Source organism: Mobiluncus curtisii subsp. curtisii ATCC 35241 (genome assembly GCF_000146285.1).
GTDB lineage: Bacteria > Actinomycetota > Actinomycetes > Actinomycetales > Actinomycetaceae > Mobiluncus > Mobiluncus curtisii.
Genome location: NZ_GL385912.1, coordinates 256,217 through 313,887 on the forward strand (window position 1 = coordinate 256,217; position 57,671 = coordinate 313,887).

Annotated in this window: 49 protein-coding genes, 3 tRNA genes and 1 pseudogene (2 of these 53 running past the window's edge); 12 read left to right on the plus strand and 41 right to left on the minus strand. The window is 54.9% G+C overall.

What is annotated here, in order from left to right; translation table 11 throughout:
* Both HMPREF0574_RS01135 and rpsA read right to left on the minus strand, forming a co-directional pair.
* A protein-coding gene (locus tag HMPREF0574_RS01135; RefSeq protein WP_004006829.1) for a glycerate kinase crosses the window boundary here: on the minus strand, positions 1–283 show its beginning. 893 nt of this gene lie to the left of the window's left edge; 283 of the gene's 1,176 nt are visible here — the first part of the coding sequence; the start codon lies at positions 281–283; its stop codon lies off the left edge, out of view.
* Between the two features lie 219 nt (positions 284–502).
* On the minus strand, positions 503–1,972 hold the full coding sequence (gene rpsA / locus HMPREF0574_RS01140) for a 30S ribosomal protein S1 (RefSeq protein ID WP_004006830.1): 1,470 nt from the start codon (positions 1,970–1,972) through the stop codon (positions 503–505).
* A gap of 265 nt (positions 1,973–2,237) precedes the next feature.
* Here rpsA and HMPREF0574_RS01145 point away from each other — a divergent pair, with 265 nt between their 5' ends.
* Positions 2,238–3,500 carry a dicarboxylate/amino acid:cation symporter gene (locus HMPREF0574_RS01145; RefSeq protein WP_004006831.1) on the plus strand — a complete coding sequence of 421 codons (1,263 nt, stop codon included), beginning with the start codon at positions 2,238–2,240 and terminating at the stop codon, positions 3,498–3,500.
* Positions 3,501–3,563: 63 nt separating this feature from the next.
* Here HMPREF0574_RS01145 and polA read toward each other — a convergent pair.
* Positions 3,564–6,361 (minus strand): annotated as a pseudogene (gene polA / locus HMPREF0574_RS01155) (DNA polymerase I).
* A gap of 34 nt (positions 6,362–6,395) precedes the next feature.
* Between polA and HMPREF0574_RS01160 the strand changes: the two are divergent.
* Positions 6,396–6,791 (plus strand): PaaI family thioesterase, encoded by a 396-nt coding sequence (locus tag HMPREF0574_RS01160; protein WP_004006834.1) that lies wholly within the window; start codon positions 6,396–6,398, stop codon positions 6,789–6,791.
* Here HMPREF0574_RS01160 and HMPREF0574_RS01165 read toward each other — a convergent pair.
* A complete protein-coding gene (locus HMPREF0574_RS01165) occupies positions 6,788–7,396 on the minus strand; it encodes an ANTAR domain-containing response regulator (protein ID WP_004006835.1) in 609 nt (202 codons plus the stop codon). The two genes, HMPREF0574_RS01160 and HMPREF0574_RS01165, sit on opposite strands and share 4 nt — an antisense overlap.
* Before the next feature lie 106 nt (positions 7,397–7,502).
* Between HMPREF0574_RS01165 and HMPREF0574_RS01170 the strand changes: the two genes are divergently transcribed.
* Positions 7,503–7,576 (plus strand) — tRNA-Leu (locus tag HMPREF0574_RS01170).
* 100 nt (positions 7,577–7,676) lie between these two features.
* Here the strand turns inward: HMPREF0574_RS01170 and HMPREF0574_RS01175 are convergent.
* Entirely contained in the window at positions 7,677–8,894 is a 1,218-nt protein-coding gene (locus HMPREF0574_RS01175) for a DUF4032 domain-containing protein (protein ID WP_036324203.1), read from the minus strand.
* A 71-nt stretch (positions 8,895–8,965) separates the two neighbouring features.
* Between HMPREF0574_RS01175 and HMPREF0574_RS01180 the strand changes: the two genes are divergently transcribed.
* Entirely contained in the window at positions 8,966–10,459 is a 1,494-nt protein-coding gene (locus HMPREF0574_RS01180; protein ID WP_004006837.1) for a DUF1846 domain-containing protein, read from the plus strand.
* Positions 10,460–10,555: 96 nt separating this feature from the next.
* On the opposite strand, the gene HMPREF0574_RS01185 is transcribed toward HMPREF0574_RS01180, so the two are convergent.
* The 14 genes from HMPREF0574_RS01185 to HMPREF0574_RS01250 all read right to left on the minus strand — a co-directional run bounded on the left by HMPREF0574_RS01185 (position 10,556) and on the right by HMPREF0574_RS01250 (position 24,977).
* The gene (locus HMPREF0574_RS01185) at positions 10,556–11,671 is read right to left on the minus strand and encodes a zinc-binding dehydrogenase (protein WP_236585883.1); all 1,116 of its coding nucleotides are present in this window, start codon (positions 11,669–11,671) and stop codon (positions 10,556–10,558) included.
* A 178-nt stretch (positions 11,672–11,849) separates the two neighbouring features.
* Positions 11,850–13,220 (minus strand): Y-family DNA polymerase, encoded by a 1,371-nt coding sequence (locus tag HMPREF0574_RS01190; RefSeq protein WP_004006839.1) that lies wholly within the window; start codon positions 13,218–13,220, stop codon positions 11,850–11,852.
* On the minus strand, positions 13,202–13,642 hold the full coding sequence (locus tag HMPREF0574_RS01195; RefSeq protein WP_004006840.1) for a LexA family protein: 441 nt from the start codon (positions 13,640–13,642) through the stop codon (positions 13,202–13,204). Before HMPREF0574_RS01195 ends, HMPREF0574_RS01190 begins: the two co-directional genes overlap by 19 nt.
* Positions 13,643–13,742: 100 nt before the next feature.
* Positions 13,743–13,982, minus strand: a complete 240-nt coding sequence (locus tag HMPREF0574_RS01200; RefSeq protein WP_036324816.1) for a hypothetical protein — start codon at positions 13,980–13,982, stop codon at positions 13,743–13,745.
* 161 nt (positions 13,983–14,143) lie between these two features.
* A complete protein-coding gene (gene lgt, locus HMPREF0574_RS01205; RefSeq protein WP_004006842.1) occupies positions 14,144–15,226 on the minus strand; it encodes a prolipoprotein diacylglyceryl transferase in 1,083 nt (360 codons plus the stop codon).
* Positions 15,226–16,074: an indole-3-glycerol phosphate synthase TrpC gene (locus HMPREF0574_RS01210; protein ID WP_013189533.1), complete on the minus strand. Its 849-nt coding sequence runs from the start codon at positions 16,072–16,074 to the stop codon at positions 15,226–15,228. The genes lgt and HMPREF0574_RS01210 overlap by 1 nt, the downstream gene beginning before the upstream one ends.
* A complete protein-coding gene (gene hisI / locus HMPREF0574_RS01215; RefSeq protein WP_004006844.1) occupies positions 16,074–16,496 on the minus strand; it encodes a phosphoribosyl-AMP cyclohydrolase in 423 nt (140 codons plus the stop codon). Before hisI ends, HMPREF0574_RS01210 begins: the two co-directional genes overlap by 1 nt.
* Positions 16,497–16,623: 127 nt before the next feature.
* The gene (gene hisF / locus HMPREF0574_RS01220; protein ID WP_004006845.1) at positions 16,624–17,415 is read right to left on the minus strand and encodes an imidazole glycerol phosphate synthase subunit HisF; all 792 of its coding nucleotides are present in this window, start codon (positions 17,413–17,415) and stop codon (positions 16,624–16,626) included.
* 8 nt (positions 17,416–17,423) lie between these two features.
* A complete protein-coding gene (locus HMPREF0574_RS01225) occupies positions 17,424–19,097 on the minus strand; it encodes an FKBP-type peptidyl-prolyl cis-trans isomerase (protein WP_236585882.1) in 1,674 nt (557 codons plus the stop codon).
* Positions 19,094–20,497: a proteasome accessory factor PafA2 family protein gene (locus HMPREF0574_RS01230; protein ID WP_004006847.1), complete on the minus strand. Its 1,404-nt coding sequence runs from the start codon at positions 20,495–20,497 to the stop codon at positions 19,094–19,096. The genes HMPREF0574_RS01225 and HMPREF0574_RS01230 overlap by 4 nt, the downstream gene beginning before the upstream one ends.
* A 3-nt stretch (positions 20,498–20,500) precedes the next feature.
* A complete protein-coding gene (locus HMPREF0574_RS01235; protein WP_004006848.1) occupies positions 20,501–20,698 on the minus strand; it encodes a ubiquitin-like protein Pup in 198 nt (65 codons plus the stop codon).
* A 45-nt stretch (positions 20,699–20,743) separates the two neighbouring features.
* Positions 20,744–22,324, minus strand: coding sequence for a proteasome accessory factor PafA2 family protein (locus HMPREF0574_RS01240; protein ID WP_036324819.1), 1,581 nt, complete (start codon positions 22,322–22,324; stop codon positions 20,744–20,746).
* Between the two features lie 15 nt (positions 22,325–22,339).
* Complete coding sequence (arc, locus tag HMPREF0574_RS01245; RefSeq protein WP_036324821.1) at positions 22,340–23,923, minus strand: proteasome ATPase; 1,584 nt, start codon at positions 23,921–23,923, stop codon at positions 22,340–22,342.
* Positions 23,916–24,977 carry a tRNA (adenine-N1)-methyltransferase gene (locus tag HMPREF0574_RS01250; RefSeq protein ID WP_004006851.1) on the minus strand — a complete coding sequence of 354 codons (1,062 nt, stop codon included), beginning with the start codon at positions 24,975–24,977 and terminating at the stop codon, positions 23,916–23,918. Before HMPREF0574_RS01250 ends, arc begins: the two co-directional genes overlap by 8 nt.
* Positions 24,978–25,061: 84 nt before the next feature.
* On the opposite strand from HMPREF0574_RS01250, the gene HMPREF0574_RS01255 reads away from it, so the two are divergent.
* Both HMPREF0574_RS01255 and HMPREF0574_RS01260 read left to right on the plus strand, forming a co-directional pair.
* Positions 25,062–25,919, plus strand: coding sequence for a RecB family exonuclease (locus HMPREF0574_RS01255; protein ID WP_004006852.1), 858 nt, complete (start codon positions 25,062–25,064; stop codon positions 25,917–25,919).
* Positions 25,920–25,955: 36 nt separating this feature from the next.
* Positions 25,956–26,963, plus strand: a complete 1,008-nt coding sequence (locus tag HMPREF0574_RS01260; RefSeq protein WP_004006853.1) for an aldo/keto reductase — start codon at positions 25,956–25,958, stop codon at positions 26,961–26,963.
* A gap of 69 nt (positions 26,964–27,032) precedes the next feature.
* Here the strand turns inward: HMPREF0574_RS01260 and HMPREF0574_RS01265 are convergent, their stop codons facing one another.
* The 7 genes from HMPREF0574_RS01265 to HMPREF0574_RS01295 all read right to left on the minus strand — a co-directional run bounded on the left by HMPREF0574_RS01265 (position 27,033) and on the right by HMPREF0574_RS01295 (position 33,607).
* A complete protein-coding gene (locus tag HMPREF0574_RS01265) occupies positions 27,033–27,359 on the minus strand; it encodes a hypothetical protein (protein WP_004006854.1) in 327 nt (108 codons plus the stop codon).
* Positions 27,360–27,513: 154 nt separating this feature from the next.
* Positions 27,514–28,608, minus strand: coding sequence for an FAD-dependent oxidoreductase (locus tag HMPREF0574_RS01270; RefSeq protein WP_036324823.1), 1,095 nt, complete (start codon positions 28,606–28,608; stop codon positions 27,514–27,516).
* Positions 28,609–28,730: 122 nt separating this feature from the next.
* Positions 28,731–29,219, minus strand: coding sequence for a pyrophosphohydrolase domain-containing protein (locus tag HMPREF0574_RS09760; RefSeq protein WP_004006856.1), 489 nt, complete (start codon positions 29,217–29,219; stop codon positions 28,731–28,733).
* Between the two features lie 15 nt (positions 29,220–29,234).
* A complete protein-coding gene (locus HMPREF0574_RS09765) occupies positions 29,235–29,918 on the minus strand; it encodes a GNAT family N-acetyltransferase (RefSeq protein ID WP_004006857.1) in 684 nt (227 codons plus the stop codon).
* Positions 29,919–29,967: 49 nt separating this feature from the next.
* A tRNA-Leu gene (locus HMPREF0574_RS01285) sits at positions 29,968–30,052 on the minus strand.
* A 123-nt stretch (positions 30,053–30,175) separates the two neighbouring features.
* Positions 30,176–30,538 (minus strand): hypothetical protein, encoded by a 363-nt coding sequence (locus HMPREF0574_RS01290; RefSeq protein WP_004006858.1) that lies wholly within the window; start codon positions 30,536–30,538, stop codon positions 30,176–30,178.
* A 102-nt stretch (positions 30,539–30,640) separates the two neighbouring features.
* On the minus strand, positions 30,641–33,607 hold the full coding sequence (locus HMPREF0574_RS01295) for a DEAD/DEAH box helicase (protein WP_004006859.1): 2,967 nt from the start codon (positions 33,605–33,607) through the stop codon (positions 30,641–30,643).
* A 71-nt stretch (positions 33,608–33,678) separates the two neighbouring features.
* Between HMPREF0574_RS01295 and HMPREF0574_RS01300 the strand changes: the two genes are divergently transcribed.
* From HMPREF0574_RS01300 to HMPREF0574_RS01315, 4 genes are all read left to right on the plus strand, one after another.
* Complete coding sequence (locus HMPREF0574_RS01300; RefSeq protein ID WP_004006860.1) at positions 33,679–34,143, plus strand: tRNA (cytidine(34)-2'-O)-methyltransferase; 465 nt, start codon at positions 33,679–33,681, stop codon at positions 34,141–34,143.
* A gap of 103 nt (positions 34,144–34,246) precedes the next feature.
* Positions 34,247–35,353 carry a DNA adenine methylase gene (locus tag HMPREF0574_RS01305; RefSeq protein ID WP_004006861.1) on the plus strand — a complete coding sequence of 369 codons (1,107 nt, stop codon included), beginning with the start codon at positions 34,247–34,249 and terminating at the stop codon, positions 35,351–35,353.
* Between the two features lie 134 nt (positions 35,354–35,487).
* A complete protein-coding gene (locus HMPREF0574_RS01310) occupies positions 35,488–36,651 on the plus strand; it encodes an ImmA/IrrE family metallo-endopeptidase (protein WP_236585880.1) in 1,164 nt (387 codons plus the stop codon).
* Positions 36,648–37,133 (plus strand): DUF4411 family protein, encoded by a 486-nt coding sequence (locus tag HMPREF0574_RS01315; RefSeq protein ID WP_004006863.1) that lies wholly within the window; start codon positions 36,648–36,650, stop codon positions 37,131–37,133. The genes HMPREF0574_RS01310 and HMPREF0574_RS01315 overlap by 4 nt, the downstream gene beginning before the upstream one ends.
* 85 nt (positions 37,134–37,218) lie before the next feature.
* Here HMPREF0574_RS01315 and rraA read toward each other — a convergent pair whose 3' ends face one another.
* The 4 genes from rraA to HMPREF0574_RS01335 form a co-directional block, all read right to left on the minus strand.
* Positions 37,219–37,710, minus strand: coding sequence for a ribonuclease E activity regulator RraA (gene rraA, locus HMPREF0574_RS01320; RefSeq protein ID WP_236585879.1), 492 nt, complete (start codon positions 37,708–37,710; stop codon positions 37,219–37,221).
* A 101-nt stretch (positions 37,711–37,811) separates the two neighbouring features.
* Entirely contained in the window at positions 37,812–38,498 is a 687-nt protein-coding gene (locus tag HMPREF0574_RS01325) for an ABC transporter ATP-binding protein (RefSeq protein WP_013189521.1), read from the minus strand.
* An 85-nt stretch (positions 38,499–38,583) separates the two neighbouring features.
* On the minus strand, positions 38,584–40,287 hold the full coding sequence (locus HMPREF0574_RS01330; protein ID WP_004006866.1) for an ABC transporter permease: 1,704 nt from the start codon (positions 40,285–40,287) through the stop codon (positions 38,584–38,586).
* A gap of 27 nt (positions 40,288–40,314) precedes the next feature.
* On the minus strand, positions 40,315–41,421 hold the full coding sequence (locus HMPREF0574_RS01335; RefSeq protein WP_004006867.1) for a thiamine ABC transporter substrate-binding protein: 1,107 nt from the start codon (positions 41,419–41,421) through the stop codon (positions 40,315–40,317).
* Between the two features lie 295 nt (positions 41,422–41,716).
* Here HMPREF0574_RS01335 and glnA point away from each other — a divergent pair, with 295 nt between their 5' ends.
* Positions 41,717–43,138 carry a type I glutamate--ammonia ligase gene (gene glnA, locus HMPREF0574_RS01340; RefSeq protein ID WP_004006868.1) on the plus strand — a complete coding sequence of 474 codons (1,422 nt, stop codon included), beginning with the start codon at positions 41,717–41,719 and terminating at the stop codon, positions 43,136–43,138.
* Between the two features lie 54 nt (positions 43,139–43,192).
* Here the strand turns inward: glnA and HMPREF0574_RS01345 are convergent, their stop codons facing one another.
* Entirely contained in the window at positions 43,193–44,569 is a 1,377-nt protein-coding gene (locus HMPREF0574_RS01345) for a hypothetical protein (protein ID WP_236585878.1), read from the minus strand.
* Positions 44,570–44,739: 170 nt separating this feature from the next.
* Here HMPREF0574_RS01345 and HMPREF0574_RS01350 point away from each other — a divergent pair, with 170 nt between their 5' ends.
* Complete coding sequence (locus HMPREF0574_RS01350) at positions 44,740–46,578, plus strand: AMP-dependent synthetase/ligase (protein WP_004006870.1); 1,839 nt, start codon at positions 44,740–44,742, stop codon at positions 46,576–46,578.
* Between the two features lie 203 nt (positions 46,579–46,781).
* Here the strand turns inward: HMPREF0574_RS01350 and HMPREF0574_RS01355 are convergent, their stop codons facing one another.
* The 10 genes from HMPREF0574_RS01355 to scpB form a co-directional block, all read right to left on the minus strand.
* On the minus strand, positions 46,782–47,711 hold the full coding sequence (locus HMPREF0574_RS01355; RefSeq protein ID WP_036324825.1) for a hypothetical protein: 930 nt from the start codon (positions 47,709–47,711) through the stop codon (positions 46,782–46,784).
* A gap of 659 nt (positions 47,712–48,370) precedes the next feature.
* The gene (locus tag HMPREF0574_RS01365; protein ID WP_236585876.1) at positions 48,371–48,766 is read right to left on the minus strand and encodes a hypothetical protein; all 396 of its coding nucleotides are present in this window, start codon (positions 48,764–48,766) and stop codon (positions 48,371–48,373) included.
* 78 nt (positions 48,767–48,844) lie between these two features.
* On the minus strand, positions 48,845–50,575 hold the full coding sequence (locus tag HMPREF0574_RS01370; RefSeq protein ID WP_004006874.1) for a methyl-accepting chemotaxis protein: 1,731 nt from the start codon (positions 50,573–50,575) through the stop codon (positions 48,845–48,847).
* A gap of 17 nt (positions 50,576–50,592) precedes the next feature.
* Positions 50,593–52,200: a methyl-accepting chemotaxis protein gene (locus tag HMPREF0574_RS01375; protein ID WP_004006875.1), complete on the minus strand. Its 1,608-nt coding sequence runs from the start codon at positions 52,198–52,200 to the stop codon at positions 50,593–50,595.
* Positions 52,201–52,612: 412 nt separating this feature from the next.
* Positions 52,613–52,686, minus strand: a tRNA-Pro gene (locus HMPREF0574_RS01380).
* 113 nt (positions 52,687–52,799) lie between these two features.
* A complete protein-coding gene (der, locus tag HMPREF0574_RS01385) occupies positions 52,800–54,371 on the minus strand; it encodes a ribosome biogenesis GTPase Der (RefSeq protein WP_004006877.1) in 1,572 nt (523 codons plus the stop codon).
* 43 nt (positions 54,372–54,414) lie between these two features.
* On the minus strand, positions 54,415–55,140 hold the full coding sequence (cmk, locus tag HMPREF0574_RS01390; RefSeq protein WP_004006878.1) for a (d)CMP kinase: 726 nt from the start codon (positions 55,138–55,140) through the stop codon (positions 54,415–54,417).
* A 146-nt stretch (positions 55,141–55,286) separates the two neighbouring features.
* The gene (locus tag HMPREF0574_RS01395; RefSeq protein WP_004006879.1) at positions 55,287–56,516 is read right to left on the minus strand and encodes a prephenate dehydrogenase; all 1,230 of its coding nucleotides are present in this window, start codon (positions 56,514–56,516) and stop codon (positions 55,287–55,289) included.
* On the minus strand, positions 56,513–57,349 hold the full coding sequence (locus HMPREF0574_RS01400; RefSeq protein WP_004006880.1) for a pseudouridine synthase: 837 nt from the start codon (positions 57,347–57,349) through the stop codon (positions 56,513–56,515). The genes HMPREF0574_RS01395 and HMPREF0574_RS01400 overlap by 4 nt, the downstream gene beginning before the upstream one ends.
* On the minus strand, positions 57,321–57,671 hold the 3' portion of the coding sequence (scpB, locus tag HMPREF0574_RS01405; RefSeq protein ID WP_004006881.1) for an SMC-Scp complex subunit ScpB. It continues 318 nt past the right edge of the window; 351 of the gene's 669 nt are visible here — the last part of the coding sequence; its start codon lies beyond the right edge, outside the window; it ends in the stop codon at positions 57,321–57,323. Before scpB ends, HMPREF0574_RS01400 begins: the two co-directional genes overlap by 29 nt.

Consider the following 57,671-nt stretch of genomic DNA (forward strand, 5'->3'; position numbering starts at 1 on the left):
CGCAAGCTTCAGCGGTATCCAAGACTACCATTCGTCGCGCCGGAATCCAGGTAAACTCGCCTTGGCGGGCGCGCCCCAGAGCATCTACGGTCGGGGCTGTTTTCACTTCTCCACCGTAAGCGTTGAGCATGACCGCAGCGGTCCCTTCTCCGCCATCCGCCACCGGTACCGAAACCGTTTCCGCATCCGGGAAAATGGCTTCAATCCCGCGTTTCATCGCAGCTACTGCATCCGCGGCGGACAACGAACCTTTAAACGAATCCGGGGCAATGACAATTTTCACGGCAGATACCTCTCTGTGCTGTTCTCAAGTTGTGGCGACGCGGAAAGTTTCATCCGGTCGATAAAACCGCAATCTTTCCCAGCTTAAGCCACCGGGCGGGGAAATGTGGTGAAATGCCGGAACAAAATCGGACATAAAAGTGGTGCGGAAACCAATAGGTCTCCGCACCACTGATGAAATTGTATTGGCGTTGCAGCCGAACTGAACTGGTCAGAAAGTTTACTCTCCTGCCAACTTGTCGCGCAGCGCCGCCAAGGCTTCGTCGTCCGCCAAGGTACCGGAGGTATCGGCTTCTTCCTCAGTGGCGGAGCTGTAGGAAGTTTGTTCCGCTACGCCCTGTGCGATAGCAGCTTCTTTATCGGCTTCCTGAGCGACCTTAACCTGTTCTTTGTGAGCTTCGAAACGGGCTTGCGCAGCCGCGTAGGAGGTCTCCCAAGCAGCGCGCTGCTCTTCGTAGCCCTCCATCCACTCATTAGTTTCCGGATCGAAACCTTCGGGGTACTTGTAGTTACCCTCCGCGTCGTATTCAGCGGACATGCCGTAAAGCGACGGATCAAAGTCATCAGATGCCAAATCAACGCCCTCGTTGGCCTGCTTCAAGGACAGCGAGATACGGCGACGTTCGAGGTCAATGTCGATTACCTTAACAAAGATTTCGTCACCAATCTTGGCGACCTGCTCGGGAACTTCGACATGACGGGTGGCCAACTCGGACACGTGAACCAGACCCTCGATACCATCCTCGACTCGGACAAACACACCGAAAGGCACCAACTTGGTGACCTTACCAGGCACAATCTGACCAATCTTGTGGGTACGAGCAAAGGTCTGCCACGGATCTTCCTGGGTAGCCTTCAAGGACAGGGACACGCGTTCGCGATCGAAGTCAACGTCGAGAACCTCCACGGTGACTTCCTGACCGACCTGAACCACCTCGGAGGGGTGATCGATATGCTTCCAGGACAGCTCGGAAACATGCACCAGACCGTCCACGCCGCCCAAATCGACGAACGCGCCGAAGTTGACGATAGAGGACACCACGCCCTTGCGAACCTGACCCTTTTGCAAGGTCGACAGGAACGTAGTGCGCACCTCGGACTGGGTCTGTTCCAAGAAAGCGCGACGGGACAAGACCACGTTGTTACGGTTCTTGTCCAACTCGATAATCTTGGTTTCCAGCTGGCGACCAATGTAAGGCTGCAGGTCACGCACGCGACGCATCTCTACCAGGGAGGCCGGCAGGAACCCGCGCAGCCCGATGTCAATAATCAAACCACCCTTGACAACCTCAATGACGGTGCCGGTGACGACTCCGTCTTCCTGCTTCACCTTTTCGATGTCGCCCCAGGCGCGTTCGTACTGAGCGCGTTTCTTGGACAGCAACAGGCGGCCTTCTTTGTCTTCCTTTTGGAGGACCAGAGCTTCGATTTCGTCACCAACTTTGACTTCCGCGTCGGGATCCACGTCATGTTTAATGGACAGTTCGCGGGAAAGAATAACGCCTTCGGTTTTGTAACCAATATCGAGCAAAACTTCGTCGCGATCAACTTTCACGACGGTACCGGAGACAAGGTCACCATCATTGAAGTACTTGATGGTCTTGTCGATTTCTTTGATGAGGTCCTCAGTCGAGCCGATGTCATTAATAGCAACCTGAGGAACAGTAGTAGGGACATTAGTAGTGGACATTTAGTTGGTGACTCCAAGGTCAGATAGTAGGAATAATTACCGATGTTTTCTCACCTCACGATGGCAGAAAAGCTACCCCGAAGCGATAAAACACCAAGCATCAATTCTACCGGATAGAGCCGGTCTATCCAAATTAATCCCCAAAATTCTTCGTATCTCAAATCTCCCTGGCTGCGTACGGCAAGGTAAATATTCGGTTTACTCCAGGTAAACACGCGGAACGTCCAGATTAAAGCGACTGGCAAAAATATGGTTTAATGCAGGAATGCAGTCTATTTTGAACTTGTTTAAAAAAGGTGGCATCTTGCTTTGGGTTGTCATCGCTATAGTTCTGGGCATCATCTTTGGGCTTTTTGTCCCCACGCCCTTCGTAGTGGTTTTCGCCACGTTCAACTCACTTTTCGGTCAGTTCCTGAATTTCTGTATCCCGCTGATTATCATCGGGCTGGTCACCCCCGCTATTGCCGACCTGGGGTCCGGTTCGGCGAAGTGGCTGGGACTGACCGCCGTGGTCGCCTACATCTCGACGATGTATTCCGGGTTTCTGACATATGGCGTCTCTGAGAGCATCTTGCCTAATTTCTTGCGCAAGGGTTCGCTAGCCTCCGTTACGGATCCTTCGGCTTCCAGCATCGCCCCGGCGGTAACTTTAGAGATACCCGCCCCGATTTCCGTGCTGGGTGCGCTCATTTTGTCCTTCATTATGGGTATCGGTCTGTCCATGGTGTCCCGCGGTACATTGCGTCGTGCTTTTGTAGAATTCCGCGCCATCATCATCAAGTTGATTGAGAAAGTCATCATTCCCCTGCTGCCGATTCACATCTTCGGAATCTTCCTTAACATGACCAAGACCGGCGAAGTTTACAACGTTATCGCCGTGCTGGCAGTGGTGGTCATCCTCGTACTGGTGCTAGAGGTCGTTATCTTGGTCAGCTTGTACTTAGTCGGCGGTTTGGCTTTCGGAGTCAATCCTTTCAAAGCGCTGTTGACGATGCTGCCCGCTTACGCAACTGCTTTGGGTACGTCTTCCTCTGCCGCTTCGATTCCGGTGACGCTGCGCCAAGTTAAAAAGATTGGTGTTCCCGATCCGGTTGCCTCGTTCACTGTGCCGTTGTGCGCCACGATTCACTTGGCGGGGTCGACTTCGAAAATTACCGCTTTTGCGTTGGCTATCATCATGACTTCCGATATCAAGGTTACCGCCGCCCAATTCGTCGGGTTCATCTTTATGCTGGGCGTGACGATGGTGGCAGCTCCGGGCGTTCCCGGTGGCGCGATTATGGCAGCGACCGGCATTCTGTCTTCTATGTTGGGATTCAACGATGCACAAGTCGCGTTGATGATTGCGTCTTACATCGCCCTCGATCCCTTCGGGACCGCCACGAACGTGACCGGTGATGGAGCCATCTCTATGCTGATGGCGCGTTTCTCAAGCGGCAAGATTGATGACAATGACAAAGAGATTGCCCAGAGCTTCGCCGGCGAAAACAATTTCGACACCGATAAATATCTGGAAGGTGTCAAGTAACCACTATCCTGAAACCTAACAGACCGGTGCCGGGTCGAATGCCTCGGTGCCGGTCTGTTGCATTTAATGTGCCGCAGCCCTCCAGTTAGGTCCAATACCGACCGACACTTCCAACGGAACTCGCAATTTCGCAACCCCGGTCATTGCCTGGCGGACCAAGGTTTCCAACCGCTCCGTTTCTCCCGGAGCTACCTCTAAGACGAGCTCATCATGGACTTGCAGCAACACCCGAGACTGCAACTGTTCCTGACGCAAATCAGCATCGACCTGAAGCATGGCTGCTTTCATGAGGTCGGCAGCACTACCCTGAATAGGCGCGTTTAGCGCCGCGCGCCGAGCATTATCAGCCACGTTACGATTAGTGGAACGCAGCTCAGGTAGGTAACGGCGCCTGCCCCGCATGGTTTCGGTGTATCCAACCCTGGTCGCGGTGGCGACAATCTGATTCAGGTACTCCCGAACTTTCCCGAAACGTTCAAAATAGGTGTCCATCAGCTGTTTGGCATCTCGTTGAGAGATGTTGAGTTGCGCAGCCAGTCCATAAGCACTCAGCCCGTACGCCAAACCATATGACGTTGCCTTAACATGGGAACGCTGGGTCGGAGTAACTTCGTCAGGCTGGACTCCATATACCAAAGCAGCCACCGAACGGTGCAGATCCTCGCCGGACGCAAACGCTGCCAGCAGTCCTTCATCACCGGAGAGGTGCGCCATAATTCGCATCTCAATCTGAGAATAATCAGCTGTCATTAATGCGGCGTATGGTTTCTGAGGCACAAAGGCTTCGCGAATTTTTTGTCCATCCACCGTGCGGGCTGGAATATTCTGCAAATTTGGGTCAATGGAAGACAACCGTCCGGTCGCCGCTACAGTTTGCCCAAAAGTGGTATGAATCCTGCCGTCGTCTGCCACCCGTTCGCGCAGATTGCGAACAATTTGTAAAAGTTTTATCCGGTCGCGATGGTATAAAAGTGCTTCGAGGAAAGGGTGTGGGTTGTAGCGAGCAAGCTCTTCCAAAGCCTTCGCATCAGTAGTATATCCGGTTTTGGTTTTTTAGTTTTAGGCAGTTCCAGTTGGGTAAAAAGGACTTCTTGCAGCTGCTTCGGGGACGACAAATTGACTTCTCGACCAATAGAGTCGAAGGCGGATTGTTGCGCCATCGCGACTTCGGATTGTAGACTCTGGGCATATTCATCAAGATAAATTGTATCTATACCGATACCGGTATATTCCATCTTCTCTAAAATATATGACAGCGGATTCTCAAGTTCCAGTAACCCGTCTACCTGGCGGAAGTGTGCCAATTGCTCGAGCGTGGGTTGCATCTGCAGCAGCGCGTATGCGTAGATGGCTTGGTTAATGAGTGTTTGAGGCCAAGGCTGAGCTGAGGAGTTCCCGTCCAATTCCACGCCCAAGTCCAACGTCATCTGTTCGCTTATCTTGCTGATATCTGAGGGCTTTTCATCGATTTCCCATCCCAGCAAACGTTTCGTAACACCAGCAAACTTGGTTCGATTCCCATCAGGATTGACCAGGTAATCGAGCATTTTTATGTCCGTGACCGCACCGTGCAGCTCCCAACCGTGGGCATGCAGCGCATGACGCAGCGATTTTGCGTCATATACGGTCTTTTTGCGGTCACCTGCCAAAGCATCGCACAACAAATGCTCCGTCTGAGGCGTTAGTTCATCAGGCACAATCAACACACATTGTCCCTGACAATCACGTTCTGCGGCGAGAAACAGCCAATCAATTCGCGGATTTGTCACCCCGATATTACCCACAGCCCAGATTCCTAAGCTGGAACTCTGGGTATTTTGTAACCAATCGGAAAATTGAGTTGCCGTGAAGTCCGATCCTAAGCGGAAGCGCTGGGGTTCCGGTACCACCCCGTAACCATCCGCATCCTGTGGTTCCGGTTCGGTCTGGGTACGGTCAAGTTCCATCGTTGCCGAATCACCATTGATTGATGTCACACCAAAAGCCTGTCCGAGTCTCAGGATTTGGGTGCGCATCTGTTTGAATTCTAGTTCATCACAAATTTCCTGAATTGCCTGCGGATCAAAACCAGTCCAGTGCAAATCCTCCAGGCTGAGAGGAAGTTGCAGGTCGGTGCGCAATCGATTGAGCTGTCGATTTCGCAGGACGTCGTCTATGTGCTGACGCAAATTTTCCCCACGTTTCCCCTTCAGTTCGTCACGATGCTCCAACAACGAATCCAGAGAACCATATTCATTAATCCACGACGCGGCGACTTTTTCCCCGACCAAGGGTACGCCCGGCAAATTATCAGCGTGCTCGCCTACCAGAGCGGCAATCTCCGGGTACTGCTGTGGCCAGACATCATATCGGTCCTTCACCGCTTGTGGCGTCATACGTTTTGTCTCTGAAATGCTGCGCCCGGGGTAAAGCACGGTAACATCATCAGAAATGAGCTGAAATGAGTCGCGGTCGCCCGATGAAACCAAGACCTCCATGCCACTTTTGGTCCCTTTGGTCGCCAAAGTCGCCAAGATATCATCAGCTTCTACGTTGGGCTCCGTTAGCCATTTAATCCCCATCGCACTGAGCATTTTTTGGATGTTTTCAACTTGTCCGATGAACTCGGGAGGGGTTTCGGCACGCCCTCCCTTGTAGTCAGGGTAGATGTCGGTGCGGAAGGAATGTCGGGAGAGGTCGAACGCTGCCCCGATATGAGTTGGCTTTTCGGCGCGTATCATCGTCAACAGCATGGAGAAAAATCCGTGCACCGCATTAGTATAGACACCGGTAGAGGTGCGGAAATGTTCCGGGTCACGGCTAAAGAAAGCACGAAAAGCCAAGGAGTGACCGTCCAACACCAACAAACGTTTTTTACTCATGTCTGTAAGGTTATCAAGAACCCCGGAGGTAAAAATGGATCAGGACAATCTCGGTCCCGCTATCGAAAAAATGGGCATCACGTTTTCCGAGCTCACCGCAGAACACGCAGTCGGTATCATGCCCCTGGAAGGAAACACCCAACCTTTTGGGATACTGCACGGCGGAGCCGCCGCCCTGTTAGCAGAATCTGTAGCTTCATTCGCCGCTCACCAGTGGGCTAAACAGTTCGGTAAGAGCGCTGTCGGAGCGCACCTAGATATTACGCATCTCAAACCGGGCACCAGTGACCGCATCATCTGCACCGCCGATGCAGTTCACCTGGGACGACGCACCGCAGTCTATCGCTTTGACAACACCAGCGAGGACACCGGCAAGATCATCTCCACCGGTCTCATGACCTGCTACCTGGTAGAAGAGCAGCCCCGTTAATCCCCCAGCTGGTCAATGACCGCATCCGCCACTTCCCGCATGGACAAACGGCGATCCATAGAAGTCTTTTGAATCCAACGGAACGCTTCTGGCTCCGTCAGTTCCATCTTTTCCATCAACAAACCTTTAGCGCGGTCGACTTGTTTACGAGTAGTGAGCCGATCTTGTAAATCAGCAATGGAATCTTCCAAAGAAAGCAGTTCCTGGTGACGCGACAGGGCGACCTCTACCGCGGGCAGTAAATCCTTCGGATCGAACGGTTTCACCAGGTACGCCATAGTGCCGGCATCTTTGGCGCGTTCAATGAGTTCCTTATCCGAGAATGCAGTGAGCATCACGATGGCACAGGGCGTCTCTTTCATGATTTTTTCGGCAGCAGCGATGCCGTCGAGCTTTGGCATTTTTACATCCATCACGATTAAGTCTGGTTCCAGTTCCAATGCCAAAGTCACGGCTTCTTCACCGTCAGCAGCTTCGCCAACCACCTCGAAATCGTTTTCTTTCATAGTTTCGACGATGTCGAGCCGGATTAAAGCTTCATCCTCAGCCACGATTACTCGCCTGTGTACTTTTGTGTCCTTTACCGCAGATGCCGTCTTCGCCATCTCTCCAGATCCCCCTCATGAGTGGACTCGATTTGATTTTCTCGTTAGATACTTTAGTATATATGAAGTCATTGTGATGGTTGTTTATCAGACTTTCGCAAAGAACGCCCTGGTAGCCCAACTGGTAGAGGCGGTCGGCTCAAACCCGGCTTGTTAAGGGTTCGAATCCCTTCCGGGGTACTACACGTTTCGTTGCAGTACCAACAAAAAACATGCTATTGTGATTTGAAAATGGGTCGCAGGGGATACCCAGGGGATAAGAAAACAAAAACCAGTAGCCCTACTCACCGATAAGAGTGATTTCGTCGGGTTTTTGCGGCAGGACTTTTTTCACATAAGAGTCAATAGCTTCATGCATGCTGACCTGCTCACCGCGATTTTCCGAGAGATACCAACGGTGATCCAGAATCTCGTGAAACACCTGCGCCGGTTCCAGCTTAGACAGCAGTTCCTCGGGAAGAGCCGCCAAAATAGGTTCGTAGACTTTAGTCATCCAGCGGTGCGCCACCACATCATCAGGGACATTCTCGAGATGATTAAGCACCCGGAAGGTCTTCATATCGTTGATCATGCGCCGCCCCTGATTTTCCTGGACATCCAAGCCGGTCAAACGCATCACTTGACGGTGATAGTGTCCAGAGTCCACCACCTTGGGCTGAATCAGCAGTTGGCGTCCCCCCTCCGCGGTACCCGTCTTCATCTTTAGCTCCCCCACGTCGAAGCCCAGATTATTCAAACGCCGAATACGATCTTCGATACGCCAAGTTTCATCCGCGTTGAATGTCTCTACAGAAGTCAGTTCATCCCACAGGGTGTCGTAGCGGTCTTGGAGCAAGTTGCCTATCTCGACAGTGTCGGCAGTTTCGTCAAGAGTTCCGGCGGCCTGCAAATCCATCAGCTCGCCAATAATATTTACCCGAGCAATTTCTACGTCATAGGAACGCTGCCCGTAAGTCAAACCCTCCGGGTGCAGCTCCCCGGTTTCCGCGTCGACCAGATAAGCAGCAAATGCGCCAGCATCCCGTCGAAATAACGTGTTAGAAAGCGAGACGTCTCCCCAATAGAACCCCAACAGATGCAGTCTGACCAGCAGCACCGCCAAAGAATCAATGAGGCGAGTAGCAGTATCAGGGCTCATATTGGCGTTAAACAAAGTTCGATACGGCAGGGAGAAAGGCAGGTGATAGGTTACCAGAGCACTGTTGAGCTCTTCCCCTGTAGCATCAGTACGGTGAGTAACGTGAGCCAGCGGCTCTACCACCGGTTGCTCCAAACGCACCAGGTCACGCAACAGGGAATACTCGTGGCGCGCCTTTTCCTCCGAAATTTCTTTTACCGCTATGAGCCGCGGTCCGAGATTCACGAAACGCACAATGTGGCGTGAAATCCCGTGCGGAAAGGAGGCGATATAGCGCTCAGGCCATTCTTCCAAGGGCAATTCCCAAGGCAAATCCAGTAAAGCGGGTTCCGCGGTGGCCGCGGTCACTGAGAACGTCACTCCCCTAGTGTAAGCTAAGACGATAATTAATTATCGATTAGTTGGTGAAACATTTGTGAGAGGAAGTTTTTATGAGCCGGAAAATCGGGTTTGACCACGAGTTATACATCAAAATGCAGTCTCAACATATCGCGGAGCGTCGCAAAGAAATCGGGGGACGTCTCTACCTGGAAATGGGGGGCAAGCTCTATGACGATATGCACGCCTCCAGAGTCCTGCCGGGGTTCACTCCTGATAACAAAATTTCGATGCTGCGTCAGTTAAAGGACGAGATTGAGATTTTGGTCTGCGTCAGCGCCTTGGACTTGCAGCGGCAAAAGCGACGCGCCGATTTGGACATTACTTACGAAGAAGACGTGTTGCGACTGATAGACGTGTTCCGCGAAGGCGGTTTCTTGGTCGAGAACGTGGTGATGACCCAACTTGCAGACGACAACGCCCTGGCTTTTGCATTCAAAGAACGCCTGGAACGACTGGGGCTGAAAGTCGCGAGACACCGCATTATCGAGGGCTATCCCTCAAATACGAAACTGGTGCTGTCCGAGGACGGCTTCGGTCGTAACGACTACGTAGAAGTCAGCCGTGGCCTCATCGTAGTTACCGCTCCCGGTCCTGGTTCCGGCAAACTGGCAACCTGCCTGTCTCAGGTCTATCATGACAATAAACGCGGCATTGAAGCAGGTTACGCCAAGTTTGAGACCTTCCCCATCTGGAACCTGCCCCTGGAACATCCCGTGAATTTGGCTTACCAAGCCGCAACCGCGGATTTGGAAGACATCAACCTCATCGACCCTTACCATTTGGCGGCACATGGAGTACAGGTCACCAGCTACAACCGCGATACTGAAACGTTCCCGCTGCTGAAAACCATGCTGGAGCAGCTCACCGGGAAATCCCCCTATCAAAGCCCCACAGACATGGGTGTCAATATGGCAGGTTATTGCATCAGCGATGACGAAGTTTGCCAAGAAGCCTCCCGTCAAGAAATTATCCGCCGCTACTATAAGGCTTTGGTTGAAGAGGCTCGAGACGGTCGCGATGCTGAGGAATCCAACCGGATTGCGGTGCTAATGGCAAAAGCGGGCATCTCCACTTGGGAACGTCGCGTAGTGGGAGCTGCCCTGGAAGTCGAAGCCGCCACTAATCAGCCTGGCAGCGCTATTGAACTCCACGACGGCACGATTATCACCGGCAAGACCTCCCCTCTGCTGGGTTGCTCCGCTGCCATGCTGCTGAACGCACTGAAGTACCTGGCAAACATTAATCCGGAGATGGACTTGCTGTCCCGCGAGTCAATTGAGCCGATTCAAACCCTCAAAACCCAACATTTGGGTTCGCACAACCCACGCCTGCATACCGATGAAGTGCTGATTGCCCTTTCCGTTTCCGCGGGAACTTCCGCAGAAGCGCGCGCCGCGCTGGGAATGCTCAAGGAATTGGAGGGCACGAACGTACACACGACCACTATCCTGGGGTCAGTGGATGAAGGAATATTTAGAAACCTTGGAATCCAAGTCACTTCGGAACCGAAGTTCCAGCGCAAGCGCCTGTACCGCAAACGCTAAACCTCTCGAACTGCGGCGCGCCGAGTAATACGTTCCGTTTTCCGGGTGAGTCCCCGCGGACTCACCCGGAAAACAGGACTTCATGGTTAGATGAGTTTAGAACTCGGTGATAACTGAACGGATTACCTCGCCGCGCATGAGCTGTTCGTAAGCTTCGGTAATCTGGTCCAAGCGGATGCGCTGGGTGACGATGTCGTGCATATTGAGCCGACCGTCCACTGCCAGGTCCGCATAGTAGGGAATATCGTGCTTCGGATTTGTCGCCCCCATCCACACGCCTTTGAAGCCGCGCTGCATAAATAGCAGGTTGATGGGGTCAATCTCTAAGGAAATCGTGGCATCCGGTTTCGCCAAACCGATACAGTAGGCGGTCCCACCCTGAGCCAGCATATCCCAGCACTGTTTCATAGTTTCCGTAAACCCGATGGCTTCGAAGGACTTGTCTACCCCACCGCCGGTGATGCGGCGCACAGCCTCGACTGGATCTTCTTTCTTAGCGTTGACCACATGGGTGGCGCCGAACTTCTTGGCGAATTCGAGCTTGTTGTCGAACACGTCAATAGCGATGATGGTCCGCGCGCCACACACCCGTGCCCCGGAGATTACGTTCAGTCCAATGCCTCCGGTGCCGATGACCGCGACCAAATCCCCCGGCTGCACTTTCGCCGAGTTCTTTGCCGCTCCGAATCCGGTGATGGTAGCGCATCCGATGCAAGCGGCCTCAGCCATATCTACCTGATTATTCACGACCGCCAACTGATTTTGGTGAATCAGAGACTTAGAAGCGAAACCGCCAATCCCCAGCGCTTGGGTAATCGGGCGCCCATCGGGGAACTGCAGACGCGGTGGCTCCCCCGGCTGGCGTACGCATTCTTCCTGATGACGGCAGGAATGTGCTTTTCCTCCCATGCATTTATCGCAATGTCCGCAAATTTGCTCCAGGGTGGCCACCACGTGGTCTCCCGGTTTAATTCCCACAACTTCCGGACCGACAGCCTCTACCGTGCCGGCGACCTCGTGGCCCAGAACAGCCGGGAATTCAAACATTTTGTCGTCGTCTTCCACCAGGTGCAAATCCGAGTGGCACAGACCGGAAGCCTCGATATTGACCAGCACTTCGGCTTTGATGGGATCATCGAGGATGAGTTCTTCGGGCTTAGAAAACCCTTTACCAACGCCATACGCGATGGAGGCGCGAATTTTTTGAGGCATGACTTTCTCCTTTGATAGTCCGTTGGGTACTGGATTAGAATCTCCAACCTTATGCTCAATTATTTCGTCTCTCTGCCTTTTCACAAGGGACCGGGGTCCCTCTTTCATAAACTATTTCATTTATTTTTCCGCGAGCAAGGATTGCTTTACTTAATGTTTCCGCTTTTGCGCCGCTGTGTTAGCGCACCAGAGCCAGCTCGGACCAGTGCGTCGTGCCGCGGTTAGACAGCATCTCTCGCTTCATGGTCCAGTCCGGGGCAGCTTTCAGTCCTGCCAGCCCCAGCCCTACAGAGCCCTCCCCTACCGCCGCGTTAACTCGGTCAATAATTTTTCCCCGGCGTCGTGATTCCGGGTCCGGAGCAAAAATGGGCAACGGCTCTTGCGGATCAGGTTTACCCAAGTCTGTCAGACAGATGCCTGCCCGCACGTAATCTGCTCGTGGATCGACCTGTCCCAGCAGGACCTTTGCGGCTGCTTTCAGGACTGTCACCGGGTCATCGGTACGCGGGTGTAGTGGAGCCATCGCGCTAATCCGCGAAAACGGCTCCTTGTACCAGGCGGTAGAGGCAAAAGCCCACAGAGCCCCAGCGGTCATCTGTTGGCGGCGCAGACGGTGCGTCACATTTTGGGAATAGATGGACAGGACCTGATAAGCCTGCGTAACCCCACGCACTGGCGTAGAAAATGAACGTGAATACATGACTTGGTGAGTGCGCACCGCATCTCGCTCAATAATCTCGATGCAGGGCACCCCATTGAGCTCCAACACGGTTTGCTGCAGATTCACGTTGAAACGGCGGCGAATTTCGCCGGGGTTGGCTCTCTGTAATTGCAACGCATCTGTAATCCCCAGAGCCTCCAGGCGGTTTTTCAGGCGTCGCCCTATTCCCCATAAATCACCAATCTCAGTACCGCGTAGAATCCTGTCGTGTTGAGCCGGGGTATAAGCATCCCAGCTGGCTACCCCGCCCAAGGCCGGGGTATGTTTGGCACCGTGGGAAGCGAGTTTTGCCAAAGTCCGGGTCGGGGCGATTCCGACTGAAACCGGCACCCCCAGGTCGTGCAGGATTCGGGATCGTAAGCTGCGGGCTATGCCCACGAACTCCGTGGGTCTGCCGTATAGCGTCAGGAATGCCTCGTCTATGGAATAGACCTCTACCGAGGCGGAGAACTGACGCAAGATTTCCATAATTCGCGCCGAGATAGAGCCGTAAAGTTCGTAGTTACTGGACCGCGCCACGACGCCGCATGCCTCAGCCCGCGCCCTAATTTGAAACCAAGGCATACCCATCTTGATGCCTAATGCTTTCGCTTCTCGTGAGCGCGCCACCACGCAGCCATCATTGTTAGACAACACCACTACCGGACGCCCGAAAAGCTCCGGATGAAAAATCCGTTCGCAACTGGCAAAGCAAGAATCTACGTCTACTAAGGCAAACCGATGCACCAGCCCGCTCTGGTCTTTGCATCCCTCACGGGCGTTTACCTCGCAGCGGGAGGTCTGTTCGGGTTCGTGGCAGCCCTCCGGATTTAGAGTCGGTGCAGACATCGCGTCACCACCCCCCAAATTTGTAATTCGGAGGGGTGCAGTATGGGGTAGGTAGGATTAGCGGGATGCAGTTCCGGTCCGTGAGTTCCAAAGTGCAGGCGTTTCACCGTCATTTCACCGTCAATGATGGCAATAACGACGTTGCCTTCACTTGCTTCTAGAGAACGGTCCACAATGAGTTCGTCCCCGTCGCTGATGCCTGCATTAATCATAGAATCCCCCGCGACCCGTACCAGGAAAGTCGCCGGTCGATTGCGGATGAGATGTTCGTTCAAATCAATGTCGCGGTCAAAGTAATCCTGAGACGGTGAAGGCCATCCTGCCGGCGCCAAATCCGGCGCAAGAGGAAGTCCGTTAGGTAGCTCTGACTGCACTAGCGCGTAGGGGCGCCACGATTTTACAGACCACACAGTATCGAACATATGTTCGAGTCTAGCATGTTTTATTCCGTTTGGTTAGCACACTAAAAATTCGCGGCAAGCCGGGGGCTTGCCGCGAATTTACGTCAAAATGCCCTAGCTGTTAAGCAGCTGTCGTCACCAAATCCAACCCTAAGAAATCTAGGGCACGGACTCGACGAGCACCGCCCTCGTTCAAATCACGCAGAGCCGACTCAATCATCGGATCGTGACGGTAAGCGTCAAACCAGGGACGCACCACTTCTGACAAAATCGACCGAGGCGACAAGTTAAGAGCTTGGCGGTCAGAGTTACGGTCAAAAAGAGACCATGTGAGATGATGTATAGATTCATTGATATTCATTTTGTTTTACCTTCTTCCTCTTCATCCTCTGAGGGGCGGACGCATCGGTTGCGCCGGTAACCCCTCGCAGTAAAAACCCCTAGGAATTACTGCTTAGCTATTCATTGTACCGCATCATCCGTAAAATTGCTGCTTAAATCGGGTCGTTGTCCGAAATAAATTTATTTTTCGGGGTCTTTTTCAGTACTGGCAGTCATTTTTGGCTCAGATTTAGACTCGGGCTCAAAAGGGGATTTTTCTCGGTTAAGCTCGATGGATTGCGTTTCCGGGCAATCCGGGGCGGAGTGGGTCACCTCGGTCAGAACAGGAGGAAGTTTCCGGTAACGAGCCACCCCAAATACAGCTAGCCCCGCAACGGCAATAACACCGGCAACGACTTGGAACCAGCGGACTCCCCCAGCAACCGTGTACTGGTAGTCGATACGCACAAACTCCAGGAAAAATCGCCCCAGACTGTACAGGAACAGGTACAGACCAATGATTTCCCACGCGCAGAGGCGTCCCCAAGATTGATTGGTCGGGGGACACAAATCCGCCTGTTGCACAAACTCGGAATTATGGGAACGCTTACGGAGTTTTTCATACAGCAGCAGGATGCCCATGGCGAAAAGGTTCCAGATAATTTCATAGAGAAAAGTTGGGTGGAACAGGGTGCCTGGTGCCGTGTTTGCGGGAGCCATCTGGGGACTAATCTCTAGCCCCCAGGGCAAGGTCGTGGCTCTGCCATAGACTTCCTGATTAAAGTAGTTACCCAAGCGTCCCAGAGCTTGAGCCGCTAGCATCGCGGGCGCCAGAGCATCCAGGAACACTCCTACGGGCTGTCGCTTGACGCGGAGGAAACACACGATGGCGAGGAATCCGCCGATGATACCGCCATAGATAGCCAAGCCGCCTTGCCAGATAGCAAATGGTTTCCACCACGGGATACCCGGACCAAAGTAATCGCCAGGATAGGAAAACACTGCCATAGCCCGCGCCCCAGCGATACCCAGCAAGCAAATCCAGACCCCAATGTCGCCCACCAGCTCCGGATTGCCTCCGCGGGCTTGGTAACGCTTGGAGGTCCAGAAAATCGCCAGCGCCATGCCCAAAATAATCCAAAAGGCATACCAGCGAACCGTGAGCGGTCCCAAGCTGAACAAAATCGGCGAAGGCGGAGAGGGAATGCTGGTGCGGACAGCAGAAAGCAGACCGTGATATGTAGACAAAACCGCTAACGCAGGGGTAAAACTCAGGGAAAACATTACTCGTGACCTTCAGTGTTATGGCGATACCGGGATGCCCGATCGGGACGCAAAGCAGGATGCTGCGCTGCAGAAGTCATCTTGCGCAACAGATTCACCGGGTCAGGGGAACGCACCAGCGCTTCACCGACCAAGATGGCATCAGCCCCGACCCGAGCATAATCAAAGACTTCCTGTGGACCATGCACCCCAGATTCCGCAACCACGGTGATGTCGGGAGGAATGACGTCAATAGTTTGCTCGCACATGGAGCGATCTACCGCGCCCGTTTCTCGGTTCCGAGCGTTGATACCAATGAGACGCGCCCCGGCCGAAATAGCCTGCCGCGCCTCCAAACGAGAATGACACTCTACCAAAGCGCACATTCCCAACGAATGTGTCCGTTCCACCAACGATTCCAATACTATCGGTTCCAGCAAAGCCACCATCAGCAGCACCATATCCGCGCCCATCGCCCGCGACTCGTGAATCTGATAGGGAGTGACCACATATTCCTTGCGCAGCAGCGGCACGTCCAGAGCCTGACGGACCTGTACAAAGTCCTCTGTCGTCCCCAGGTAGTTAGGATGATCCGTCACCACAGAAACCGCTACTGCCCCGCCTTCGATGTATTCCCTGGCTAATTCCACCGGATCTTCAATGGGATTGAGAAAACCAGCGGTCGGAGTTTGCCGTTTGATTTCCCCCATGATGGCGACAAAACCGGGACGGGAGTGCAGCACCGCCAAGCCGTCTTTTGGGCTGGGAGCGTGACGAGCCTGCTCTTTGACGAGTTCCAAAGGCACTGTGGCCTCGCGCAGGGCAACCCCAGCTTTGGCTTGACGGTAAAACTCCTCATAAGTCAGCATCAATAACCCGCCGTCTCCGTCGCCCCGTCGGGGGGCTTGCACCAGGGTTCTGAGGTCGCCACATCTGCGTCCACTCGCGCCGGCGCGATGACTCCTCCAGCATCAAAACAAGACCGGGTACCGGTGTGGCAGGCGGCACCTACCTGTTTCACCTGCAGCAGCAGCGCGTCTCCGTCGCAGTCCATCTCGATTCGGCGCAGGAACTGAACATGACCGGATGTGTCACCTTTACGCCAATAGACTTGCCGGCTGCGCGACCAGAAAGTGACCCGCCCTTCGCGCAGAGTGCGCGCCAAAGCCTCATCGTTCATGTAACCGACCATGAGCACGCGTTTCGTGTCAAAATCTTGAATTACCGCAGCAAACAGCCCCTGGGCGTCGCGTTTCAGACGCTGGGACACATCATCGGGTAATTCGGTCACGGAATTATATTGCCAGCAGACGTGATATTTACCCAAATCGCTGAGAGCAAAATAAATTGCCTAAACGCACAAGCCTGTTCCCGGTCAGGCGATAAGGTCGCGAAGTCCGCACGCCGTGCTGTAAAAACTAGCGAACCGGGAACCCTGCCGCGCTTAAAGCCGCCTTAACTTCCGGCACTGAAATTTCCCCAAAGTGAAAGACGGAAGCCCCCAAGACCGCATCCGCCCCGGCTTGTGCAGCTGCCACGAAATGTTCGACGCGACCTGCACCCCCGGAAGCAATGAGGGGAACGGGACAAACCGGACGAACCGCCTGTAGCATCTCAATGTCGAAGCCGGACTTGGTGCCGTCAGCGTCCATCGAGTTCAACAGCACTTCCCCAGCACCGTGTTCGCAGGCCTGATTAATCCATTCCAAAAGGTCAATACCGGTAGATTGTTTGCCTCCATGTGTGGTGACTTCATAGCCCGAAGGAGTGCGTACCTCGCCCTGCACTCGCCTGGCATCCGCCGACAGCACCAACACTTGCACTCCGAAGCGCGACGCAATCTCGGTGATGAGTTCCGGGCGAGCAATCGCGGCGGTGTTGATACTGACCTTATCGGCACCGGATTTCAGCAAACGTTCCACGTCCGCAACGCTGCGCACCCCACCACCGACCGTCAGGGGTACAAAAATCTCACGAGCGCACTGCTGCACGACTTCTGCCATCGTCGCCCGCCCCTCCACGGAGGCAGACACGTCCAGGAACGTTATTTCGTCCGCCCCAGCTGCGCAGTAACTCGCCGCCAGTTCGACAGGATCTCCCGCATCGCGCAAGTTTTCAAAATTGACCCCTTTGACTACGCGACCCGCATTTACATCCAAACAGGGAATCACTCGCACTGTCAGAGTGTCATCAGCGTAACGGTTCGACATTTGTCACCTCAAGATTCTTTCGTCATTTCGGGATTATCCCAGGCCGCCAAAATATCTATAACCAAGATAGTTGCCTGGTTCCCGGAGCCTTCGGCAGGAGGCACTTCCAGCAGCATCCGAGAGCCAATCTTGCGGTCCACAATGCCGCGCGCTGCCCCCTGCTGCACTTTATCATCGAGTTTTAACTTCACCGGTTCAGACCAGTGATCTTTCAGCAGTGCGGGCGGATTCGAGTAGGAAAATTCCTGATATTTCACCAGTACCGTCTGACCGGGAGCCACTGTCGCCCCCGAACCAGTAATCAGAGGATAGAAACGAAAATCACCGCTGAAGTCCGAGACGATGCTGGGGCGAACTTGCCCCTGGTCTTCGGTAACGGTTACCCCCGCCTCGGGCGGTAGTGGCTTCATCTGGGCATTCAGGGAGGTAGGAATAATATCTATAACCCCGATTTCCATGGTGGACGTGCCCTGTTTCTCGACAGGCTGTTTCAACAGGTAGCGTGACCCTTCGGTGGCACCCCGCACCGCGTGATACAGTTCCGTACCGAAGACCTTGGCAGAAAGCGGACCTACCAACACGGATTCATCACCAGGGGTGGATTCCAGTTTCCCGGTCATTCCCGAAAAGACCGTCACCCGCAACGCGACCATGGTATTGTCTTGAATCTTTTGCCCGTCGCCTTTTATCAGACGTTCAGTAGAGCTTCGTTCCAGAGGAATGGGCTCAGACAGGGTCAGCACGGGTTGCGCCCCGATCGCGCCCAAGACTTCAATCTTTGATTTCGCGGGGTCGCTGACAGCCACGGCGCTGCGATACCACATAATCAAAAGTGCTAAGGCAACAGTGAGCGCCAAGAGAATTCCTAAAGTGAGGGCAATCGGGACGACCTTCGTCTTTGCTAATGGTTTCGGTCTCCGAGGTAGAGACGCCGCACGTCGCAATTTCGCCGCCCGACGGGGGCTGTGAACCTTTGGCTTTACCGGCTCAACGAAAGCCCGATTTTGCACGTCTTCACGTCGCAAACTGACCGTAGGCACCATTTCGGGAGGAAGACTCAGGATTGCTTCTGGTACCGGAGCTTCTGTGGGTACAGATACTTCGACGGGGGCATCCTCGATAACTGAATCCGGGATTGGAGACACTTCCGTATCGCTCGAGGTAACGTCGAGATTGGCGGGTTCCGTCCACGGGATGTAATCCATTTGGTTCGGAATTGGGGCGGGCGTTTGCCCCGGTTGTTGTGCCGCCACGCGGGTGGAACGACGCGGTAACACGGCAGGCATTGCCGGCGGAGTGAGGGGTATCGATACCACCTGTTCTTCTGGGGGCACAAGGGCGGGGGGCGGAGTTTCGACAGGCGGTGCCGGGGCTGCGGCGGGGGGCAGTTCCTGACCGGACGGGGATGTTTGACGAAGTTGCGAGTCTGCTTTCCGGGTCATTTCCTGGAAAGCTTCTAAGTCCTCGAAGCCGTTGGCTTTTAACCAAGACGTCAGCAGATCTTTGGCACCCTCCGTTATCGGCTGGGTCGCGGCAGAGGACTTTTGCTCGGCATCCTCCGCCATCATTCGGGCACGCCGACGCGGCGAAAGGTTCGGGTCTACCTCACGCCTAACGTAAGTTCCTGCATCAACCGGACCTGCGGCCCGGTGCGAGGAACGCCGGGGGCTTTCTTCGCTCAAACTTCCTCCATTGTTTTCATAAGCATATCGACTTCTGGGCTGGTAACTGCAAAGGGGTCGCTGAGTGTCACGGTTCCCAATCCTGATTCCGGCAGACGTAGATGAGTCCAGTCCACTTGCAAATCTGCCCGGTGTTCCCGCGCCGCTGTAATCAATGCGCCGCGCACCTTGGCGCGAGTGTTTTGCGGAGGTACCGTTTTCGCAGCCTCAACCGCGTTCGGGCAGGTCAACCGAGTTGCTAAGCCGCGCTGATCCAAGCGAAGCCCTCCGGGGGTGATGTCGTGATAAGCCAGATCCAAACGTGCCATTTTGGAGTCAGACCATTCCAAATCGTGACGTTGACGCAGACCATTCAGTAACGAAAATTTTGTCGCCCAATCCAAATGCCCCGTTAAAGCGTCCAAATCTTGATTCCGTAGCGCCGTCAACCATTGCCCCCAATGCGCCAAAACTTCGCGATAGTCCGCACCCATCTCAGCCCCGGAAAACACTTCTGAGAGACGGTCGCGGAAAGTTTCTTGCATATCCAGTGCACTCCAGAGTCGTCCATCCGTCAGTTCCACCCGAATCTGCCCCCCAAAATTTGTGACATCCGAGGTGATGTCGCGTAACGCGACGATGGGTGAGGTCAGAGAGAGGTCAGAAAAATCCACCCCCGCCTCCAGGGCTGCCAGCAACAGGTTCATCGTCGCGATTTTGAAACGTGTCGGAGGCTCTAAAACGTTGGAATCACCCACAATGACGTGCAAACGACGATACCGTTTCGGGTCCGCGTGGGGTTCGTCGCGTGTGTTCACCAACGGGCGAGTGGAAGTGGTGGCGGCGGACACGGCGTCATCTATCTGGAAAGCCCGCTGTGAGAAGCAATAGCGGGTTTTCCCTTGAATCCGCAGCAGGGCACCAGCCCCGGTGATGACTTGACGGGTCACTAAGAAAGAGACGAGAGCATCGACCAGGGAACGAAACTTCCCATCTCGGTACAGCAGATAGTTTTCGTGGCAGCCGCACGAGTGACCCGCCGCATCCAAGTTGTTTTTAAACAGGTGTACCTGGGTTTTCGTGCCAGTTTGGGCGCTCAGACGATTGCTGGCCCCAGCCGCCATATCCGCCAGGATTTCCACCCCGGCGCGGTCTTGGTTGAGCACATCGTCTAGGCTCAAGCATTCCGCTGTGGCGTATTCGGGATGGGATCCGACATCGAGATAGAGCCGTGCCCCGTTGGGAAGGAACACTGAAGTGCTTTGGTTGCGGGCGAGGAGGTCACGAAACAACACCCGTCCAGCCGTGTCCGCATCCGCCACCGGCTTTCCTCCCGACACCGCCGCGGCAAGAATGCCATATTCCGTCTCGATACCGAAAATGCGGCGCGGCAAGCAGTCCAGGTGAGCGTTTCGCGCCAAGGTTCACTCGCCGCCTTTTTGCACGAACCCTTGCACGAAGGTCCCCGCATCCTCGGCAACCAGGTCCTCGATTTCGTCAAGCAGGTCGTCCAGTCCTGCGGGTTCTTGAATCTGACCGTGTCCAACAGGAAACGCACTCGAGTCAGGTGAGGTGGGGGTTGCCGGATAATTTGTCTGGTCTTGTTTCATAACATTCTCCATTGTGCCACTTCATCTCCACCTTTAGGGTAAGCATAGCCTGTGCAATCACGAAGTTAACGCCTGATTAGAGAACGGATCACGCAGGTAAATCCGCTGCAGCCGATCCCGCCCGACACGAACCACCAAAGCTGTCCAACTAGCTGCAACCAAGTCTTTTCGGTGGGCTACTGCCTCTCCACGGACTTTCGCGCGTGTGCCGGCAGGGGGCTGGGTGGCAGCCAAATTAATATCCGTAGCGGGCGCGACCTCCTCAACGTGACCTTTCGCTCGCAACTTATCGACCGGGGACAAGCCGGGTCGCAAATCAGCCCATTGAATGTCCAGAGCAGCCAATTTTTCACTGGACCAGCCACCGGGAATTCGCCGACTCAATGCCTGGAAAATCGTACGTTTCGCCACCCATTCGACCCGCCGCGCCGCCGCTACAGGATCCTCGCGCAGTATCCGTACGGTATCTACCCAGGTCAGTGCATCAGTGAGCGCATCCGCTAACAGAACGTCCCGGTCTTGGGAATGCAAGAAATCTGCCACTGTGTTTGCCGCAACCCACTGCCACTCCAACGCGCTGCGCTCTGTCCCGTCGGCACACTGCAAGGTCGTCTGAAAATCAATGTCGTGGGACACCTGCCACCCGGCTGCTACCGGGTCGCACTCTAGAAACAATCCCTCTACCGGCGGAGCCTTGTGACTAATCTTCCAAGCCGTTTCCACAGCTGCCAGCCACGCCCGGCTCGCGGCAACTTTAGCCAAGATAGAGCCGGGGAACCGATTCGCATCGCCGTTGATGACGTGCAGACGGCGCCACTTTGAACCGGCATGAGATTCGTCACGAGTATTGACGATGGGTCGGTTGAACGTGGTTTGCAAACCAACCAAATCGCCTACAAAATCTGCACGTTGCGACATCTGGAAACCGCAAGTTTCACTGTTCTTTCCGATACCGACCCGACCGGCACCGCAAATCACCGGTCGCGTCACCAAAAATGGCACCAAACAATCGCGCAGCAGCGGAAACGGAACTTCCCGAGCCAACAGGTAGTTCTCATGTGAACCGTAAGACCACCCTTTGGAATCAGTGTTGTTCTTGTACAGCACGATCGGTGAACCATAGCTGGAGGCAACGCTCATGGCTCGTCGGGCCACATATTCCCCCGCTACGTCCCACACCACCGCATCGCGGGCGGTCAAAACTTCGGGAGTGGAGTACTCGGGGTGAGCATGGTCAACATAGAAACGTCCTCCATTGGTTAACACCACATTCGTCAGCATGGGAGAGGATTGACCCACCAACTCTTGCACTGAAAACGTGTCCTCCGCAGCAGTCTCCACACCTGGAGATGCCGGGGCAAACCGCTGGGGGTCATCAGTCAACATGGTCGGGTCAGCACTGGCGCGGTCCAGTCGCGTGCCTCGTAAATCTTGGAGGGGATCCTCCCCTTCCCAGTCCCAGCCAATCGCTTGCCCATCCGGACGCAAACTCGCCTGCCAGGAACGCACAGCTTGTGCCGCCACCACGGACAGGCTCTCAGGACTATGCCGGAAGTCGGGTTGAGTGTAAACTTCCGAATCCGGGTCAATCGCTATGCCATACTCGGTTTCGATTCCTACCACGCGTTGATTTGTCACAAGTCCAGCCCCTGACTAGGAATATGACGGGTCGCGGACGACCCCGCTGGCAATGCAGTTGATTCCCAAGTCTCGTGCCAGCGCCTCCGGTGGCAGCAGCGACGTTAGTGCCGCAGTCTGCGCGATAGTGTCCGCAAGGGCGGCGTTGAGATCCTCCCAGCGAATCCCGTGCCCGTCGCCGTTCAGTTCACGACCTATCGCTAAATTTTTGGCTTGGTTCGCAATCGAAACCAGCAAAGCCCCGGAAATCATGTCGCTAAAAAACACTTTCCGTTCGTGTTCTTTACCCCCTACCTCGACGTAGCGCAGGGTGCACAGATAAGTGGCTGGTTCCTGGACAAACAGGCGATTGACCGCGGCTTCCACCAGGTTTACAGCAAAAATTGTCGCTCCCCCGGCCGCGGACATTTGCGCCTCATCGAAAGGGGTCGCTGGGCTGAAATGGTGAGCCAAAATACCCCGCGCCGCCGCCTCATCCGGACGCCCCACGCGAATTTTGACGTCAAAGCGACCGGGGCGCAGCAGTGCCGGATCAATCATGTCCTCCCGGTTTGAAGCGCCAATGACTATCACGTCTCGCAGCTCATCCAAACCGTCCATCTCGGTCAACAGTTGCGGTACCAACATAGTTTCCACATCGGAGGAAATACCCGAGCCGCGGGTACGGAACAGGGCTTCCATCTCATCAAAAAACACCACCACGGGGTGCGTACCCGCTGACAGTTCTCTAGCGCGGTCAAAAATGGCACGTATCTGCCGTTCCGTTTCGCCCACGAACTTGCTGAGCAGTTCGGGTCCTTTCACGGAGAGAAACACGCTGGGTTGGTCGTATTGCACCGCCAGGGATGTCGCCACAGCCTTGGCAAGCATGGTTTTTCCACAACCGGGAGGTCCGTACAGCAAGACACCTTTGGGTGCGCTCAGACCGTAGGAGGCAAACAGATTGCGATGGGTATAGGGCATCTCCACCGCCGCCCGGATATGCGCAATCTCCGTGTCCAGCCCCCCAATATCGTCATAGGTGACTCCCGGCACTTCGGGCTGCAATGCTTGTTCGACCCCGGCGCTTTCGAGCAGTTCCAATCCCCAACCTGCCCGCGTATTTACCAAAAGGGTGTCACCGACTTTCAAGGTTTCGGCAAAACCGGGGCGCAGCCGCACCGCAACTTCCGTTCCGCTGGATAGGCGTACTACCGACCGATCCATCTTTAGGTCACATACGGTAGCCACAGTTCCAAAGAGGGAACGTGGGGCGCTACCCACCACCACCGGGGTGGCGTCTATCCACACGGCATCACCCGGTTGGAGCTGGTCCACCCCCGCGAACTCCTGCACCGCTAAGCGAACGTGCTTTCCGTCCCAAGCGACCTCTGCCAGTCGAGAGGGCTGGTTGACATCCGTTCCGGTCACAGTATCGGTGGAAAATCCTTCAAAAATAGCGTGCGACAAGGGCGGTTGACCGATTTGTCGCAGCTGGGAGCGCAGGGACTCCAGTTGGGTTTTTGTTTCTCGCAGAGCAGCTTTCAGGCGTGCGTTGTGTTCTCCGACAGAAATAACCTCACGTTTCAAATCTTCGATACTCGGATTGGAATCATTCATCGCGCTCCTCCTGATGTGTCTCCCGGCGAGCCGTCTGATCCCGTTGATAGGCGGCTTTTTCCGTGGCATCCCGGATGACGCGACGCAATTTTTGATCCGAAATTGGGCGCGGAGCCTCATAGTCAAGGGTTTCGTCTTCCCACAGGGCGTCGCGGGAGTCGAACTGTCCCACTGCTTCCTCGCCGTGCCGAATGGAAGTTTCGCCGTCAGCCAGGCGGCGCGCTGTAAATATAAATCCCGTATGGGCAATCATGCGGTGATCAGGTCGGACCGCCAAACCGTCAACATGCCACGGTCGAACCAGGGACTCCCAAGAGCGCAACGACGTGAATCCGCCGAAGTTTCGTAGGTCTTGCACCATCCGCGCCAGCTGCGTAATGGTGGTGAGATAGCAGGTCAGCACCCCGCCAGGCACCAGCACTCGATGGACCTGTTCCAGGTGCTCCCACGGCTTTAACATGTCCAGCACCACCCGGTCCACAGATTTATCTGCCACGCCATCTCGCAGCCCTGCACTGAGATCAGCCAGGCGCAACTCCCAGTTGCTCACGTCCCCACAAAACCACATCTCTACGTTGCATCGCGCTACCTCTGCAAAATCGGGACGTAACTCAAAACTGGTGACATGCCCGGATGACCCTACTGCCCCCAACAGGCTCATAGTCATAGCACCACTGCCCACCCCGGCTTCGACAACGTTCGCACCGGGGAAAATATCGCCTTCCATCACGATTTGCGCAGCGTCTTTTGGATAGAGGATTTGCGCCCCGCGTGGCATGGACAGATGATAATCAACCAGCAGGGGACGCAAGGCGGTGAAGCGATGTTCGCCGCGCTCCGAAGGAAAAATTGTGCCCTCCGGTTTCCCAATAATTTCTTGGTGACGCAAGGTTCCTTGATGGCATTGGAAATAGCCGTTTTCGCGCAGTAGAGTCGTATGCACTCGACCTTTTTCATCGGTCAGCTGGACCCACTCTCCACTGCGAAACGGACCGCGGCGACGCGCTGGACCGCCGGGAATGAATGGTTTTTCCTGAGATTGAGCCATAGCCATTATCTTAACCTATGGTTTTTCACCCCGACGCAATCGGTCTGGTAAACGAAGAGATTTTTGGCAGTCAGGCGATAACCTGAAGGCATGAGTGAATCGTCATCTGCCCCCGCTCCTCGTCCCCCAGCGCTTTCGGCATCTTCGGCGAAACAGTTTCAACAATGTCCCCTAAAGTGGCGTTTCAAATACGTTGATAAACTCCCGGAGCCCCAAAGCCCCGCCGCTTTGCGCGGCAGTTTAGTGCATAAGGTGCTGGAGGATATGTTTGATTTGCCTCCCGCCGAGCGACAAGCTCCCACGGTGCGTGAAACCGTGGACCGCGCTTGGGAAAAGGTCACGGATGGAGCTTATAAACTTTCCGAAGTCTTGGCACAGACTTCCGAGCAGGAGTTGAAAGCTGCCGCCCGCCAGCTTATTGATGCTTATTTTTCCTTGGAAGATCCGCGCCGGCTGCATCCTAGCGGTCGGGAGCTGGGGGTGGAAACGGTATTATCCAGCGGTTTAAGGCTGCGCGGATTTATCGACCGTGTAGAACAGGCAGGCAACGGGGACGTACGCATCATTGATTACAAGACCGGCAAGGCTCCCGATATGCGCTTTACCGGAGAATACGTCTTTCAGATGCGGATGTATGCTCTGCTGTACCGGGAACAATATCGAGTCACTCCCAAGCGGACCCAGTTGTTGTTCCTGGGAGGCAACCCTCAGGTTCTGACGTTCGACCCCACAGATGCCAACGTGGACGAGTTCGCAGCTGAAATTAACGCGCTGTGGTCAGACATAGCTGCTCACCTGCACGCGAATCGTTTTGAAACGCGGAAATCTCGACTCTGCGACTGGTGTTACTTTCAAAACCTCTGTCCCGTTTTCGGTGGTATTAGCCCGGAAGTCGACCCAGCAATGTTAGAAAAAATTTCGGAAATCGGTCCTGCCGCCGCGGGCTAGGCAGTTCACGGACCTTCCTCGACTAGGCTGGAAATCATGGAGATGCGACGTCTGGGAAATACCGGTATGCGGGTTTCAGCTTTGGGTTTGGGAACCCTAACTTGGGGACGAGATACCTTAGAATCCGAAGCAGCCGCTCAGCTCGAGGCTTTCGTCGAGGTCGGGGGGAACTTGATTGATACTTCCCCAACTTACGGAGACGGTCAAGCCGAGGTGGTGTTGGGTCATCTGCTGGGTTCCGCTGGTAGCTCTACCGCGATGGATACCGAATTCCCCGCACCTCATTTTGCCCGCGAAGACCTGGTTATCGTGTCAAAAGCGGGGGTCTCGCGGCGGCATGATGAATCTTTCGTGGACGCCTCCCGCCAGAACCTGTTGGGCAGTCTGGATCGAACCCTGCGCAATTTGGGCACTGATTACGTGGATTTGTGGTTGCTGCAGGTTCCCGATCCGCACACCGACTTTGACCTGATACTGGGGACGTTATGGTCGGCATGGTCGAGCGGAAAAGCGCGGTATGTGGGGCTGTCTAATCATGCGGGCTGGCAGTGTGCTTACGCAGCGGCACGTCTGCGGGAAGGCACAGTTAATGTGCCGGGTTTAGCGGCGGTGGAAAATGAGTACTCGTTGTTGAACCGGCAGGCGGAAGCCGAAGTTTTACCTGCTGCCCAGTCGCTGGGATTTGGGTTTTTGGGATGGTCGGCGCTGGGTCGCGGGGTCTTGACCGGTAAATATCGCAATTCGGTGCCGCCGGATTCTCGCGCCGCCTCTATTCATCTGCAAGGTTTTGTGCAGCCTTATCTGCAAGGAAGGTATCGCAGCATCGTGGAATCGGTAGCGACCGCGGCGCAGGGTTTGGAAGTTTCTCCGTTGGCAGTGTCACTCGCTTGGGCTTTGCAAAAGCCCGGTGTGTCCAGTGCCATAGTCGGGGCGCGCAGTGCCGAACAATTCCGTCAAGTCTTGGGGGCGCTAGATACGAAAGTGCCACGTCAAGTCATGTCGGCTTTAGATGAGGTTTCTGACCCGCGACTACCGGTGACCTAGTGCTTTTGCATCTGACTCTGATTACGCATAGCGCACCACACCCCAGGAGAGGCGACGTGACAGCCGAAATCAGTCCTCACCGTGCAGGTCAAAGTCCTCTAAGTCGCCTTCGTCCAGATAATCGTTGTCGTCGTCTTCATCATCATCATCATCGAGGTCATCGATGAAATCGTCGTCGTATTCCTCGTCGTCATCTTCGAGGATGTCAAAGGGCAACTCGACCCCGGTGGCAGTAAACAGCGCATCATCGTAGGTAAAAAAGGCGTCACGAAGCTTTTCTTCGGCATCGCTCAAGACCGACGAATCGTCCATATCGCTGTCGGCTACAGATGCCACTTCCAAATGCCGCTGCAGTGCGGCAATCAAATTATCTAACTCCGTACGAGGATTTTTCATAAGTCCAATTCTAATGTGCAGGACCAAACATTGCAGGACAATTCAGGGGGAAACCAGGGGCTTTACCCTGTCAATGTGACTCCAGGGAAAGGTCTGGTGACACCTGGTGCGAACCTGCCGTAAGGAACCGATCCGGTTAGAGAAACAACATATTCTAAGGTAGATGCAGCTGACCTCTGACCATGGTCACCATCAGGTCGGTGCCTTTGATTTCGGAGGTTTCGTCAGGACCTACGATTTGTGATTCTCCGTTAGGACCGGTCAGCTGGGACGCTCCCCCCTCGACTCCCAAGGGCAAAACAATCCACATCTTACCGGGGGTATAGGTGGTGGAGGGTGCCTGCCCGGCAATCTCCGCTTTAATATTTGCCACCACTACCCGCGCGTGTGCCCGAGCCGCGTCAGCCCGTTTAGACTCGTGAACATCGGTAATATCGCCGACCGCGTAGACGTGATTCTGACCTTTTACCCGCAGGTATTCATCCACCGTGACCTGCCCCTCATTGTTGAGGGAATCACCGTAGTTTGCCCGCAGATAGCCCGAAGCCGTTTGGGCACCGTAGCACAGGAACCACATATCGGCGTCGATTCCCACTCCGGCTTGCGTCTCGACATGGAAAGGAGCCAACTCCCCGATATCGGTTGGCGGTAAATACGCCAAGGGAGCGCCCAAAACCAGACGCACTCCCGCCTGTTGCAAATCCGCGGTCAAAACCTCACGCAGGTCTTCGGCATACTCGTTAGACCCCAAAATATGCGGGGAACGATCCACCATAATGATTTCTATATCCGGAAAGTTCGTAAACAGCTCGCCGGCGAATTCAATGGCAACAGTACCCGCGCCAACCAGCATGACCCGCTTCGCTTGCGACAAATTATTCCGGGTTTCTTCCAGACGCCGTTTCGCCAACGAAGCTGTCGGGATATTGTGTTTCGCCGGATAGGGGTAGGTGGTCCCAGTCGCTAAAACCAGGTAATCCGCTTCAATAGGGTCATGATTTGCCAGGTGAACGGTGGTTCCCTCGACGCGGGTCGCTTCTCCGTGCACGACCCGACCGTGCTTTAATAGGCGCGAGTAGGGCATGAATATGGTGTGGGTCCAAATATCATCGACGGCGGCACGCAAAGCTGCTGCGTGATGCACGAACTGGTCTTTTTGTTCCACCAAAGTCACTTCGGCGACATCATCCAAACCGCCTGCCACGGTGATTCCCCCATATCCACCACCGACTACAGTAACTCGGACCACACTACCTCCCGCTTCAGCTCCTCTAGGATTGACGCCTTCCAACAAAACGTCTTAATCCTAACCTAAATGCCAGCTAGTGCACCGGTTTCGCGATAAATATTTCAACCGGTTCGGAGTGAGGTTTACAGTTCTGGCGCCAGCGGGACCTGCAAGGCTCGGGCAATGTTCGGGGGAAAGAATCCCTCCCCTTTCAAAACTTTACCGTCATCGCGATAAATCGGTTTCCCGTCCGGACCCAGCTTCGACAGATTGGACGCTTGAACTTCCTGCAATACTGCCGGCAGGTTGATTCCCGCCTCCAGAGCCATGCCGTAAACAACGTAGGTCAAATCTGCCAACGCATCGGCGACCTCGACAGTGTCGCGAGCGCCCTCGTCCAGTTCACTGATTCCGTCCATCACCCCGCGCAGCGCCGCATAGGCTTTCTGACCGTATAGCGCGCGCACCAACTCGGAAGTTTCTTCTAAAATCAGTGACAAGCGCATATGCATCCGCTCGTTTTCGATGTTTGGTCCCGTTGTCACCACTGGCAGGTCATAGACTTGGTGAAATTGCCGCACGAGGGCTTCCGGGTCACGCGGGTCGGGGGTAGGCAGTTCTGGTTGGCTCATTTTGTACTTCTTTCCCTAGTCCGAGGTGTTTCCCCGGTCACTGAGTTGCAATCGTTTCACAAGGGCGGTCCACTCGGTTGCCGGTTCGAGCGGGTCTCCCTGCAGCAGCGTCGCCACGGCACGGTCTTCTCGTTGTCCCTGATGCAAGCCAATACCACGCAAAATTCCGCCAAACCGAAAACCGCAATGCCACGCGACCCGGATGGACGCCAGATTTTCCGGGTGCGCTTCCAAGGTCACGCATTCAAAGCCCAACAGATTAAACGCGGTGGTGACTGCAAGTTGCAATGCTTCACGCATCAGCCCGCGTCCCCGCCATTCGGGCGCTATCCAATAACCGACATTTACAGTCTTTTCCATCCCGACTCGCAGCGAAATCGTCCCTGCCAGGTGGGCGGTTTGAGAATCAAAAGCACGGATAATCCAGCTGGCTCCCCCCTCGTCCCACAACCGGGGGCAAAGTTCGTTTAAAAAGTTGTCCGCGTGTTCCGGGCCGAAAGGCACTGGGATATTGGTAAATCTCTGGATTCCGGGGTCTTGGCAAGCTGCCGCGACTTCAGGTGCGTCCGCAGCCCGTGGCACGTCCAAGGTTAGGAGGGTGCCGTGCACCGGGAAGGGTCGATGCGCCCCGATTTCTCCTGCAGCGGCACTGGTGGAAACAAATTTAGCGATTCCCTGAACGAAAGGCGTTTCAGACATGAATCCCCCCGAACGAAAATACAACAAGGACCCGGATTACCGGGTCTTGTGCGAGGAAAGGGACTTGAACCCTCACGACCGCAATTGGTCACAAGCACCTCAAGCTTGCGCGTCTACCATTCCGCCACCCTCGCTGGCGCCAAAGGCAAATCAAATTTAGCGGGTTTAGCCGTCATTCTCAAGATGAGTTCCGCGACGGAAACACAGACCGCGAAATTTAGCGAAAAAACCGCGGATTGCCGATGCCGAAACGGAGCTCAGTCAGCTTCGGCGAATTGCCATATCTCGACCATGGAGGCGGTCGGAGTCAGGAAAAAGGCATTCTCATCCACATCGTCCTTGCCAGTCGCACTGGCTTTCACCAGAACGTAACCACTGGCCAGCTTGATACCAATCTGAGCCGGATCCGTGGCGGCTTCTGCGGAAAGAGTACCGTCCGGACGCATAAAACGAACCGTTTTTGCCGAGCCGCGCATCACCTCGGCGACCTCGGCGTTACCCGAGTAAACCCCAATCACAATCAGACCTGAACCCACCAGCGGATCACCGCGCACCAGGGATTTAGCCCGGACGGCAGAACGTTGGAAATAATTACGCCCTTCAACAATGTCATCAATCACGGTTTCATTCTTTCACGCCCACATAGTCAATGCCAGAATTTGGGGAATATTTACCAGGTGCTCGGGCCACCGGGCGACGCTGCCAGGAGCACTGCCGAAGTTTCATCCCAGCAGGCTGCGTAACTGATCGAGGGTGATTCCCGCAGACACTTCCCGATTCTCCTGACCGGAGAGTACCGCCCCAATGAGGTCGCGTTTCTTTTCTTGTAGCTCCAGGACGCGCTGTTCAATCGTGTCGGTAGCGACCAGCCGGTAAACATTGACGAATCGTTTTTGCCCCAGTCGGTGTGCTCTATCGACGGCCTGAGCCTCCGCCGCTGGATTCCACCACGGGTCGGTGAGAAACACGTAATCTGCCTGCGTGAGATTCAAACCAAATCCACCAGCCTTTAACGAAATCAGGAATACATCGACTTCTCCGTTTTGGAACCGTGCCACCTGCCGGTCGCGATCACGACTGGTGCCATCCAGATAGGCGTAGTCAATTCCCGCCTGATCCAGCCTTTCCCGCAGTATCGCCAAGAAAGACGTGAACTGAGAAAACACCAGCGCCTGATGACGCTGTCGGGGATTCAAGTTGCTATCATCGCGCAGCCCCTCCAGCGTTTGCAGCAGGTACGTGACTTTTGCCCCGTCCTCGTGTGCCTGCGGGTCGATGAGCTTGGCGCTCAGAGCAAGTTGGCGCAGTCGGGTCAAAGCCGTGAGGATGTTGATGCGAGGAGAATTGGCATCTGCGACTTGGGCTCGAGCTGCCGTCAAATATTTGGCGTACCAGGTGCGCTGCGCCGGTTCCAGGTCAATAGAGACTATCTGTTCAATCTTTTCCGGCAGCTCCTGAGCGACGCTGTCCTTGGTGCGACGCAGCAGGAACGGCGCCACCCGGTCAGAAAGTTCGGCAGCTGCCTCACCGCGATCACTGAGGGCTTCAGCGGCAAAACGGCGCGTGAATACCGATAGGCTGGGCAACACCGTGGGAACTGTCAGGGACATAATCGACCACAGGTCAGTGGCAGTATTTTCAATAGGTGTACCGGTCAAGGCAAAAGCCCACTTGGCGCGCAGACGCACCAAGGCTTTATGGGTGGCAGTGGAAGGGTTTTTCACAAATTGGGCTTCATCGAAAACTAAACCTGAAAAGCTCTGGGTCTGCCAAAAGTCTATGTCCATGCGCGCCAACGTGTAGGTAGTCAGCACCAAGTCCGCTTGCTTTACTTCGCGAGCGACCCGCTCCCAGTCCGCCGCGACCTTACCGACACTGGTCTTTTGCGCGTACAGATGCAAATCCGGGAACCACCGTGACGCCTGTTCCTCCCAAGTTCCCATCAAGCTGGCGGGAACTATCACAAACACCGCCCCGGCAGCGTTCGCGGGACTATCCATCAACTGCTGTTTTTGCCCAGCGATGACCGCCAGCATCTGCATGGTCTTGCCCAAACCCATATCATCAGCCAAGATGCCACCCAAACCAGCTGTAGCTCGAGCCATCATCCAATGGAAACCGTCCTCTTGATAGCCACGCCAAGTGCCTCGCGCCAATGCGGGTGTCGAAACTTCAGGCGGGTCCACCAATTTGTTGACGGCATGTTCCCAATCTCCGGAGAAGTGACGCGTCGTCGCCAGCGCGTCCAACGCCGAGACCAGTCCGAAATTGGAAATTCCGACCGAAAAGTCCGCCCCTCCGGAAAAATCGTTGAGCCCTAAATCGGTAAACTCCCGAATCAGCCGTTTCAGCTGCTGATTTTTCGCCGCATACAAATCCACCCAGTTACCCTCAGGGGTTTGCCACCAGCGTTCCACCCGCCCCAGGGCTGCCAGAAATTCTTTTGTGTCCAAGTCCTCTTGCCCCAGGCGCAACCCCAGGTCCAGCCCATAACGCAGCCCCCAGCCCCGCGGCTCGTCTTCAGGCAGTCCTTCAAAATCCGCAGCAAAGTCAGGGGCATCTTCGTCAGACTGGGATGTTGCTTGACCGGGAGAAATAATCTGGTCAATCCGCAGGTCAAGCGCAGGACCATCCGAAAAAATCTGAATGTGTTGCAGTTCGGGGGATATGTCCACTTCGGCACGTTGAGAAGCATTAATGGTTGCAATCAGCTCGCGAATCCGATCCAACTCAAAAATGGGAAATTTTTTCGTAAAGAACGTCTGAATCTCGGATGCATTCCATCCCCCCAGGGAGCCGACGCTATGCATCGCCTTTTGGATTTCCGAATCCGCAGTATTGGGATCCAGGGGCACTTCCACGGTGTCAGTGGCGGAACGACGACGTACGGTCCAGCGTATTTCGACCAGTTGGGGATTCATTTCGTGGAGGCGCAACAATCCACATAACTGAGGTGTACCAAAAGCATGTTCCTGGACCAGATTCATTGAGTCCGGGGACAGCATCCCCAGTTCTCCCAGGTGTTTGGCATAGTTCGCCCAAAAATCGTTGGCTTGCGCAGCCGGGATTTCCCATCGGGCCTGCGCCGCAGCCAGCGCGTGCAGTTCCTCGTTTACTCCCGCTTTAATTCCCGTACAGGCTACGAAACGCCCGCGCAACACTTGCAGTCTGGTGCCGAGAGACTGGCAGTCGGCGTCAGCGGTGTCTGCCGTTTCGTAGCGAGGTCCGGGCACAGAGTTTTCAGCACGAGCCACCACCGTCACCGAGCCGTCCTCGTGTGGGGTGATGACCAGGACGGCTTGAGACCCCCTAGTAGTGGGACATAACACAGTAGTACGAGTCGTGTCCGAATAGACGGTAACTCCGCTGGTGACGCACTTCTCCAGGAGGTCCAGACCGGTAGCGTCAAGGTGGCTTAACTTCACGAGTTGGGCGTGGGCACTGTGCTCAAAAAGGTGACGCATCGCGACGAGCTGGGTCGCATTCAGTCCCTTGGTGACAGATACCCACCGGGAGGTGAGGTCGCGCCAAGTAGCGCGTTTTTCTGTCCATTCCCCAGACAATGCCAGTCGCAGCGGAATCAGGGTTTCTCCGTCTATCTGGATAGCCAAAGGCTGGTTCGTAAAGTCCACTTCGCTAGCGTTGAGTAGACTTCCGAGCCCGGCACGCCAATCCATTTCATCAGCCATTCTGTCTATTTTACAGGTTTCAGCTCCGGATTTTTCATTGCATCATGAAACCTACTTAGAATAGGGGTGTTATGTTGCACGTGATCTTCTTTGAACCTCGCATTGCCGGGAATACCGGTGCGGCGATTCGCCTGGCTGCCTGTACCGGAGCTACCCTGCATGTGGTCGAACCGACCGTGTTCGACCTGGATAACGACACCAAGTTGAAGCGGGCAGGACTGGACTATCACGACCTGGCGCATCTGGAGCGTCACCCTGATTTGGACGACTGCTTGGCGCACGTGCCCGGCAAACTTTATGCCTTCACCGGTCATACTGACATCTTGCTGCCCCAGATTCAGTTCCAGGACGGGGATGGTCTCATGTTTGGTCCCGAAGATACCGGGCTGCCGGTTGAAGTCATGGATGACCCCCGTGTCACCAGCCGGGTTCGCATTCCTATGCTGGACGGACGTCGTTCCTTGAACCTCTCGATTTCGGCGGCGATTGGGCTGTATTATGCCTGGGGTCAACTCGATTACGCCGGCGGCATGTAGTTTCGTTTCCCGCGTTCACAAGTCTTGATTTCCCGTTTTTCCGCGCGCCTGCGCGGTTTTCTCCTTCCCTCATGTTAATCTCGGGGAGAGAGAGGGAGCACGTGTGATTAAATACTTGGGTTCAAAACGCACTTTGGTGCCGGCGTTGGCACAGATTGCGAACCTGTCGGGCGCGCGCACCGCCCTTGACGCGTTTACCGGGACGACCAGGGTTGCCCAAGCATTTAAAGCTCTCGGGATTACTACCGCCGCTAATGACGTGGCCAGCTATTCCCGGGTGCTGTCGGATTGCTATATCGCCACCGACAAACGTCAGATAAACGACCGCGAGCTGCGAACTATCTTGTGCGACTTAGAAGCCACCCCCGGCGAGCCGGGATACTTTACGGAAACGTTTTGCGAAAAATCCCGGTTCTTCCAACCGCAGAACGGAGCGCGTATCGATGCTATCCGCAATCGGATTGAGGCGGAGTTTGCCGCCGACCCCCGATACCCTATCCTGCTGACTTCTCTGATGGAGGCGGCAGACCGAGTGGACTCCACGACCGGGCTGCAGATGGCGTACCTGAAACAGTGGGCTCCGCGCTCGTACAATAACCTGGAACTGCGAGTGCCCGAGCTTCTGGACGGCACGGGTACCACCTACCAGCGTGACACGAACGCACTCATCGCTGACCCCGCGACTCCGCATTTTGACATGGTTTACCTCGATCCGCCCTATAACCAGCATCGTTACTTTACGAACTACCACATCTGGGAGACGCTGATTCGTTGGGATTGTCCCGAGGCTTACGGCGTGGCACAAAAGCGGATAGACGCGCGGGATTCCGCCACACATTCGGCGTATAACCGGAAACGCGAGATGCCCCAGGCTCTGCAAAGCCTGATTTCGCAGATAGACACGGACACGCTGGTGCTGTCCTATAACAATGAATCTTGGATTGATTTTGACACCCTGTTTGACTTGGTGGCTGCCCGTTTTGAGGACTGCGTGGCGCTGGCTTTTGACTATAAACGCTACGTGGGCGCCCAGATTGGCATTTACAATCCAGAAGGAACCAAGGTTGGTAAAGTCACCCACCTGCGAAATCTGGAATACCTGTTCGTCGGCTGCAGCGCGCAGGTTGGCGCGCGTATCCGGACCGCTTTCCACGTCCCCGACGCCCCGGCAGCTCCCTCAGAACCGCGCCTCCTCGCCCAAGTAGGCTAGTCCCGGGTGAGGTTTTTCTGGTTAGTCCGCGCTCTCGGGTGGAAACCCTGCACGCTGCGAATCCTTTTCTTATAAACTGAAGCAGTAAATGGGCATTGGTCTGCGGACGGTTCTAGGCAACAGGGGGATGCGTCGTGAGTGTGCGGGTGAGTGTTTCCCCAGAATTGCTATTGTGGGCGGTAGAACGCAGTGGTAAATCCCTGCTCGACCTGACCGAGAGCATTCCCGGTCTGGGGAACTGGATTAGCAAAAAAACCAGCCCGACTCTCAAGCAATTACAGTCTTTTGCGGATAAAACCCACACGCCTGTTGGGATGCTGTTCTTGGACACGCCTCCGGCAGAAGTTCTGCCTATCCCGGATATGCGAACAGTGAAGAACCGGGATCTTACGCACTTAACAGCAGACTTGCTGGATACGATCTATGATTCCCAAGCTAAACAAGACTGGTACCGTGACTATGCGCTGGAAAACGATGCAGAACCTCTCGATTTCGTCGCTTCCTGTAGTACAGGAACTCCTGTACAAGAAGCCGCAAAAAATGCTATAACGCTGTTGAAACTGCCCTTAACCCACCAAGAAGCCAGAAAATACGATGAGGCTTTTCGGGTCTTATGCCAAAGGGTTGAAGAGACCGGGATACTCGTCATAGTGAACGGGATAGTTCAACACAACACACACCGAATTCTAGACGTTGACGAATTCAGAGGATTCGCCCTGACAGATGCAATCACACCGCTAATATTCATCAACGGTCAAGATACCCGTGCTGGGAAAATTTTCACTCTCCTACACGAGTTTGGGCACATACTTCTGGGGCAAAGCGCACTAGACAACCCCACGCTTACCGATACGGGAAAATCCGATAAGAACGATACAGAACTGTGGTGTAACGAATTCGCGGCACACACCCTGATTCCCGATTCTCTCATCACAAACATAACCACAAGAGAACTCAACCAACAATTAGTCGATAACCTGGCTCGACAAACCTACACCAGCACGCTAACAGTACTGAACCGGATTTACGGAGCGGGGCTATTATCCTGGGACAAATACACCACCTGGTATAAAAAAGAAGAAGAACAAGCATTAGAATACCTGCATAACTCGACCCCGGGCAGTGCGGGTGGAAACTTTTATAACATGCTCCCCTTGCGTGCCAGTAAAACCCTGACTCGCGCAATAATCACCAGCACTCTCGAAGGGCAAACCCTGTACACCGAAGCGTTAAGCATCCTCGGAATCAAAGATCCGGAAGCTATAGATCACCTCGCAAAACACTTGGAGGTGGCGTGAAATACCTGTTAGACACAAACATTTTTATCGAGTCCAAAAACCGCTATTATGGTTTCGACATAGCTCCCGGGTTCTGGGAGTGGCTAAATAGAGCCATGACCAACGGTGATATTAACAGTATTAAAAATGTTTATGACGAGCTGATGAACGGTAACGACAAAAATCTCCTTACCTGGATAGATTCCAGGAAAGGGTTTTTCCTGGACATTGACGAAAACACCTTGAAATATGTGAAAGACTTGAGTACCTGGGCTGGAGACCAACACTACAAGCAACATGCGATTAACACCTTCCGGCAAAGCGCTGACCTGTTCCTAGTTGCTTACGCTAAAGCGCATGGCTTTGTTGTAGTAACACTGGAGAAACCAGAACCAAACCGAAAAAGGCGCATAAAGATACCCGAAGCCTGCCAACACCTTAAAGTAAAATACTGCAACACTTTTGACATGATGCGTTCACTAAAAGCCAAGCTGATACTTTGATCTTTAGTACTGCGCCCCGCCGGCGTACCTTACGTATTTTGAGCACGATAGGGGGCCTGGAACCTCCATTCACAAGGGCGTTGGCTCACTCTTCGGGGAGCAAAACGATTCCGTCCATGTCGGCGTGCAAGGTGTCTCCGGGGCGCCACGTGATGCCCCCGAAGTTTAGCTCGACATCGGTTTCACCCACGCTGTCTTTGATGGATTTGCGTGGGGTTGTGCCCAGCGCTTTTACGCCCAGAGCCAGACCGCGAATCGTTGCCGAGTCACGAATCGCCCCGTTGATGACGACTCCCGTCCAACCATTCTTTACCGCAGCACCCGCAATCAGGTCCCCGCATAAGGCCGCGTGTAGGTCACCTTCGCCGTCAACAACCAAGACCCGACCCCGCCCCGGCGTGTTGAGCGTGGCTTTCACCAGACCACTGTCCAGGTGACAATGAATGGTTGTAATCTTTCCGGCAAAAGCCTTGTGCCCGCCAAAGTTGGTCATCTGCATATCACAAACCCGCAGCTTGTCACCATATTCATCATACAAATCTGTGGTTGCGAGAGGGGCTATCATGTCTTGCTTCATTGTCGTTTCCTTTCCGAAACACCACCGCATAGCCGGAACAATCAGACGAAAACGGGCCTGGGGCGCTGTGTTGGTTTCCCCAGTTTAACGAATTTTCAAAACTACCGGGAAGGGAAACTGACCCCCAGGAACTTGGCGACTTCACGAGTATCCGGGTGGGCTTTTAACTCGTCCAACGTGCCGGTCTGACGAATCACGCCAGCCAGCATTATTCCCACCCGGTCCGCCACCAACGACGCTTCTGCCTGATCATGAGTTACGTAAACAGCGGTGATTTGGCTGCGTTTCACGATGTCGCGAATTTCGGCAGCTAGCTCATATTTCAACTGTTCGTCAAGGGCCGAAAGTGGCTCATCTAGCAGCAGCAGTTTTGGTCTGGCAGCCAAGGCGCGAGCGAGGGCGACCCGACCAGCCTGCCCTCCTGACAGAGTATCAACCCGGCGCTTTTCCATGCCTTTCAACCGCACCAACTGCAGCATTTCGGCGACCGTGTGGGCTATTTCTGTTTTGCGGGGGCGCGGTCGGCGCAGTTCTAGGGCGTAGCCGACGTTGCGTTCCACGTTGCGGTTGGCAAACAGTTGGCAATCTTGGAACAGCATCGCGAACCCGCGCCGATGCGTCGGAACGGGTTGTTGGTTGACACCGTCCCAGGTCAGAGTGCCGGAGTCGGCAGACAGTAATCCTGCCACAATCTGTAGCAGGGTCGATTTCCCACAGCCGGAAGGTCCCAGCAGCACCATAATCTCGCCCCGCTTCACGTCCAGATTCACGGATTGCAAGATAGGCACTGGCTTCTCGCCGCGGCGATTTGGCGGGTAGGAAAATGTGATTTGCCGCAGGCACAAGCCCGGGTGGGCAGTTTCGTTCACGTGTTTATTCTCCCTTCGAGGACAGTTTAAGTCGCCACCGCAAGCCTCGCGTAGCCGTGGCAAAACCGTTTTCTGCCACGAACATCACCAACGCACAAGTCAGCGCCAGCACCACGCTCGCGGCGGCGCTCGCCCCTTGTGCCTGCGCGGACGGACGGGAACTCAAAGCAAAAATTGCTACCGGGAGCGTAGGCTCTAGCGGTCTGGCCAGGAAACTGGTCGCCCCGAACTCGCCCAGGGAAATCGCGAAAGCAAAGCCAGCCCCGACCCCGCTGACCCGCGCCAAAACGGGCAACTCGACGGTGGCAAAAGACTGCAGCCGATTTGCCCCCAAAGTCGCTGCCGCTTCTCGCAGATGTGGATTGATGGCCCGCAAAGTCGGCAAGACCGAGCGTAACACCAGTGGCACCGCCACCACCGCTTGTGCAGCTGCCAAAAACAACGCGTTAGCGGGCAGAGAAAGTGGCGGAGCCTGCAAAGTTATCAGCATTCCGAACCCCACCGTGACCGCACTGACACCTTGGGGAGAGGAAAACAGCATATCGAACAGTTCTTGAGCACCGCGCCACCGCGAATTCAGCGGCACTCGGTGCGACACGACCAGAGCCACCGATAACCCCATGACCAGGGAAATCACGCATGAGAGTAACGCCACCTGCAGGGAATATCCCCACGCTCCCCAAGCCGTGCCCGGCAGCTGCGCCACGATTCCCGGCTGTCCCAATGCCTGATAGTTTGCCAGTGTCCAGCGACCTGCCAGACGCAGCGAAGCCACCACCATGAAAACCAGTGGCACTGCCACTAACAGAATCCCCAGACCGGTCAAGACCAGCGCGAAAGTGTCCTCACGACGCACCCGCCGGGGCGGCACGGTGCGCAGCGCCCCCGCGCGCTCGAAGCGAGCCCGCGCGACCCCGTTAATCCCCAAAGCTGCCAGCACGATGAGAATTTGCAGGATGGACAAAACCGCGGCTCCTGAAAGATTGAGATAGCTGGCAGTTTCCAGGTAAATCTCGACTTCTAACGTCGTGATTTTTACTCCACCGAGCACCCTAATCAGACCGTAAGACGTAATGCAATACAGGAACACCAACGAAGCTGCGGCAAAAATCGCCGGTCCGAGTCGGGGCAAGGTCACCGTCAAGAACGCCCGAGCCGGACTGGCACCCAATGCCCGCGCGGCTTGTGCGGGACGCGGATCCAAACGCATCCAGGCGTTACCGACTATCCTCGCGACCAGGGAAAAGTTAAAAAACACCATCGCCAAGATAATCGCGGCGCGACTCTCGGAAAGTCCCAGGAAACCCAAGGGGGCACCCGGACCCAACAAATTCTGGAATGCTACGCCAACCACTACCGATGGCAGCACGAAGGGCACCCCGGTCAGGGTACGCCACACTCGACGCCCCGGAATCCTCAGCCCGTAAAGCGCCCACGCCCCGGCGACCCCCAGAAACACCGAGAATACAGTCCCCAGCAAACCCATTTCTAGGGTCCAAAACAGCGTCGTCCAGGTTCGGGTTCGACCGAGCATCTCGCGCAGCGACCCGCCAACGCCGGCAGTCCCCCCCGAACCCAGACCGGTCGCCGTGCCGCTCAGCCCCAGACCGATAATCCGCAGGGTCGGCCACAGAAAAAACAGCCCCAGGAAAGCCAGCGGCAGGAACACCATCACCGCTAGAGCCACCCTGGGGGCTGTCTTTTCCATTTATCGCCTTTCGAACACTCGGGGCGCCTAGCCCATAATCGAGGCCCAGGAACGCACCCAGGCTTCGCGGTTCTTCACCACGTCGGCTTCTTTCAGCACGGCAGCCTGTCCAGAGGGTGCGCCGAACTTCGCCAGCGGTTCGGGCAACTGTACCGAATCCAGCACCGGGTACATGTAGTTGTTCTCGGTCAGGTCCTTTTGCGCTGTTTCTTCGGTCAAGAACTGAACCAGCGCCGCCGCGCCCGCCGGGTTCTTGGCACCTTTCAGCACCCCGGCGTATTCAACCTGCTGATAGCAAGTCGCCGGCACGTTCCCGATAGTAGAAACGCTCCCGTCATCACTGACTGCCCAAGCCGGAGATGACGCATAGGACACCATAATCGGATACGCCGCGCTACCGTTGTCATTAGAACCTGCCGTAAAGTCAACGTTGAACGCATCATCCCAGGAGCCTGCGGACTTCACCCCGTTTGCTTTCAGTGACTTCCAGTAATCCATCCACCCGTTTTCACCCTTAGCTTTGATGGTGGACAGCAGGAAAGCCAGACCCGGCGTGGACGTACGAGGATCCTCTACCACGGTCAGATTTTTGTATTCCGGCTTTGTCAGGTCATCGAAAGTTGCCGGAGGCTGCTGACCTTTCTTTTGGAAGTAAGAGACATCGTAATTCACACAAACCTCGCCACGATCCACCGGGACCAATTGTTTTGAATCCCCGCGCAACTTTTGCACGCTAGGAGCGAGTTTCCCGGTGAAATCAGCCAAGGCTCCGGCATCAACGGCAGCCTGAGCAGTGTTGTTATCAAAACCGAACACGGCGTCACCCAACGGCGCGTCCTTGGTCAAAATCAGCTTGTTAGTCAGCTCTACCCCGTCGCCATTTTTCACGACCTTTAGCTTGTAACCGGTTTTGTCGGTAAAGGCGGCGGCAGTTTCATCGCTCAACGGGAATGAATCATAGGTCACAAGGGTCACCGTGCCGCTGGACTTGTTACTGTCTGTTCCCGGTGTGCCGGTGGCGCTGCTGGTCGGACGGGAATCGGTACAGCCCGCCAGCAAAGCCGCGCACATCCCTGCTGCAGCCAACACTGCCAAAGTCCGGGACGAGGCTTGTCCCCGAGTAATAGAAAACATATCTGCCCTTTCTAGAATCAGTAAGAGCAGGGGAAAAGTTCACGTCCTGAGCGACGTGAACCGAGATTTACTCGACTTCCTCGGCAACATTACTTGCCTGGTGCGAGGGTCTGCCCGCCACATGCTACGCATTAAGACTCGGCACTCTCAGCGAATTTCGCTCCCCTGTCGTGCCTCTAAGTATATGCCATCACCAGACAAAATCTGTGGGCGCGCCGATTTGGCGGACCCTTGGGGGAAAGGTAAAAATAGAACGGTAAATATATATAAATTTTACCTTGCAGGAGGTTCCGGCATGTTTAATGATTCACAATCAGTAATTAACTTTGTCAAAGAAAAAAACATTCGTTTCATCGATGTGCGCTTTTCCGACCTTTATGGAACTATGCAGCACCTCACCATCCCCACCAATATGCTTGAGGAAACCCTCACCGAGGGGATGATGTTTGACGGGTCGTCCATTAATGGTTTCACCGCGATTCATGAATCCGATATGAAGCTAATTCCCGACCCCACCGCGGCCTTCGTCGATCCTTTCCGTAAGGAGCCGACTCTGGTGCTGTATTCCTCCATCGTGGATCCCTTCACGAACGAACCATTTTCTCGCGATCCGCGTGGCGTGACGCAAAAGGCAGAGGCCTACCTGAAGTCCACCGGTATCGCCGACACAGCGTTCCTGGCTCCCGAACCGGAGTTTTACATTTTTGATTCCATCCAGTTCCGCACGGATCCCCACGATACTTTCGTAAAAATTGGTTCTCGGGAATCGCCGGAGACCTCCGGCGATTGGGAGGACGGGCACAACTTGGGCAACAAGATGCCTTTCCAAGCCGGCTACGTCCCCGTCCCCCCGATGGACGCCACCGCTGATGACCGTGACGCCATTGTGCGCGCCTTGCAAGAGACGGGGTTCGAAATCGAACGTGCTCACCACGAAGTCGGGGCGTCGGGTCAGCAGGAAATCAACTACACCTATTCCACTCTGCTGCACGCCGCAGACAACCTCACGGTGTTCAAATACATCGTGAAAAACAAGGCTATCGAACTGGGCAAGACCGTCACTTTCATGCCGAAGCCGCTGTGGGGTCAGGCCGGTTCGGGTATGCACTGCCACGTGTCTCTGTGGAAAGACGGCAATCCCCTGTTCTACGGCGAAAACGGCTATGGCGGTCTGTCTGACATGGCACGTTGGTTTATCGGCGGGTTGCTGCGTCACGCCGCCGCTATTCTGCCGTTTACGAACCCGTCCATCAACTCGTTCCGCCGCTTGGTTCCGGGCTTTGAAGCCCCCGTGAACCTGGTGTATTCCGCGCGTAACCGGTCGGCTTGCATTCGTATTCCGGTCACCGGCACTTCCCCGAAAGCAAAGCGTGTCGAGTACCGTGTGCCGGACACGTCTGCGAACCCTTACCTGGCTTTCCCCGCCATTCTGATGGCTGGTCTGGATGGAATCCGCAATCGTATCGAACCTGCCGACCCTATCGACAAGGACCTTTACGAGCTTCCTCCCGAGGAATACCGCGATATCGAGAAACTGCCACCGTCGTTGGATTTGGCTCTGAATGCCCTGGAGGATGACTACGAATTCTTGACCGAAGGTGACGTTTTCACCACGGACCTGTTAGAGACATGGATACGCTTGAAGCGCGAAAATGAGGTGCAAAAGCTGTTCGTGCATCCTCACCCGCTTGAGTTTGAGCTGTACTACAACTGCTGATAGCCGCGATTTCGCCTGGATTCACGAGGGTCCTGCGGCATTTCCGCGTTGCCGTCACCTCTTTCGGGGTGGCGGTGGCGCATTTTTATCGCGAGGGTTTTCACGCATCAACCGTGGTCCTATTAACAGCATAATCCCGATGATTGTCGCAAAGCTCAGGGCAACAATTTCCTCTGCAACCACGCCGTCGACGAACACCCGCATCACAACCAGGGTTATCACCAACACGCCGCACAGGCTGATGAGATTGCCGGCCGTGAGGTTGGCAATGCCGAGGTTCAGGTTTAGGGTCTGCTGCAGTTTCGCCCCAAATCCGCTGGCTGCCGCGACTTGGCTCATATAGACCGGATCTTCCGACACCCCGGCGACGCTGGCACCTAGCTGACCGGCTTTCGGTGCTGGGTCCTGGGGCGTCAAGGGAGCTGGTAACGCGGGAGCCGGATTGGCGTCGGGTAGTATAGCGGCGTTGCGTGCCTGGCTTTGGGGATGGGCAGCTGCAGTTTTTCCTTCTCCTTCGGATGCCGCTGCCTGGGTCACGGCTTGCTGTGCGCTGGCTTGGGCAGCATTGGCTTGACGTACCGCTGCTTCGGGTAAGGCTGCCGGGACTGCTGTTCCGCCAGGAGCGCTCGCGAGTGTACCCGCGGGGCGCGTGGGAGCAGGAGCAGCCTGGGTCTGTGCTCCTTCCGCTCGCAAAGTCGCTGCACCGGCGGCTGTCTGCGGGACTGCTGCTGAGCCTGGAGTTGCTGTAGCAGCACTGTTTGCCTGTGTGGGCGGGGCGGATTGAGCTGAAGCGGATGCCGCCGTAGTGCCCGGATTAGCGGTTCCTGCGGCAGAAGCCGCGTTAGCCGCGGTGGTGGTACCTCCACTTTGCACTGCGGCATAAAGGTTTGCCCCTTGCCCGGGAGGAATTATTTGGGCGCGTCCCAAAGACGTTTGCACCGTTCCGGGAGACACCGTGGATTGGGAAAATGATTGCAGCATTCGCGCCAAAGAATTTGGATTTGTAGCGGGCCTTTGACCCGCTGCCTGCCCAGCGGCATTCTGCCAGGCACTGCGTGAGTTTTGCAGTGCAGAGTCAAGGTTGGCGCCGGAAGTTCCCGTGTTGGGCAGCAGTTGAGTCGCCGGTGAGGCGTTGGATTGTGCCGGCGTCGTATTGGGTTTCCCGCTGGACGCGGCGGAATTATTTTGTGCCGAAGCAAGACCTGCCGTTACATTGGCGATGACGGCAGAGTTTTGCGGAGCGGGCAAGCCGGTCGCGCTCAGATTTTGTTGAGCGGCTGCCCCCATATTAGCAGCTGCATTGTTGATCGCCGCTTGCGCATTTTGTGCGGCAGTGCTGGCATTTTGTGGGGCAGCGTTAGCAGCATTTGCAGCATTAGCAACACCCGCATTGCCTAGCGGAAAGGAGGGACCGACCGCAGGTATGCTCATGAACCTTCCCTCTCTCTCAAATAAATTTATCTGAAACGTTTCACCTACCGAACTGACATCCCTCATATCGGCTCAGTTGCTTTCATTATGAGACTCCCCCCGAGACAAAATCCATCATTTTGGCAGGTTAAGCCAAATGCTATGTAAAGTGTTTCGACGTATTTTGCGGTATGTTAAACCTATTGATTCAGGAGGCTCTGTTGACCACAAATTATTACGCCACCCCCGCCCAAATCAGTTTGGAACCCAATGATTCCATACCTGCGCTGTTTTTCACCCGTGCCCGGCGCACTCCCCAAGCCGTCGTGATGATGCGTCCGCAGCCTTTTGGTGACGGTTGGGAAGAAATCACCGCCTCGACGATGGCGAACCAAATTATCGATGTAGCGCGCGGGCTTATCGGAATGGGCTTAGAGTCCGGAGACTGCATCGGCATTATGGCAGGGACCTCCTACGAGTGGGTGCTGTTAGATTATGCTGCCCAATCAGCTGGCTTAACCGTCGTGCCCATCTATGAGACTGATTCCGCATCCCAAGTGGACTGGATCTTGGAGGATACCGGGGCGCGGTTGGTGATTACTGAAACTGCGACCCAAGCCCGTTTGGTTGAGTCTACGGGACGAGTTGTGGATTGCGGGGTGGCAGCTATCCAAGACGGTGCGCTGGACCAAATTCGTCTCAAGGGCACCAACGTCCGGAAACAGGAAGTTAAGGAACGTTTATCCGCAGTCAACCTTGATTCTCTACTCTCTATCGTCTATACCTCTGGAACTACCGGCAGACCGAAAGGTGTAGAACTGACCCAGCGTAACTTCGTTTATATGGCGCTAATGATTGGGGACAGTCTGCCTGAAGTCGTCGACAACAAAAAGACCCGTCTGCTGCTGTTTTTGCCACTGGCTCACGTGTTCGCCCGCTTCAGCTCCTACACGGTGCTTTCGGGTCGCGGCGTGCTGGGTTGCGTTCCAAATGTGAAAAACATGTTGAACGACCTGCAATCATTCCGCCCCACCAGCATGATCGTGGTGCCACGAGTTCTGGAAAAAATTTACACTGCAGCTCAAGTCAAGGCTGGTCGTGGCTTAAAGCACAGCATTTTTAACTGGGCTGCCGCGCAAGCCATTCACTATTCAGAGGCTCTCAACGATCCGAATCGAAAGTTTGTGGGGTTCCGTTTGCATCGGTCGCGTGCCATTGCTGATAAGTTGCTGTTTTCTAAACTATTGGATCTCATGGGTGGAGAATGCCGGTGGGTCATCAGTGGCGGGGCTCCTCTCGGGGCGCGTCTGGGACATTTTTTCCGTGGCGTAGGTTTAACCGTGATTGAAGGCTGGGGCTTGACGGAAACTGCTGGTCCGGCGACCGGGAACCTTCCCGGTAACATCCGAATCGGCACAGTAGGACGTCCCTTGCCCGGCGTGGAACTAAAAATTGACGTCAGCGGTGAAATCTTTGTTCGTTCCAGAATCGTGATGCGTGGGTACCGTAATAACCCCGAGGCTACTGGCGAAGTTTTGGACTCTGACGGCTGGTTCGCCAGTGGAGACTTGGGCGAAATAGATGACGACGGATATCTCAGCATTACCGGACGCAAGAAAGAACTTATTGTGACTGCTTCTGGCAAGAACGTATCCCCTGCACCATTGGAGGACTCGTTCCGGGGTCATCCTCTGGTTTCCAATGTGGTCGTCATCGGAGACAAGAGACCTTTCGTGTCGGCTTTGGTGACTCTGGATCGTGAGATGTTGCCGACATGGCTCGCCAACCACAAACTTCCGCCCATGGATCCGGCTACTGCCGCTATTCATCCCGCCGTTCAAGAATCTCTGATGCGGGGTGCCCAGCGGGCATCTGCCAGTGTCTCCAGGGCGGAATCCATTCGCAAGGTGCGTGTTATTATCGGCGACTTTACCGTGGATAACGGTCTCTTGACTCCTTCTTTGAAGGTTCGTCGTGAACAGGTCATTAAGAAATACGCCAAGGAAATCGAAGCCATTTACGCGAAATAGTCCTGTGTTCTAAACAGTCTTACACGCGAAATATTCCTGTGCACCTTATCACGGAAGCTAGATGGCTCTGTGCTGCCTGAAATTAGTCAGGTTGAAACCCACACGCGATTTCATTGAGAAAGCTCTAGACAGTTAAATCAGGTTGGACCCGCGCGTGGCGGGTCCAACCTGTGGAGGTGTTTCAGTAATTCTGATTGAACGAGTTACTTTTCAATCGCGTTAGCGCGACGACGTGTGGTAGCAACTGCGCCAGCCAGCAATCCAGCACCTGCAATCAAGGCTGCTACGGAGAGCAGCGCGGCGTACTGGGCGATGGAACCGGTGCGTGCCAGAGAGCGGCTCAAGGTGCCGGCTTCGGCAACGGTCTGAGCCCGGTTCATCTGCGCCTGCTGAGCAGGAGCTGCTTGCACGGCTGAGGTCTGTACTGCGGTGGCAGGAACCACGTTCGCATTGACAGCCGGAGCTTCAGAAACAGCTGCGTTCAACAGCGGAGTGGACTGTCCGGGAACCAGAGCCGGACCGGCAGGTTCCGGAAGTTCAAACCAAGCAACCTGGCGCTGGCTATTGGGATCAGATTGCGGATTGTTGTCGGTCTTTGCCATGGTCAGCAAGGGAGCAGGAGCCTGAGGATCAGGTTCCGCTACCGGAGCAGCATCTGCGTCCATAGCGCTGTAGTGAGGTACCACGTAAGTAACGGGCACTACCTGCGCCGGGGCGGGCTCAGCAGCCTCTACCTCTTTGGCAGGAGCAGCTTCCTCAGCAGCAGCGTCATCTTTTGCCGGAGTGGTCTGTTCCTGAGCCGGTTCAGACGTACCCGCAGCAGCAGTTTCATCAGCCGAGGTGCTTTCCTGCGGAGCAGGTTCCGCAGCCTCAGCAGGCTTCTCGGAAGTTGCTTCCTCGTTAGCAGACGGTTCTGCCTGAGCATCCTGCGCCTTGGCATTCTCCTCAGTTACAGCCTCACTACCAGCGACCGTAATGTCATTATCTGCGGCAGTTGCACCTGCCACCTCGATGGCCGGATCCGCTTCCAATGCGGTCTGGGTGCCATCATCTGCGAAAGACGGGGCGAAACCCATCATCGCGGCTATAAGTAAGCCGCCTCCTGCGGCATAAAGCTTATGTGTGTTCTTCATAATCGGAGACCTCCATGCTCCAGCGATACCCTGTATATCGCTCCTCGGTTGTTTCCATCCGGTTTTCCGTCTTTCCGCAACCTGTACCCATAAGTATAGCCCCTTTTGGCGCCATGATGCGGATTGATTCCTGCTGTAGGTACCCCAAAATGGGGTCAAATTTTGCATCTCAGCAAGTTTTAAGCTGGGTGACAGGAAAAATCGCTGAATTATCAACATTTAAAACCTTTACGAGCGGTAAAAGATAGTACATAAATGTGAGCAGTATCACATTCGCAAAGTTCGACTAGGGGTGTCTTTTGACCTGACATTAAAATCTTTTTTGTTTGTTCATTTGCACTTTTGAACCGCCAAGTTTTTAGCCATAATCCCAGATAAAACGGCATTTCTAATTTCGGGACGGTTCTGACCAATCCGACACGCCGGGAACATTCAAAAATTTCCCCGATGTCGCCACTGATTTCCCCAGAGATTTCCTAAAAATACTCAGGCACTCAGGAACACTCGGTGAATTTGGGTGATTTTTCAGCCGACCTTCAGATAAGGGGTGAGTTTAAGGATAAACATCGCTCTGTATTGCTCACTGCGTCACGCTTCTCGGACTTATCTGGTGAACAAATTTCAAAAATTAATCAGCTGTTTGGAGTATCCATTGATAGCTAACGCTGGGAGACAAATTTACTCTCAGGAAACTGGAAGCCGGGACATCCGCCCTTACCGGCTTGCAAAGACAATAATGCAACGGTTTTGGATGCACTCGAGATGCCACTGCGGGAAATCTTGACAGCGTCGATGCGCGCTAGCTTGATTCCCTTCAAGATCACGAGGAACTGGTGATGAGCAAAAGCCAAAGGTGGAACTAATGAGCCCACTGCATCGATATAGCCAGAGACGCAGCCGGGATACTCGCTATCAGTATGAAGCAAAGCCACTATCACAAAGCCCGTGTCACAGAGGGCGTCATAACCCGAAGCGTCTAGCAATTCATGCTTCGCGCTTCGGGTTATGACGCACCAAGGACTTGCTCTTTTAGGCATCAAGGAAAAACTTAACACCTTTAAATTTTCATGACTATTCCACATTCGCGAAATCCGAATTAACGGAAACACCAAGCAAATGCGATAGACGATAAGCTATTTCGCAATCGCTTCAGATTTCTGATAAGTAAACTGAGAAATATAGCCATCCATGGTATGCGCTGCAGAAACCAAACCTTTGGTGGCCTCCTGCAGCTGCATCACGCCCTGACCAGCATTTTCCGCAATCGACTGATACTCAGAGACCGTCTGGGTGATTTCTCCGGATCCGGTGGCGGCTTCTTGTACAGAGCGTGACATTTCCGTTGTCGTAGATGTCTGCTGCTCTACCGCCGCTGCAATTGTCGTCTGGAAATCATTAATCTGCTGGATAATCTCCGAGATTCGCTCAATAGCAGCCACTGCCCCATCCGTATCAGCCTGAATCGCGGTAATCTTTGCCGTGATTTCTTCAGTAGCCTTACCAGTCTCTTGCGCCAGATCCTTGACTTCCCCAGCCACCACTGCGAAGCCCTTACCAGCCTCTCCAGCCCGCGCCGCCTCAATCGTTGCGTTTAGAGCCAATAAATTAGTCTGCTCAGCAATCCCAGTAATGGTTTTAATTACGTCACCGATTTCACGTGAAGATGCGCCCAGTTTCGCCACGGTCTCGTTAGTCCGCTTCGCCACCTCAGTCGCATCATTAGCTACCCGCGATGCCTCATTCGCATTAGACGCGATTTCTCGAATAGATGCACCCATTTCTTCGGCACCAGCCGCGACAGTTTGAATAGACTGGGTCACATCACCTGCAGCGCCAGCTACCACCTCAGTCTGCGCGATAACTTCCTGAGTCTTTTCATGCGCCCAATCGATTTCCGTACCCACTTCGGTAGCCACCGATTTAACTTCCCCCGCTACCTCTGCAGCGGAACCCACAATACCCCGCAGAGCCGACTGTGTATCATTGAGTTTCTGCGCCACGTCACCGACTTCATCGTTCAGAAGAATCTGCGCCTCAACTGTCAAATCACCCGCTGCCATCGCTCCAATTGCATCACCAGCAGAACGCACCGTGCGACGCAAAGTACGGCGTACCAGCATCGCGGAGAGCAGGGAAATCCCCAAAACCACCACGAAAATCACTAGCATCACGGCAATCATCGTGAAACTGGTTTTCACGACCTGTTTGACTACATTATTCATCTTGTCAACGCACACATTCACGATTTCGGGAATCATCGTGTTGAGTTTGTCGACGTATTGCGAAACGTCGATTGCATCACCCTCGGCATATTTGCGTTCTCCGTATAGCTTGGTGATTTTTTGTGAAGCTTCGTGGAATTCCTTGGTTACTTCTGCGGTTTCTTTGACCATATTCGCTATCTGCGGGTCATTGATACTGGAGAGTTTCTCGATACTCTTGTCCGTCAGCTCAATATAGTGATTGACTTCCTTAGTGTGCTCCTGTATTAGCGTGGCTCGCAGTTCGTCTGTAATCGTTGTTTTCAGCAGCGAAAGGCGTTTGACTTCGTTTTGTGCCACTATCAGCCGCAGCATGTCGTGGTTAAAGCTACGCGCAGTCTGGACTTCATTCTGCACTTGGGAGTACACCCTGACGGAACCAGCATACATATTAATCCCGATCACAAAGACCAGCATCATAATTAGCAATCCCACTATGCCAGAGAAGCCAATCGTACCAATCTGCACCAGCAGCGGAATTCGCCGCATTTGTTGACCATTGCTGTTACTCTGGTTTTTATTTTCGGCTAATTTCGGGGTTCTCGCTGTATCGTTGGTCAGGCTAAGCTTTGCGTCGTTCATGCTTTGCGTTTCAATAGTCATGTTTTCTTTTCCCTCTCCTAGTGCTTCAACTCGTTCAAGCGGGAAACCAAATCCTGCGATTGACCACTCAAGCGACCCATCTTTTCATCCACCCCAGTGAACCGATCCGCCAGTTCACTAGTCTGCTTTGCAATATGCGCCACATTCTCCGCAATCGTCGTGGAACTATCCGCTGCCTCCGAAACCGAACGCGACATCTCATTAGTGGTAGCAGTCTGTTCCTCTACCGCCGCCGCAATCGTCGTCTGGTAATCATTAATCGAAGCAATAATCCCCGAAATTTCCTCGATAGCCGACACCGCTGCCTGCGTATCAAGCTGAATCTGTTCAACCTTTAACGCCACGTCCTCAGTCGCGCGTCCAGTCTCCGCAGCCAAATCCTTCACCTCAGAAGCAACCACCGCAAAACCGCGACCAGCATCACCAGCTCGCGCCGCTTCAATGGTCGCATTCAAAGCCAACAAATTAGTCTGCTCTGCCACCGCGGTAATCGTCCCAATAACCTCACCAATCTCACGCGAAGACTCCCCCAACTTCGCCACCGTCTCATTGGTCTGTACCGCCACTTCAGAAGCCTCTTTCGCCACCTCGGCAGCAGAATTCGCATTAGCCGAAATCTCCCGAATAGAAGCACTCATCTGTTCCGCTCCAGCAGCCACCGTCTGAATCGAATGAGAAACCTGTTCCGCCGCCGCAGCACCGCTGTTGATATAGTCAGCACCCCGACGAGCTGCCTCAACGGCTCCGCGAGAGCCCTCCGAAATATCCCGAGTGACCCCCATAACTTCCTGTGCGGAAACTACTGTCGAACGAATGCCTTCACGCATCCTCCCCATAGCCGAATTAAATTCTTCGCTCATATCTCCGACTTCGTCAGAACTAACTCGGGGCACCTCCACCGTAAAATCGCCCTCAGCCAGCATATCCATTCCCTCGGAGAGCACCTGAGAAGCCCGAGTCAAGGAATTTACTATGCGTTTGGTTGAAAATATGGCAATAACCAGACCGACTACCAGCAGCACACCAGCAAATGCGATAGCTGTCTTTTCGATTTTGTCACGTAGGCTGGCTGCATTTTGGCTGCGCTCCCCATAAGTATTCAGGAGTTTTGCCGCCGTATCTGAAAATTCGTAGGCGTGATCAGTTTGCCAGATACCAAATTCATCGGCGGCGGCAGCAGTCGCAACCCGGTCCGTGGACACATTCGTGATGAACGCTTGCCACCGTTTAGCGTATTCAGCCGCTGCAGTTTCCATGTCAGAGACCATTTGCTTTTGTTCCCCGGTCAATGGAGAAGCCTCTAGCTGTTTCAAATCTGAGTCAACGCGTTCCAGGGCAGTAGCGACTGCGGTGGCGTTAGGATTGTCCGCGCCCACCGCCGTCAATTCCCAAGTCTGGACTTGAGTTGCCAGCTTGGACTCCTCAGCTCGCATCCCAATCCAAGTCAAGCGTGAGTCTTCTATGGCAGAAATGTTCTTGAAATTATCGTTTTCAGTCCTAAATGCACCGCCGTATGCTTGCACCGAAATAATCATGTAAATCAACATAATTAGCAGCAATACAGCAACGATTACGGACGCTAGAGCTGTCTTTACAGCAATAGTAAAACGGAACTTTTTATTCAATTCGCCACTCCTTGAGCTAGGGAAAAACTCGATTAGTCGACCCAGCAGAACTCGGCACAACTCAGATTTTCGCAGTAAAGATTAACACCATAACAATAGCTATAAAAAACTTTGGCTTATCAAACGTACATTGATACGTCCGAGGTATCATTCCTCTTCCAATGCGGGCGTTAGTCGTCTATCATAGGCTCGATTTCATTGAGTAATCGCGCCTTTGATGGCGGAACAATCCCATGATTCACAGAGGCAGTGGTTTCATGCTCCGGGTATGCGCCAGCATTTGAGAGCGCTTCGCACCAAAATTGGTTGAAAGTGCACAAAATCGTTGAGTTTTTGTTAAATCAGAGTGAATCTTAACGGTTTTCAATACCACAAACTCAGGTATTCTTGCAGGTCACAACCAGTTTATCGGTCGGGCTGACAGGATTTGAACCTGCGACCCCTTGACCCCCAGTCAAGTGCGCTACCAAACTGCGCCACAGCCCGATTGCCTTCCAGGCAACATGGATACTTTACCCTATTGAACACCGAAGGGAAAAACGCCACCGCCCCGAACGCTCAAAATATAGATAATTCGTTGAAAATACGCGGAAAAATTCTTAGCGACCTTTCCGCTTTTCCCGCACCCGTACCCCGATGCGCACCGGAGTTCCCACGAAACCGAAGGCATCTCGCAGACGATGTTCGATGAAACGCCGGTACTGCGGATCCAAAAAACCGGTCGTAAACAGAACAAAACGAGGCGGGCACACTCCCGCCTGGGTGGCGTAGAGAATCCGCGGCTGTTTGCCACCACGCAGGGGATGCGGGTGAGCCGCGACCAATTCACCCAAAAACGCATTCAAACGCGATGTCGGGATACGAATCGTCCATCCCTCCAAAGCGGCTCGCAGCGCCCTGGTAATTCGGTTCGTGTGCCAGCCAGTTTTTGCGGAGATGTTAATCTTTGGCGCCCAGGACACATGTGCCAAGTCCGATTCTTGTTCGTATTTCAGCTCACCCTGACGGTATTCGTCCACCAGGTCCCACTTGTTGTTCACCAGCACTAAGGCCCGCCCCGCTTCGATGACCTGGTTTACGACCCGCACATCTTGCTCAGTGAGAGGTTCTCCCCCATCCAACAAGACCAGCGCCACATCGGCGTTTTCGATGGCAGCTTGGGTGCGCAACACCGAGTAGTAATCTGCCCCCACGCTGCGCTTAACCCGTCGGCGCACCCCCGCGGTATCTACAAAAACCCACTGCTGTCCGTCCAGCTCCAAGACCTCATCCACCGGATCCCGGGTGGTGCCGGGAACTTCTGAGACCACAGCTCGTCCCGCCCCAGAAAGGGAGTTGAGCAGTGAGGACTTGCCTACGTTGGGACGCCCCACGAGGGCGACTCGAGGCGTTGAATCTTCGGCACGAGTCACCTGTGTGGCTCCAGATTCAGGCAATACCTGCAGGATAGCGTCCAGCAAGTCTCCCGTCCCACGCCCATGCAAGGCAGAAATCGGGTAGGGCTGACCCATGCCGAGGTTCCACAAGGCGGCAGCATCGGCCTCCTGACGCTCCGAGTCCACCTTGTTGGCGACCAGCAGCACCGGTTTACCCGCGCGTCGCAGCAGCTTCATCAAACGCTCATCAGTAGCGGTCGCCCCCACATTTGCGTCCACCACAAAAAGAGCGGCGTCCGCCAGGTCGATTGCTATTTCAGCCTGGTCAGCTACTGCCCGATCCAGCCCGGAAACTCCGACGTCCCAGCCGCCAGTATCAACCAGGTGAAAGTTACGCCCATTCCAATGAGCATCGTACGTGACGCGATCCCGAGTCACTCCCGGCTCATCCAGTACCACGGCTTCGCGACGTCCCAAGATTCGATTCACCAAGGTGGATTTACCAACATTGGGACGCCCCACCACGGCGAGAGTAGGCCAATTTGGCACAGCGGGCAGTCCAGCATCATCCAGAGACATGTCTCCGGAGAGCAAATCCAAGTCCTCCGGCTCCAAATCATAATCTTGCAGACCCTCGCGCAGCATCGCCTCCCGCGCCGCATCCGCAGGGTCTACCGTGCCGTCATCGACAAAGTTTTCGTATACAACTTCCGGAAGTTCGCCATTGGGCGCACTCGGTTTGGTCTGGTCTGCCGCTGTCGAGTCGCCGGCGTCTCCGGTGGTTTCCTCAGTCATCTTCCCCCCCGTGCGTTACTGCCTGGCCAATTCGTGCCAAGCCTCAATTTGTCGCTTGATCAATCAGACGCATAACGGTATCTAAAGTTTGCGACACGCTCAAATCGGTAGAGTCCAACGTGGTCACCCCATCGGCAGCCGTATGGAAGGAAGTGACCTTGGCATCGCGAGCATCACGGTCTAAAACCAGGGCGCGTTCCCGATCCAAAGTTTCACTGCGAGCATCACCTTGATCCTCCAACGCCCGCCGACTGACCCGCGTTTCCGCGCTGGCAGTCAACAGAATCCGCACTTGTGCATCGGGCGCGACCACGGTGGTGATGTCCCGACCTTCCACCACGATACCCCGGGTAGATTGGCGCGCTTGAACGATAATGTCGCGCTGCAGGGCAATCAGCACGGTACGCACTTCTGGCACGCTCGAGACGGATGACACGATGGTATTGATGTGATCCGTGCGAATCACGTGCATAACGTCGATACCGTCCACAAAAATCCGTGGGGCGTGCGGTACTGCATTAACCGTAAGTTTCATTTCCCGCACCGCTGTAGCGATGGCTGCCGAATCGTTGAAATCCACCCCGCGGTGCTCCACTCCCCAAGCCGCGGCACGATACATCGCTCCCGTATCGAGATAGCCCAAGTCCAGGGCTGCCGCCACGTTTCGCGAAATGGTGGATTTGCCCGAACCGCTGGGTCCATCGATGGCGACCACTACCCCGCGTCCCAAAATCTTTTCGCGCAATGCCTCATAGTTCGCGTATTCCATCAATCCCCTACACTTTCCAGATACTAAGCGAGAATCCAGTATTCCACATTGAAACCGGAATGCCCTAAGCAAGTCCATCTTACCGACAAAAGAGCTTGTAATGACCCGTTTTTGCCGAAAAATCCGGCGCCAAAGGCGCCCCCGGTTCAGACCTCTGCCAGAGACCAGCCCTGTTGCGCCAGATGCTCCATCAGCGGTTCTACCGAAGCCGGGGTCACATATAGGTAGGCGAGACCGCGTGCTTGCCCCAAAGAGTGTTCCAAGCGGAAATCCTCCACGTTGATGCCGGCGGAACCCACATCGTTGAACAAACCTCCCAAGAAACCCGGTTCGTCTGGAACCAGCACCGCTACCACCCCGTACTTCGAGGCCGCGTCACCGTGCTTGCCGGGAATTCGTCCCACGCCCTCGTTTCCGCGCACCAACACGGTGTTGATTGCCCCCACCGCGGGAGAATTCCAGGCGGTGCGCGCGCTAGTCTCAGAGGGTTCACAAGGTCGGGTGGGCAGGACTATTTCTTCCAGGTTACCGTACGGGTTGCCGGGTTCGCGAGGACCTTCTGGGCTCAATCCCGCAATGAGAGCCTGCAAGTTGCGCTGCAATTCCACCAGAATTTCGCGCACCGCAGTTTCGTTTCCTGCCAAGATGGCATTCCAGAGTCGCGGGTCTGAAGCTGCAATGCGCGTTACATCCCGTAAGCCGCCTCCCGCCAGTTCCAACGCTGCCGGAGGTGCCGTCACTAACAACCCCGCCATCAGGGACGACACCAGCTGGGGTACGTGCGATACCAGCGCTACTGCCCGGTCGTGTTCGTCAGCATCCAGAGTCAACAGGAACGCACCTAAGTCCGTCCCCAAAGTTCGTGCTGCTAACACTGCGTCAGGGCGGGTCGTCTCATGCGCCACCACCACCCAGGGGCGTCCCGCGAATAAGTCCGCGGTGGCAGCTCCAACTCCGTTCACTTCCTTGCCCGCCATAGGATGTACTGAACAATAGCGCGGCGCCATCGCACCATCCTCCGCCACGACCTCGTGCACCACGGCGTTCTTTACGGAACTGACATCAAACACGAAAGCCGTGGGAAACTCCCGCAAAGCCCCTAACACGACTTCTGCAGTCACATCAGGAGGGGTCGCCACCAACACTAGGGAAGGCGCGGGCAATCCCTCCTGCCAGACCCGACCGGCTCCCAGGCTCTCGCCTAAAGCCATCGCGGTGGGGGAAGCATCTCGCAGGTAAACGTCCACACCCGCGCGACGCAGCGCCAGACCGATAGACCCCCCGATTAAACCCGCGCCGATAATTAACACCGGACCCTGCGTACCGACCACAGCGGCACCGGACTGCGGGGCAGATTGCGGCAAGGTTTCACTCATAGTCCCACCATTTCTTGCAGGGCTGCCAGCTCCTTGCCGTGCAGCAGCCGGAACTGACCTTCTTTCAAGCCGTCCAAAGTTAGGTTGGCGATTCCGGTGCGAGTCAGGGCAGAGACTGGATGCCCCACCGCGGAGAGCAGGCGACGCACCACGCGATTCTTGCCCGAATGCAGGGTCAGCTGCACGATCGACGAGCCCCTCCGCACTTCAATCAGTTTGAATTTATCGACCTTTACCTTACCGTCCTCCAGCTCAACACCGCGGCGCAACACCTTGCCCAGACCCATCTTGACCTGGCCTTGCACCACCGCGACATAGGTTTTCGGGACTTCGTAAGACGGGTGCATGATTCGGTTTGCCAGCTCTCCGTTGTTGGTCAGCAACAGCAACCCCGCCGTGGCGGCATCCAGGCGACCCACGTTATAGACCCGCTCGGGCAGCTTCGTCACCCAATCCCCGATGCAGGGTCGGTCATCCTCAGGCTGCATGGAAGAAACCGTGCCAACGGGCTTGTGAAAAGCCCAAACCTGCAGGACCGTATCGGTATGAATCCGCTGCCCGTCCACTGTAATCCGGTCCGTAGGCAGGACTTTTACCCCCATTTCGCGCACCGTTTCGCCGTTAATCTGCACGCGACCCCGCGCAATTAAGTCCTCGCTGGCGCGCCGCGAAGCAACGCCGGCGCGGGATAGTACCTTTTGGAGACGCTCGGGTTCACTGGTGGATTCCGGTCGGGACTGGGGCGTAGTGTCAAGCTCTGGCAAGGGCGGATTGTCACTGGTGACGGTGTTTTCGGTTTCGTTCTCAGTCATCTTCTCTGCTTTCTGTTTCATTCATTTCGCGTCCATCCGCGCTTTGTTGAGTTTGGGCATCCCACAGCATGTCTGCCGTTTCCGCTGCGAGGACCTGGGATAAATCGGGGTTGGCCGGCATGTAAGGCGCGAGAGGCGGCAACTGTTCCAGACTATCCAACCCGGTCTGTTCCAGGAAAGCCGCGGTGGTTCGGTACATCAAAGCTCCGAGGTTCGTCTGACCACATTCCTCAATCAGTCCGCGCGCGGCGAGGTTCCGCATCACGGAATCCACGTTCACCCCGCGAATGGCAGCGACTTGGGCACGAGTACAGGGCTGTTTGTAAGCCACCACCGCCAAAGT

Bases quoted from the DNA above. Each gene is read 5' to 3' on its own strand.
- rpsA (WP_004006830.1), bottom strand. From the start codon at position 1,972: ATGTCCACTACTAATGTCCCTACTACTGTTCCTCAGGTTGCTATTAAT.
- HMPREF0574_RS01145 (WP_004006831.1), top strand. From the start codon at position 2,238: ATGCAGTCTATTTTGAACTTGTTTAAAAAAGGTGGCATCTTGCTTTGG.
- HMPREF0574_RS01160 (WP_004006834.1), top strand. From the start codon at position 6,396: ATGGATCAGGACAATCTCGGTCCCGCTATCGAAAAAATGGGCATCACG.
- HMPREF0574_RS01165 (WP_004006835.1), bottom strand. From the start codon at position 7,396: ATGGCGAAGACGGCATCTGCGGTAAAGGACACAAAAGTACACAGGCGA.
- HMPREF0574_RS01180 (WP_004006837.1), top strand. From the start codon at position 8,966: ATGAGCCGGAAAATCGGGTTTGACCACGAGTTATACATCAAAATGCAG.
- HMPREF0574_RS01185 (WP_236585883.1), bottom strand. From the start codon at position 11,671: ATGCCTCAAAAAATTCGCGCCTCCATCGCGTATGGCGTTGGTAAAGGG.
- HMPREF0574_RS01190 (WP_004006839.1), bottom strand. From the start codon at position 13,220: ATGTCTGCACCGACTCTAAATCCGGAGGGCTGCCACGAACCCGAACAG.
- HMPREF0574_RS01195 (WP_004006840.1), bottom strand. From the start codon at position 13,642: ATGTTCGATACTGTGTGGTCTGTAAAATCGTGGCGCCCCTACGCGCTA.
- HMPREF0574_RS01200 (WP_036324816.1), bottom strand. From the start codon at position 13,982: ATGAATATCAATGAATCTATACATCATCTCACATGGTCTCTTTTTGAC.
- lgt (WP_004006842.1), bottom strand. From the start codon at position 15,226: ATGTTTTCCCTGAGTTTTACCCCTGCGTTAGCGGTTTTGTCTACATAT.
- HMPREF0574_RS01210 (WP_013189533.1), bottom strand. From the start codon at position 16,074: ATGCTGACTTATGAGGAGTTTTACCGTCAAGCCAAAGCTGGGGTTGCC.
- hisF (WP_004006845.1), bottom strand. From the start codon at position 17,415: ATGTCGAACCGTTACGCTGATGACACTCTGACAGTGCGAGTGATTCCC.
- HMPREF0574_RS01235 (WP_004006848.1), bottom strand. From the start codon at position 20,698: ATGGAGAATGTTATGAAACAAGACCAGACAAATTATCCGGCAACCCCC.
- arc (WP_036324821.1), bottom strand. From the start codon at position 23,923: ATGAATGATTCCAATCCGAGTATCGAAGATTTGAAACGTGAGGTTATT.
- HMPREF0574_RS01250 (WP_004006851.1), bottom strand. From the start codon at position 24,977: ATGGCTATGGCTCAATCTCAGGAAAAACCATTCATTCCCGGCGGTCCA.
- HMPREF0574_RS01255 (WP_004006852.1), top strand. From the start codon at position 25,062: ATGAGTGAATCGTCATCTGCCCCCGCTCCTCGTCCCCCAGCGCTTTCG.
- HMPREF0574_RS01260 (WP_004006853.1), top strand. From the start codon at position 25,956: ATGGAGATGCGACGTCTGGGAAATACCGGTATGCGGGTTTCAGCTTTG.
- HMPREF0574_RS01265 (WP_004006854.1), bottom strand. From the start codon at position 27,359: ATGAAAAATCCTCGTACGGAGTTAGATAATTTGATTGCCGCACTGCAG.
- HMPREF0574_RS09760 (WP_004006856.1), bottom strand. From the start codon at position 29,219: ATGAGCCAACCAGAACTGCCTACCCCCGACCCGCGTGACCCGGAAGCC.
- HMPREF0574_RS09765 (WP_004006857.1), bottom strand. From the start codon at position 29,918: ATGTCTGAAACGCCTTTCGTTCAGGGAATCGCTAAATTTGTTTCCACC.
- HMPREF0574_RS01295 (WP_004006859.1), bottom strand. From the start codon at position 33,607: ATGGCTGATGAAATGGATTGGCGTGCCGGGCTCGGAAGTCTACTCAAC.
- HMPREF0574_RS01300 (WP_004006860.1), top strand. From the start codon at position 33,679: ATGTTGCACGTGATCTTCTTTGAACCTCGCATTGCCGGGAATACCGGT.
- rraA (WP_236585879.1), bottom strand. From the start codon at position 37,710: ATGAAGCAAGACATGATAGCCCCTCTCGCAACCACAGATTTGTATGAT.
- HMPREF0574_RS01330 (WP_004006866.1), bottom strand. From the start codon at position 40,287: ATGGAAAAGACAGCCCCCAGGGTGGCTCTAGCGGTGATGGTGTTCCTG.
- HMPREF0574_RS01335 (WP_004006867.1), bottom strand. From the start codon at position 41,421: ATGTTTTCTATTACTCGGGGACAAGCCTCGTCCCGGACTTTGGCAGTG.
- glnA (WP_004006868.1), top strand. From the start codon at position 41,717: ATGTTTAATGATTCACAATCAGTAATTAACTTTGTCAAAGAAAAAAAC.
- HMPREF0574_RS01345 (WP_236585878.1), bottom strand. From the start codon at position 44,569: ATGAGCATACCTGCGGTCGGTCCCTCCTTTCCGCTAGGCAATGCGGGT.
- HMPREF0574_RS01350 (WP_004006870.1), top strand. From the start codon at position 44,740: ATGTTAAACCTATTGATTCAGGAGGCTCTGTTGACCACAAATTATTAC.
- HMPREF0574_RS01355 (WP_036324825.1), bottom strand. From the start codon at position 47,711: ATGAAGAACACACATAAGCTTTATGCCGCAGGAGGCGGCTTACTTATA.
- HMPREF0574_RS01370 (WP_004006874.1), bottom strand. From the start codon at position 50,575: ATGACTATTGAAACGCAAAGCATGAACGACGCAAAGCTTAGCCTGACC.
- der (WP_004006877.1), bottom strand. From the start codon at position 54,371: ATGACTGAGGAAACCACCGGAGACGCCGGCGACTCGACAGCGGCAGAC.
- cmk (WP_004006878.1), bottom strand. From the start codon at position 55,140: ATGGAATACGCGAACTATGAGGCATTGCGCGAAAAGATTTTGGGACGC.
- HMPREF0574_RS01395 (WP_004006879.1), bottom strand. From the start codon at position 56,516: ATGAGTGAAACCTTGCCGCAATCTGCCCCGCAGTCCGGTGCCGCTGTG.
- HMPREF0574_RS01400 (WP_004006880.1), bottom strand. From the start codon at position 57,349: ATGAAACAGAAAGCAGAGAAGATGACTGAGAACGAAACCGAAAACACC.